At 72.3% G+C, this 57,671-nt stretch carries 44 protein-coding genes and 1 pseudogene (1 of these 45 running past the window's edge); 19 read left to right on the top strand and 26 right to left on the bottom strand.

Translation table 11 applies throughout. From position 1 onward, the window contains the following. The 4 genes from rapZ to uvrA form a co-directional block, all read right to left on the bottom strand. Positions 1-221: the 5' portion of an RNase adapter RapZ gene (gene rapZ, locus AB0J08_RS16990; protein WP_360633781.1), read on the bottom strand. 685 nt of this gene lie to the left of the window's left edge; 221 of the gene's 906 nt are visible here — the first part of the coding sequence; it begins with the start codon at positions 219-221; its stop codon lies off the left edge, out of view. Between the two features lie 124 nt (positions 222-345). After that, the gene (uvrC, locus tag AB0J08_RS16985; RefSeq protein WP_360633778.1) at positions 346-2,433 is read right to left on the bottom strand and encodes an excinuclease ABC subunit UvrC; all 2,088 of its coding nucleotides are present in this window, start codon (positions 2,431-2,433) and stop codon (positions 346-348) included. A 111-nt stretch (positions 2,434-2,544) separates the two neighbouring features. Further along, positions 2,545-2,997, bottom strand: coding sequence for a Rieske (2Fe-2S) protein (locus AB0J08_RS16980; RefSeq protein WP_360633775.1), 453 nt, complete (start codon positions 2,995-2,997; stop codon positions 2,545-2,547). Positions 2,998-3,136: 139 nt separating this feature from the next. Next, positions 3,137-6,040 (bottom strand): excinuclease ABC subunit UvrA, encoded by a 2,904-nt coding sequence (gene uvrA, locus AB0J08_RS16975; protein ID WP_360633772.1) that lies wholly within the window; start codon positions 6,038-6,040, stop codon positions 3,137-3,139. Between the two features lie 270 nt (positions 6,041-6,310). Between uvrA and AB0J08_RS16970 the strand changes: the two genes are divergently transcribed. Then, a complete protein-coding gene (locus tag AB0J08_RS16970; RefSeq protein WP_360633769.1) occupies positions 6,311-7,072 on the top strand; it encodes a maleylpyruvate isomerase family mycothiol-dependent enzyme in 762 nt (253 codons plus the stop codon). Between the two features lie 120 nt (positions 7,073-7,192). Then, complete coding sequence (locus AB0J08_RS16965; protein ID WP_360633766.1) at positions 7,193-7,846, top strand: MBL fold metallo-hydrolase; 654 nt, start codon at positions 7,193-7,195, stop codon at positions 7,844-7,846. A gap of 106 nt (positions 7,847-7,952) precedes the next feature. Here AB0J08_RS16965 and AB0J08_RS16960 read toward each other — a convergent pair whose 3' ends face one another. The 4 genes from AB0J08_RS16960 to zapE form a co-directional block, all read right to left on the bottom strand. Further along, positions 7,953-8,933, bottom strand: coding sequence for a TerC family protein (locus AB0J08_RS16960; protein WP_360633763.1), 981 nt, complete (start codon positions 8,931-8,933; stop codon positions 7,953-7,955). A 285-nt stretch (positions 8,934-9,218) separates the two neighbouring features. Continuing rightward, positions 9,219-9,800, bottom strand: coding sequence for a TerD family protein (locus AB0J08_RS16955; RefSeq protein WP_360633760.1), 582 nt, complete (start codon positions 9,798-9,800; stop codon positions 9,219-9,221). Between the two features lie 260 nt (positions 9,801-10,060). After that, on the bottom strand, positions 10,061-12,154 hold the full coding sequence (gene uvrB, locus AB0J08_RS16950; RefSeq protein ID WP_360633757.1) for an excinuclease ABC subunit UvrB: 2,094 nt from the start codon (positions 12,152-12,154) through the stop codon (positions 10,061-10,063). A 40-nt stretch (positions 12,155-12,194) separates the two neighbouring features. Further along, positions 12,195-13,268 (bottom strand): cell division protein ZapE, encoded by a 1,074-nt coding sequence (gene zapE / locus AB0J08_RS16945; RefSeq protein ID WP_360633940.1) that lies wholly within the window; start codon positions 13,266-13,268, stop codon positions 12,195-12,197. Positions 13,269-13,394: 126 nt separating this feature from the next. On the opposite strand from zapE, the gene AB0J08_RS16940 reads away from it, so the two are divergent. The 4 genes from AB0J08_RS16940 (at position 13,395) to msrB (ending at position 16,745) form a co-directional block, all read left to right on the top strand. Next, a complete protein-coding gene (locus tag AB0J08_RS16940; protein ID WP_360633754.1) occupies positions 13,395-14,195 on the top strand; it encodes a pyrimidine reductase family protein in 801 nt (266 codons plus the stop codon). A gap of 120 nt (positions 14,196-14,315) precedes the next feature. Next, on the top strand, positions 14,316-14,777 hold the full coding sequence (locus tag AB0J08_RS16935; RefSeq protein ID WP_360633751.1) for an indole-3-glycerol phosphate synthase: 462 nt from the start codon (positions 14,316-14,318) through the stop codon (positions 14,775-14,777). A 124-nt stretch (positions 14,778-14,901) separates the two neighbouring features. Then, positions 14,902-16,338: a UDP-N-acetylmuramate--L-alanine ligase gene (gene murC, locus AB0J08_RS16930; RefSeq protein WP_360633748.1), complete on the top strand. Its 1,437-nt coding sequence runs from the start codon at positions 14,902-14,904 to the stop codon at positions 16,336-16,338. Continuing rightward, entirely contained in the window at positions 16,335-16,745 is a 411-nt protein-coding gene (gene msrB, locus AB0J08_RS16925; RefSeq protein WP_360633745.1) for a peptide-methionine (R)-S-oxide reductase MsrB, read from the top strand. Before murC ends, msrB begins: the two co-directional genes overlap by 4 nt. A gap of 49 nt (positions 16,746-16,794) precedes the next feature. Here the strand turns inward: msrB and AB0J08_RS16920 are convergent, their stop codons facing one another. From AB0J08_RS16920 to AB0J08_RS16890, 7 genes are all read right to left on the bottom strand, one after another. Then, a complete protein-coding gene (locus AB0J08_RS16920) occupies positions 16,795-18,114 on the bottom strand; it encodes a cytochrome P450 (protein WP_360633742.1) in 1,320 nt (439 codons plus the stop codon). Beyond that, positions 18,111-18,671 (bottom strand): ATP/GTP-binding protein, encoded by a 561-nt coding sequence (locus AB0J08_RS16915; RefSeq protein WP_360633937.1) that lies wholly within the window; start codon positions 18,669-18,671, stop codon positions 18,111-18,113. Before AB0J08_RS16915 ends, AB0J08_RS16920 begins: the two co-directional genes overlap by 4 nt. Before the next feature lie 55 nt (positions 18,672-18,726). After that, on the bottom strand, positions 18,727-19,080 hold the full coding sequence (locus AB0J08_RS16910) for a DUF742 domain-containing protein (protein ID WP_360633739.1): 354 nt from the start codon (positions 19,078-19,080) through the stop codon (positions 18,727-18,729). Next, positions 19,077-19,505: a roadblock/LC7 domain-containing protein gene (locus tag AB0J08_RS16905; RefSeq protein ID WP_360633736.1), complete on the bottom strand. Its 429-nt coding sequence runs from the start codon at positions 19,503-19,505 to the stop codon at positions 19,077-19,079. Before AB0J08_RS16905 ends, AB0J08_RS16910 begins: the two co-directional genes overlap by 4 nt. Continuing rightward, the gene (locus tag AB0J08_RS16900) at positions 19,502-21,526 is read right to left on the bottom strand and encodes an ATP-binding protein (protein WP_360633733.1); all 2,025 of its coding nucleotides are present in this window, start codon (positions 21,524-21,526) and stop codon (positions 19,502-19,504) included. Before AB0J08_RS16900 ends, AB0J08_RS16905 begins: the two co-directional genes overlap by 4 nt. Positions 21,527-21,595: 69 nt before the next feature. Then, positions 21,596-22,621, bottom strand: a complete 1,026-nt coding sequence (locus AB0J08_RS16895; RefSeq protein ID WP_360633730.1) for an MBL fold metallo-hydrolase — start codon at positions 22,619-22,621, stop codon at positions 21,596-21,598. A 188-nt stretch (positions 22,622-22,809) separates the two neighbouring features. Then, a complete protein-coding gene (locus tag AB0J08_RS16890) occupies positions 22,810-23,556 on the bottom strand; it encodes a hypothetical protein (RefSeq protein ID WP_360633727.1) in 747 nt (248 codons plus the stop codon). A gap of 577 nt (positions 23,557-24,133) precedes the next feature. Between AB0J08_RS16890 and AB0J08_RS16885 the strand changes: the two genes are divergently transcribed. The 5 genes from AB0J08_RS16885 (at position 24,134) to AB0J08_RS16865 (ending at position 28,248) form a co-directional block, all read left to right on the top strand. After that, positions 24,134-25,084: a DUF692 domain-containing protein gene (locus AB0J08_RS16885; RefSeq protein WP_360633724.1), complete on the top strand. Its 951-nt coding sequence runs from the start codon at positions 24,134-24,136 to the stop codon at positions 25,082-25,084. Beyond that, positions 25,081-25,602 (top strand): hypothetical protein, encoded by a 522-nt coding sequence (locus AB0J08_RS16880; RefSeq protein WP_360633722.1) that lies wholly within the window; start codon positions 25,081-25,083, stop codon positions 25,600-25,602. Before AB0J08_RS16885 ends, AB0J08_RS16880 begins: the two co-directional genes overlap by 4 nt. A 36-nt stretch (positions 25,603-25,638) precedes the next feature. Further along, complete coding sequence (locus tag AB0J08_RS16875) at positions 25,639-26,697, top strand: TIGR04222 domain-containing membrane protein (RefSeq protein ID WP_360633719.1); 1,059 nt, start codon at positions 25,639-25,641, stop codon at positions 26,695-26,697. 86 nt (positions 26,698-26,783) lie between these two features. Then, positions 26,784-27,566 carry a TIGR04222 domain-containing membrane protein gene (locus AB0J08_RS16870; RefSeq protein WP_360633934.1) on the top strand — a complete coding sequence of 261 codons (783 nt, stop codon included), beginning with the start codon at positions 26,784-26,786 and terminating at the stop codon, positions 27,564-27,566. Positions 27,567-27,693: 127 nt separating this feature from the next. Then, positions 27,694-28,248, top strand: coding sequence for a hypothetical protein (locus tag AB0J08_RS16865; protein WP_360633716.1), 555 nt, complete (start codon positions 27,694-27,696; stop codon positions 28,246-28,248). A gap of 58 nt (positions 28,249-28,306) precedes the next feature. Here AB0J08_RS16865 and hemQ read toward each other — a convergent pair whose 3' ends face one another. The 3 genes and pseudogenes from hemQ to AB0J08_RS16850 form a co-directional block, all read right to left on the bottom strand. Beyond that, complete coding sequence (gene hemQ, locus AB0J08_RS16860; RefSeq protein WP_360633713.1) at positions 28,307-29,032, bottom strand: hydrogen peroxide-dependent heme synthase; 726 nt, start codon at positions 29,030-29,032, stop codon at positions 28,307-28,309. Continuing rightward, the gene (gene hemG / locus AB0J08_RS16855; protein ID WP_360633710.1) at positions 29,029-30,462 is read right to left on the bottom strand and encodes a protoporphyrinogen oxidase; all 1,434 of its coding nucleotides are present in this window, start codon (positions 30,460-30,462) and stop codon (positions 29,029-29,031) included. The genes hemQ and hemG overlap by 4 nt, the downstream gene beginning before the upstream one ends. 34 nt (positions 30,463-30,496) lie before the next feature. Next, positions 30,497-30,759 (bottom strand): annotated as a pseudogene (locus AB0J08_RS16850) (Uma2 family endonuclease); the annotation flags it as partial. Between the two features lie 332 nt (positions 30,760-31,091). Between AB0J08_RS16850 and AB0J08_RS16845 the strand changes: the two are divergent. Next, on the top strand, positions 31,092-32,159 hold the full coding sequence (locus AB0J08_RS16845) for a DUF4349 domain-containing protein (protein ID WP_360633707.1): 1,068 nt from the start codon (positions 31,092-31,094) through the stop codon (positions 32,157-32,159). Positions 32,160-32,221: 62 nt separating this feature from the next. Here the strand turns inward: AB0J08_RS16845 and hemE are convergent, their stop codons facing one another. Further along, positions 32,222-33,268 (bottom strand): uroporphyrinogen decarboxylase, encoded by a 1,047-nt coding sequence (gene hemE, locus AB0J08_RS16840; RefSeq protein WP_360633931.1) that lies wholly within the window; start codon positions 33,266-33,268, stop codon positions 32,222-32,224. 214 nt (positions 33,269-33,482) lie between these two features. On the opposite strand from hemE, the gene AB0J08_RS16835 reads away from it, so the two are divergent. The 5 genes from AB0J08_RS16835 (at position 33,483) to AB0J08_RS16815 (ending at position 40,296) form a co-directional block, all read left to right on the top strand. Beyond that, positions 33,483-34,145 (top strand): DUF3000 domain-containing protein, encoded by a 663-nt coding sequence (locus AB0J08_RS16835; protein ID WP_360633704.1) that lies wholly within the window; start codon positions 33,483-33,485, stop codon positions 34,143-34,145. Positions 34,146-34,466: 321 nt separating this feature from the next. Further along, complete coding sequence (locus AB0J08_RS16830) at positions 34,467-35,192, top strand: response regulator transcription factor (RefSeq protein ID WP_360633701.1); 726 nt, start codon at positions 34,467-34,469, stop codon at positions 35,190-35,192. A gap of 194 nt (positions 35,193-35,386) precedes the next feature. After that, a complete protein-coding gene (locus tag AB0J08_RS16825; RefSeq protein WP_360633698.1) occupies positions 35,387-36,634 on the top strand; it encodes a ribonuclease D in 1,248 nt (415 codons plus the stop codon). A 312-nt stretch (positions 36,635-36,946) separates the two neighbouring features. Next, the gene (locus AB0J08_RS16820; protein WP_360633695.1) at positions 36,947-38,164 is read left to right on the top strand and encodes an acetyl-CoA C-acyltransferase; all 1,218 of its coding nucleotides are present in this window, start codon (positions 36,947-36,949) and stop codon (positions 38,162-38,164) included. A gap of 2 nt (positions 38,165-38,166) precedes the next feature. Then, a complete protein-coding gene (locus AB0J08_RS16815; protein WP_360633692.1) occupies positions 38,167-40,296 on the top strand; it encodes a 3-hydroxyacyl-CoA dehydrogenase NAD-binding domain-containing protein in 2,130 nt (709 codons plus the stop codon). A 192-nt stretch (positions 40,297-40,488) separates the two neighbouring features. On the opposite strand, the gene AB0J08_RS16810 is transcribed toward AB0J08_RS16815, so the two are convergent. The 3 genes from AB0J08_RS16810 to AB0J08_RS16800 all read right to left on the bottom strand — a co-directional run bounded on the left by AB0J08_RS16810 (position 40,489) and on the right by AB0J08_RS16800 (position 45,551). After that, complete coding sequence (locus tag AB0J08_RS16810) at positions 40,489-42,003, bottom strand: glycosyltransferase family 39 protein (RefSeq protein WP_360633689.1); 1,515 nt, start codon at positions 42,001-42,003, stop codon at positions 40,489-40,491. Positions 42,004-42,159: 156 nt separating this feature from the next. After that, positions 42,160-44,067, bottom strand: coding sequence for a 1-deoxy-D-xylulose-5-phosphate synthase (dxs, locus tag AB0J08_RS16805; protein WP_360633686.1), 1,908 nt, complete (start codon positions 44,065-44,067; stop codon positions 42,160-42,162). A gap of 281 nt (positions 44,068-44,348) precedes the next feature. Next, positions 44,349-45,551: an ROK family transcriptional regulator gene (locus AB0J08_RS16800; protein ID WP_360633683.1), complete on the bottom strand. Its 1,203-nt coding sequence runs from the start codon at positions 45,549-45,551 to the stop codon at positions 44,349-44,351. A 384-nt stretch (positions 45,552-45,935) separates the two neighbouring features. On the opposite strand from AB0J08_RS16800, the gene AB0J08_RS16795 reads away from it, so the two are divergent. Together AB0J08_RS16795 and pepN are read left to right on the top strand one after the other, a co-directional pair. Then, positions 45,936-47,789, top strand: a complete 1,854-nt coding sequence (locus AB0J08_RS16795; protein WP_360633680.1) for a PQQ-binding-like beta-propeller repeat protein — start codon at positions 45,936-45,938, stop codon at positions 47,787-47,789. Between the two features lie 169 nt (positions 47,790-47,958). Beyond that, a complete protein-coding gene (pepN, locus tag AB0J08_RS16790; protein WP_360633677.1) occupies positions 47,959-50,550 on the top strand; it encodes an aminopeptidase N in 2,592 nt (863 codons plus the stop codon). Between the two features lie 129 nt (positions 50,551-50,679). Here pepN and AB0J08_RS16785 read toward each other — a convergent pair whose 3' ends face one another. From AB0J08_RS16785 to AB0J08_RS16770, 4 genes are all read right to left on the bottom strand, one after another. Beyond that, positions 50,680-50,919 carry a hypothetical protein gene (locus tag AB0J08_RS16785; protein ID WP_360633674.1) on the bottom strand — a complete coding sequence of 80 codons (240 nt, stop codon included), beginning with the start codon at positions 50,917-50,919 and terminating at the stop codon, positions 50,680-50,682. Position 50,920: 1 nt separating this feature from the next. Next, positions 50,921-52,981 carry a 4-alpha-glucanotransferase gene (gene malQ, locus AB0J08_RS16780; RefSeq protein ID WP_360633928.1) on the bottom strand — a complete coding sequence of 687 codons (2,061 nt, stop codon included), beginning with the start codon at positions 52,979-52,981 and terminating at the stop codon, positions 50,921-50,923. 705 nt (positions 52,982-53,686) lie between these two features. Beyond that, positions 53,687-57,133: an RHS repeat-associated core domain-containing protein gene (locus tag AB0J08_RS16775; protein WP_360633671.1), complete on the bottom strand. Its 3,447-nt coding sequence runs from the start codon at positions 57,131-57,133 to the stop codon at positions 53,687-53,689. 86 nt (positions 57,134-57,219) lie between these two features. Then, the coding region (locus tag AB0J08_RS16770) for an integrase core domain-containing protein (RefSeq protein ID WP_360633668.1) at positions 57,220-57,671 on the bottom strand (452 nt) is incomplete at its 5' end.

Raw genomic sequence — 57,671 nt, 5'->3', positions numbered from 1 at the left:
ACGGCGCCGATCCTGGCCACGTTGCCCTGGGAGCGGGCGCCGAGGTCCACCATGGTCGGAATGAGGGCCGGCGGCAGGTTGTCGACCACGAACCAGCCCAGGTCCTCCAGGCACTTGGCCGCGGTCGAGCGGCCGGCTCCGGACATGCCGGAGATGATCACCAGCTCCGGGACGTTCTCTCCCCCGGCCTGCGGCCGGGCGGTGCCGCCATCGTCGGACATCGTCACTTCGGTTCCCCGCTCTCGGTGGTTCTGCTGTGGAGAACGCGCGCGGCGCGGCCACGCTTCCCCGACTCACTCGGGCGAGTGAGCGCGGGACGCGCCGGCTGACGGGCGGCGTCGGCCGTCATGGCGTCTCCTGGAATGGTGCGGTCTGGGGCGCTGCGTCGGCGGCGGTGCCGGCTGCCGGGCCGGCCACGTCGGCGCTGTCATCGATGATCTCGCCGGTGGCGGTGTTCACGGCGAGTGCCGCGGGTGGACGGGACGACAACGCTGCCGCAACAGTCTCCGCCGTCCGGCGTCCGATGCCGGGTACGGCGCAGAGTTCGTCGACGGTGGCCGCGCGGAGCTTCTTCAGCGAGCCGAAGTGCTTCAGCAGGGCCTGGCGGCGAGTCTCGCCGAGGCCCGGGACGGAGTCCAGCTCCCCGGCGGTGAGTCGCTTGGAACGCTTGCTGCGCTGGTAGGTGATCGCGAACCGGTGCGCCTCGTCGCGGACCCGCTGGAGCAGGTAGAGGCCTTCGCTGCTGCGTGGCAGGACCACCGGGTCGTCCTCGCCGGGCAGCCAGACCTCCTCCAGCCGCTTGGCCAGGCCGCAGAGGGCGACGTCGTCGATGCCGAGCTCGTCCAGGGCGCGTTTGGCGGCGGCGACCTGCGGCTGGCCGCCGTCGACGACCAACAGCTGTGGCGGGTAGGCGAAGCGGCGCGGGCGGCCCGTCTCCGGGTCCACCGGGCCGGCGGCGCCGTGGGGCTCGGAGGCGGCGTGGTCCTCGGGTGCACCGGGGTCGTCGGCCTCGGGAACGGCCCACTCCCCGGTCTGCTCGCGCTCCCGGAGGTAGCGGCGGAACCGGCGGCCGATCACCTCGTGCATCGAGCGGACGTCGTCCTGGCCCTCGAAGCCCTTGATCTGGAACCGGCGGTACTCGCTCTTGCGGGCCAGGCCGTCCTCGAAGACCACCATCGAGGCGACCACGTCCTCGCCCTGCAGGTGGGAGATGTCGAAGCACTCGATCCGCAGCGGGACGGAGTCCAGCTCCAGCGCGTCGGCGATCTCCTGCAGGGCGCGGCTGCGGGTGGTGAGGTCGGAGGCGCGCTTGGTCTTGTGCAGCGCCAGCGCCTGCTGGGCGTTGCGCTGCACGGTGGCCATCAGGTCCTTCTTGTCACCGCGCTGCGGGATCCGCAGGTCGACCTGGCTGCCGCGCAGCCCGGCCAGCCACTCCCGGACCGGCTCGGCGGGCTCCGGCAGTGCGGGCACCAGCACCTCGCGCGGCACGGAGCCGTCGCCGCCGCCGTAGAGCTGCTGCAGGGCGTGCTCGACCAGGGCCGCGGTGTCGACGTCCTCGACCTTGTCGGTGACCCAGCCGCGCTGGCCGCGGACCCGGCCGCCGCGGACGTGGAAGATCTGGACGGAGGCCTCCAACTCGTCCTCGGCGAGGGCGAGCAGGTCGGCGTCGGTGGCGTCGGCGAGGACGATGGCGTTCTTCTCCATCGCGCGCGTCAGCGCCCCGATGTCGTCCCGCAGCCGGGCCGCCTTCTCGTACTCCAGCTCGGCGGCGGCCTCCCGCATCTGGTCTTCCAGCCGGCGCAGGTAGTTGCCGGTACGGCCGGCCATGAAGTCGCAGAAGTCCTCGGCCAGCGCGCGGTGTTCGTCGGCCGAGACCTTGCCGACGCAGGGCGCGGCGCACTTGCCGATGTAGCCGAGCAGGCAGGGCCGACCGACCTGGCGGGCGCGCTTGAAGACCCCGTTGGAGCAGGTGCGGACGGGGAAGACGCGTAGCAGCAGGTCGACCGTCTCGCGGATCGCCCAGGCGTGCCCGTACGGACCGAAGTAGCGCACGCCCTTCTTGTGCGCCCCGCGCATCACCTGGACCCGCGGGTACTCCTCGTCGAGGGTGACCGCCAGCTCCGGATAGCTCTTGTCGTCGCGGTACTTGACGTTGAAGCGGGGATCGAACTCCTTGATCCAGGAGTACTCCAGCTGGAGCGCCTCGACCTCGGTGGAGACGACCGTCCACTCCACCGAGGCGGCCGTGGTGACCATCGTCGCGGTACGCGGGTGCAACCCGGCGAGGTCCTGGAAGTAGGACGACAGCCGGGGTCGCAGACTCTTGGCCTTGCCGACGTAGATGACCCGCCCATGGGCGTCACGGAACTTGTAGACGCCCGGGGAGGTCGGAATCGCGCCCGGAGCGGGGCGGTAGGTGGACGGGTCAGCCATGGGTCCACCGTACCGACTCGGGCCGGGGCTGCCGAGGGGAGATCAACAAGGCGGGGACCGACCGAGCCGGGATCGACTGGACCGGGATCGACTGGGCGGAGATCAACTGCTTCAGCTCGGAGTCACCTTGAGGTTGCCGCCCTCGACCGCCACGGAGTAGGCGGGGAGCGGGGTGGGGGCCGGACCGTCCAGCACCGCGCCGTCGCCGATCGCGAACATGCTGCCGTGGCAGGGGCATTGGATCTTCTGGTTCTTGACCTGGTCGACGATGCAGCCGGCGTGGGTGCACTTGGCGCTGAACGCCTTGTACTCGCCGGCGGTCGGCTGGGTCACCACGATCTTCTGGTCGCGGTAGACGGTGCCGCCGCCGACCGGCACGGCGGCGGCCGGACCGACGTCCACCGGGGTCTTGGACCCGGTGGACGTGGACGAGGACGAGGAGGAGCAGCCGGAGACCGCCAGGGCGCCGCCACCGGCCGCGAGCACGGCCGCCGCTCCGCAGAGCAGGGTGCGGCGGGAGGTGGCGGGGCTCTCGCCCGGCTGGCTCTCGGGGGCCTCGGACATGTCGTTCGCTCCTGGTCTCGCTGCGGCTCGCCGCGGGCTTCGGTGTTGCGCGGGTCGGCGCAGAGTCTATGCGCCCTCACCCGGCCGCCCCCGAGGACGGGGGCGGCCGGGTCGGTGTCGCGTCGGCTTCCGCGCGGCGCTACTTCTTCTTGGCGACGGCCCGCTTGCGCGGGGCCTTCACCGGCGCCGGGGCGTCGTTGAACTCACCCGGCAGGATGTCCCGCAGGAACTTGCCGGTGTGGCTCTCGGAGACGGCCGCGATCTGCTCCGGGGTGCCCTCGGCCACCACCATGCCTCCGCCGGAGCCGCCTTCGGGGCCCATGTCGACGATCCAGTCGGCGGTCTTGATCACATCGAGGTTGTGCTCGATGACGATGACCGTGTTGCCCTTCTCCACCAGCCCGGAGAGCACCGTGATCAGCTTGCTGATGTCCTCGAAGTGCAGACCGGTGGTGGGCTCGTCCAGCACGTAGACCGTCCGCCCGGTGGAGCGCTTCTGCAGCTCGGAGGCGAGCTTGACGCGCTGTGCCTCACCGCCGGAGAGGGTCGGTGCGGACTGGCCGAGCCGGACGTAGCCGAGGCCGACGTCGTTGAGCGTCCGCAGGTGCCGGGCGATCGCCGGGACGGCCTCGAAGAAGTGCAGGGCCTCCTCGATCGGCATGTCCAGGACCTCGGCGATGGACTTGCCCTTGAAGTGGACCTCCAGCGTCTCCCGGTTGTACCGGGCGCCGTGGCAGACCTCGCACGGCACGTAGACGTCCGGCAGGAAGTTCATCTCGATCTTGATGGTGCCGTCGCCGGAGCAGTTCTCGCAGCGGCCGCCCTTGACGTTGAACGAGAACCGGCCGGGCAGGTAGCCGCGGACCTTGGCCTCCTGCGTCTCGGCGAAGAGCCGCCGGACGTGGTCGAACACGCCGGTGTAGGTGGCCGGGTTGGAGCGCGGGGTGCGGCCGATCGGCGACTGGTCGACGTGCACGACCTTGTCCACCTGGTCGGTGCCGGTGATCCGGGTGTGCCGGCCCGGCACGCTGCGGGCGCCGTTCAGCTCCCGGGCGAGGTGGGTGTAGAGGATGTCGTTGACCAGCGTCGACTTGCCGGAGCCGGAGACGCCGGTGATCGCGGTGAAGGTGCCGAGCGGGAAGCCGACCGTGACGTCCTTGAGGTTGTGCTCGCGGGCACCGTGGACGGTCAGCTGGCGCTTCTTGTCCCGCTCGCGGCGGGCGGCCGGGATCGGGATGGAGCGCTTGCCGGACAGGTACTGGCCGGTCAGCGACTCCTTGTTGGCGAGCAGCTGCTTGAGCGAACCGGAGTGCACCACCTTGCCGCCGTGCTCACCGGCGCCCGGACCGATGTCGACCACCCAGTCGGCCATCTTGATGGTGTCCTCGTCGTGCTCGACGACGATCAGGGTGTTGCCGATGTCCCGCAGCCGGACCAGGGTCTCGATCAGCCGGTGGTTGTCGCGCTGGTGCAGGCCGATGGACGGCTCGTCCAGCACGTAGAGCACGCCGACCAGGCCGGACCCGATCTGGGTGGCGAGCCGGATCCGCTGGGCCTCACCGCCGGAGAGGGTGCCGGCCGCGCGGTTGAGCGAGAGGTAGTCCAGGCCGACGTCGACCAGGAACCGCAGCCGCTCGTTGACCTCCTTCAGGACGCGCTCGGCGATCTGCTTGTCCCGGGCGTTGAGCTTCATCGCGCCGAGGAAGTCCGAGCAGTCGCTGATCGACATGGCCGAGACGTCCGCGATGGACCGGCCCTCGACGGTGACCGCCAGCACCACCGGCTTGAGCCGGGTGCCCCGGCAGGTCGGGCAGGGCACCTCGCGCATGTAGCCCTCGAAGCGCTCGCGACTGCTGTCGCTCTCCGCCTCGGTGTGCCGGCGCTGGATGAACGGCACCGCGCCCTCGAAGCCCGTGGTGTACGAGCGGTCCCGGCCGTAGCGGTTGCGGTACCGCACCTCGACCTGGTGCTTGTGGCCGTACAGCAGCGCCTTCTTGGCCCGGGCCGGCAGCCCGGCCCAGGGGAGGTCCGTCCGGAAGCCCAGCTCACCGGCGAGCGCGTCGATCAGGCGCTGGAAGTACTCCTTGGTGTGGCCGCCGGACCACGGGTGGATGGCCCCCTCGTCCAGCGACTTCTCCTCGTCGGGGACGACCAGCTCCGGGTCGACCTCCATCCGGTTGCCCAGACCGGAGCAGTCCGGGCAGGCGCCGAATGGCGAGTTGAAGGAGAACGAGCGCGGCTCCAGCTCCTCGAACGACACGTCGTCGTACGGGCAGTAGAGGTGCTCGGAGTACATCCGCTCGCGCTCCGGGTCGTCCTCCGGGAGGTCGACGAAGTCGAGCACGACCATGCCGCCGCCCAGCCGCAGGGCCGTCTCCACCGAGTCGGTCAGGCGGCGCTTGGCGCTGCTCTTCACGGTGAGGCGGTCGATGACCACCTCGACGGTGTGCTTCTCCTGCTTCTTGAGCTTGGGCGGCTCGGCGAGCTGGACCGTCTCGCCGTCCACCCGGGCCCGGGCGTAGCCCTTGGACTGGAGGTCGGCGAAGAGGTCGACGAACTCGCCCTTGCGCTCGCGCACCACCGGGCTGAGCACCTGGAACCGGGTGCCCTCGGTGAGCTCCAGCACCTTGTCCACGATGGCCTGCGGGGACTGCTTGGCGATCGGGCGGCCGCAGTGCGGGCAGTGCGGCTTGCCGATCCGCGCGAACAGCAGCCGCAGGTAGTCGTAGACCTCGGTGATGGTGCCCACCGTGGACCGCGGGTTGCGGTTGGTGGACTTCTGGTCGATCGAGACGGCCGGGGAGAGGCCCTCGATGAAGTCGACGTCGGGCTTGTCCATCTGCCCGAGGAACTGCCGGGCGTAGGAGGACAGCGACTCGACGTAGCGGCGCTGCCCCTCGGCGAAGATCGTGTCGAAGGCCAGCGAGGACTTACCGGACCCGGAGAGGCCCGTGAAGACGATGAGGGAGTCGCGGGGCAGGTCGAGCGAGACGTTCTTGAGATTGTGCTCGCGAGCACCACGGACGATGAGGCGGTCGGCCACTGCTTCTGGCGCCTTTCTCCGGGCGAGATGGCTTTGCGTGAGAGGTGTACTTCTTCCAGGATGCGCCAGCCAGCCTATAGCTCAGGCGTTCGATTATCGAGCTTGTCCAGTGGAGTCCACCCGAACGAGTGAGAAGCTCGCTCGAAGTTGACCGGGCCCGTTCGGGAAAAGCCCTGCTCAGCCGTGACATCGGAGATAGCGTCACCCTCGTCAACGAGCGAGTGCCCGTGCGGGCAACGCTGCCGAACACTCCGACGGAGGCCGCCACCGATGACCGCCCCCCAGACCGCCGCCGACCTCGCCGACGAGCGGCTCCGGCTGGTCGCCACCAGCACCGGGCACCTGCTGCACACCGTGGCCGGGCTGAAGCCCGAGGCCCTCGCCGAGCCCTCGGCCCTGCCGGGCTGGACCAGGGGCCACGTGCTCGCCCACCTGTCCCGCAACGCCGACTCGCTGGTCAACCTCCTCGACGGCGCCCGGACCGGCACCGACATCCCGCAGTACGCCAGCGACGAGGCCCGCGACCAGGGCATCGAGGACGGTGCCGGGCGTCCGCTCGACGTCCAGCTCGACGACCTGCGCGACTCGGACGAGCGGTTCGCCGCGGCCGCCGCGGCACTGGCGCCCGGGGCCTGGACGGCCGAGGTGCGCCACCGCACCGGCTGCGTCTTCCCGGCCGCCGACATCCCGTGGAAGCGGCTGATGGAGATCGAGTACCACCACGTCGACCTGGCCGCCGGCTACTCCCCCGCGCACTGGCCGGAGCTCTTCGCGGTGGCCGAGTTCCGGCGCCTGGCCGCCCGGCTGGCGGGCGCCGAGGGCCTGCCCGCCGTCGAGCTGATCGCCGACGACACCGAGGACCGGGCCCGGATCGGCGCGGGCGAGCCGGAGCTCACCGTCGAGGGCCCGGTCCGGGCACTCACCGCGTGGCTCTCCGGCCGCTCCGACGGCGACGGCTTCCAGGTCCACCGCGGCGGCGTCCAGCTCACCGACGGCCGCGCCGCACTGCCCGTGCTTCCGCCGCTGGGCTAGCAGCGGGCGCCGGGCGGGGCCCGGGCACGGGAAGATCCACAAGACGCGGCCCGGCCGCGCGACGATGCTGGCAGGAGGGGCGGTGCCGACGGCAGCCCCGACACGACGAGGAGCGGACGGATGACGTACCACGGAGCGGTCAAGGTCGGCGGGCCGCCGGACGTGCGCGAGCTGGCCCACCTGATCATCACCAAGGCGGCCGTCGGCCCGTACGACAACAACGCCTACCTGCTGCGCTGCCGGGCCACCGACGAGCAGTTGCTGATCGACGCCGCCGCCGACGCGCCGGTGCTGCTGGAGACGGTCGGCGACGACCTGACCACCGTGGTCACCACGCACCGCCACCACGACCACTGGGGCGCGCTCGCCGAGGTGGTCGCGGCGACCGGAGCCCGCACCGCCGCCGGGCGGTACGACGCCGAGGGCATCGACGTCCCCACCGAACTGCTGCTGGAGGACGGCGAGCCGCTGCGGTTCGGGCAGATCGAGCTCACCGTCCGGCACCTGGTCGGCCACACCCCCGGCGCCGTCGTGCTGGTCTACGACGACCCGCAGGGCCACCCGCACGTGTTCACCGGCGACTGCCTCTTCCCGGGCGGCGTGGGCAACACCTGGGGCGACAAGGAAGCCTTCGAGAGCCTCTACCGGGACGTCACCGAGAAGATCTTCGACGCGCTGCCCGACGAGACCTGGGTGTACCCCGGCCACGGCAAGGACACCACCCTCGGCGCCGAACGCCCGCACCTCCAGGAATGGCGCGAGCGCGGCTGGTAGCCCGGCACGACGAACGGCGGGCCCGCGACCACTGCTCGGTCGCGGGCCCGCCGTTCGTCGGGGCCCCTGGCCCGGGCGGCCCGGAGGCCGGGCCGCCCGGGGGGGCTCAGGCGTCGATCTTCTCCGGGGCCTCGTCGGCCAGCTCCTGCTTCTTCGCGGCGATCAGGCTGGTCACCGTGGTGACGGCCAGCACCACCACGATGAAGCCCAGCGAGAACGGGATGCCGATCTCGGGGACGTGCACGCCCTGCTCGTGCAGCGCGTGCAGCACCAGCTTCACGCCGATGAAGCCGAGGATCACCGACAGGCCGTACGAGAGGTGGACCAGCTTCTTCAGCAGCCCGCCGATCAGGAAGTACAGCTGGCGCAGACCCATCAGGGCGAAGGCGTTGGCGGTGAAGACGATGTACGGGTCCTGGGTGAGGCCGAAGATCGCGGGGATCGAGTCCAGGGCGAACAGGACGTCCGTGGTGCCGATCGCCAGCATCACGATCAGCATCGGCGTCATCAGCCGACGGCCGTTCTCCCGCACGAAGAGCTTGGTGCCGTGGTACTTGTCGGTGGACGGGAAGCGCTGCTCGATCGACTTGAGCAGGCGGTTCTCCTCGAACTCCTCGTCCTCCTCGTCGGCCCGGGCCTCCTTGATCAGCTTCCAGGCCGTCCAGACCAGGAAGGCGCCGAAGATGAAGAACACCCAGGAGAACTGCGCCACCAGGGCCGCTCCGCCGGCGATGAAGACCGCGCGCAGCACCAGCGCGATGATCACACCGAACATCAGCACGCGCTGCTGGTAGATCCTCGGCACCGCGAACTTGCCCATGATCAGGATGAACACGAACAGGTTGTCGACGCTGAGCGACTTCTCGGTGATGTACCCGGCGAAGAACTCACCGGCCGGCTGCGAGCCGGAGTGCCACCAGAGGAACCCGCCGAAGAGGGCGGCCAGCACGATCCAGACCGTGGTCCAGACACCGGCCTCCTTGACCGACACCTCGTGCGGCTTGCGGCCGCCGATGAAGAAGTCGGCCACGATCAGGGCCAACAGCACACCGATCGTGCCGACCCACATGCTTACGGAAACGTCCACTACTGCTCCTCCGGCAGGTAGGCGAGACAGTCATCGTCACTTGCCGGAGGTCTCTTCCGCCCGTCGGGCACACTGCGAGGTGCCCGCGGACCAGCGCCCCGGGACGCCGCTTCGGGGGCGCCCGTGATGACGGGACAACTGCGAGGGAATACTCCCCTCCGCTCCCACGAGGCTAACAGAAGAACCAAGAAAAGGTAAAGAAGGTAAAGAACGGCCCCGCGCGGCCGCCGGGCGGCGGCCACTGCTCCCGACCGGAACGGTGCCGCCCCAGGGCGCGGCCGCGGGCTAGAGGAAGGGCTCGATGGCCGGCAGGAGGTCCTGGAAGGTCCGCCCCCGGGCCGGCGCGCCGATCGCCAGCATCCCCCAGCCACCGGACGGCTCGCGGAACACCTTCGCCATGATCTGCCCGGTGTGCGGGCCCCCGCCGGCCAGCTCGTACCGCGCCAGCTCCAGCCCGGTCGAGTCGTCCACCAGCCGGCAGTAGGCGTTCTGCACCTCGGCGAAGGTCTGCCCGGTGTACGAGCTGACCGTGAACACCACCTGGGTGATGTGCACCGGCACATGGGCCAGGTCGACCATGATCGATTCGTCGTCCTCGCCCGCCCCCGTCCCGCCCACCAGGTTGTCCCCGGTGTGCCGGACCGAGCCGTCGTTGCTCTCCAGGTGCTGGAAGAAGACCACGTCGGACGGGGTCTGCTCGGCGTACAGCAGCGCCGAGGCGTCCAGGTCGATCTGCCGCGTCCGGCTGCCGAAGAGGCCCCGCTTCGGCGCCGCCTTCCAGCCGAGCCCCATCCGGACGACCGTCAGCGACTCGCCCGAACCCTTCTGCAGGCTGACCTGCTGCCCCTTGGCAAGGTTCACCGACACGGCATTGTCCTCTCTGCCCAGCCACGCGGTCGGTCTCCGCGCCGGCTTCACGGTGGAACACCCCCTTGCCGTCCCCCGGCTGAGGCCCCCTGGTGCGACCGCCCGTCCCGGGCGGCACCGCAGGCCAGCCTAGGGCCTGCGGCCGGGCGCACCGGTCACCGTCTACCCGTTTGTGGCAGGGCTGAGACACCGCCGGGCTTGACCGGTGCCAGAACCGGCCAAGCCCGACGCGGGCGCCACCGGGGCGGAGCGGCCCGCCGCTACGCCATCCCCGCCTCACGCATCTGCCGGAGCTCCTTCTTCAGCTCCTTGACCTCGTCCCGCAGCCGGGCCGCGACCTCGAACTGGAGGTCCGTCGCGGCCGCGTGCATCCGGTCCGTCATCGACTGGATGAGCTCGGCGAGCTCGGCCGCCGGCAGGCTCTTGGCCGGCTTGCGGTCCGCGCCCAGGGCCGGCACCGGGGCCTTGCCCTTGCCCGCCCCGCCCCGGTAGCCGGAGGAGAGCAGCTCGTCGGTGTCCACCTCCTCGCGGGCGAGGGTGTCCAGGATGTCGCCGATCTTCTTGCGGAGCGGCTGCGGGTCGATCCCGTGCTTCTTGTTGTAGGCCTGCTGCACGACCCGGCGGCGGTTGGTCTCCTCGATCGCCTTCTCCATCGAGGGGGTGATCCGGTCCGCGTACATGTGGACCTGGCCGGAGACGTTCCGGGCGGCCCGGCCGATGGTCTGGATCAGCGAGGTGCCGGAGCGCAGGAAGCCCTCCTTGTCCGCGTCCAGGATCGCCACCAGGGAGACCTCGGGCAGGTCCAGGCCCTCGCGGAGCAGGTTGATGCCGACCAGCACGTCGTACCGGCCGGCCCGCAGCTCGCGCAGCAGCTCGACCCGGCGCAGCGTGTCGACGTCGCTGTGCAGGTACCGGACCCGGATGTCCAGGCCGAGCATGTAGTCGGTGAGGTCCTCGGCCATCTTCTTGGTGAGGGTGGTGACCAGGACGCGCTCGTCCCGCTCCACCCGCGTGCGGACCTCGTGCACCAGGTCGTCGATCTGGCCCTCGGTCGGCTTGACGATCACCTCGGGGTCGATCAGCCCGGTGGGGCGGATGATCTGCTCGACCTGGCCGTCGCCGCGGGACAGCTCGTACGGGCCGGGGGTGGCCGAGAGGTAGACGGTCTGGTCGGTGCGCTCCAGGAACTCCTCCCACTTCAGCGGGCGGTTGTCCATCGCGGAGGGCAGCCGGAACCCGTGCTCGACCAGGGTGCGCTTGCGGGAGGCGTCGCCCTCGTACATCGCGCCGATCTGCGGGACGGTGACGTGCGACTCGTCGATGACCAGGAGGAAGTCCTCCGGGAAGTAGTCGAGCAGGGTGTTCGGCGGGGAGCCGGGCTCGCGGCCGTCGAAGTGCATCGAGTAGTTCTCGACGCCCGAGCAGGTGCCGATCTGGCGGAGCATCTCGATGTCGTAGGTGGTGCGCATCCGCAGCCGCTGGGCCTCCAGCAGCTTGCCCTGCTTCTCCATCCGGGCGAGCGTCTCCTCCAGCTCCTTCTCGATGCCGTTGACCGCCCGCTCCATCCGCTCCGGACCGGCCACGTAGTGCGAGGCGGGGAAGACGTGGACGGAGTCGTCCTGGCTGATGATCTCGCCGGTCAGCGGGTGCAGCGTGTACAGCGCCTCGATCTCGTCGCCGAACATCTCGATCCGCAGGGCGAGTTCCTCGTAAACCGGGAAGATCTCGATGGTGTCGCCGCGGACCCGGAAGGTGCCGCGGGTGAAGGCGAGGTCGTTGCGGGTGTACTGGATGTCGACGAAGCGGCGCAGCAGCACGTCGCGGTCGATCTCCTCGCCCACCCTGAGCCGGACCATCCGGTCGACGTACTCCTGCGGGGTGCCGAGGCCGTAGATGCAGGAGACCGACGCGACCACGATCACGTCCCGGCGGGTGAGCAGCGAGTTGGTGGCGGAGTGGCGCAGCCGCTCGACCTCCTCGTTGATCGAGGAGTCCTTCTCGATGTAGGTGTCCGTCTGCGGGACGTACGCCTCGGGCTGGTAGTAGTCGTAGTACGAGACGAAGTACTCGACCGCGTTGTTCGGCAGCAGTTCGCGGAACTCGTTGGCCAGCTGGGCGGCCAGGGTCTTGTTCGGCGCCATCACCAGGGTGGGGCGCTGCAGCTTCTCGATCATCCAGGCCGTGGTGGCCGACTTGCCGGTGCCGGTGGCGCCGAGCAGGACGACGTCCTTCTCCCCGCCGCGGATCCGGCGCTCCAGCTCGGCGATGGCCGCGGGCTGGTCGCCGTTGGGCTGGAAGGGGCTGACGACCTCGAAGGGCGCCACTGACCGCTCAATACTCGTGATGGGTCGCACGTGTCCACCGTACGACCCGTCACTGACAACGGGAGCCGTCTCAGCCCTCGCGGCCACCGTCCCGGGCGGCCGTGCGGGCGCTGTCCCGAGCCAGGGCGACCAGGCGGGAGACCGCCCGCAGGTACTTCTTGCGGTAGCCGCCGCGCAGCATCTCCTCGGGGAAGACCTGGTCGAAGGGGATCCCGGAGGCGGTGATCGGCAGCTCGCGGTCGTACATCCGGTCGGCGAGGACGACCAGGCGCAGCGCGGTGGACTGGTCGTCGACCTGCCGCACACCGCGCAGGCAGACCGCCTGCACGTCGTCCAGCAGCGCGCCGTAGCGGCTCGGGTGGACGGCGGAGAGGTGGTCGAGCAGCGCGGGGAAGTCGTCCAGCGAGGCGCCCGGGGTGCGGGCCGCGACGGCGGCCACGGTCTCGTCGTCGTACGGCGGCGGGGCGTCCGGCAGGCCGCGGTGGCGGTAGTCCTGGCCGTCGATCCGCATCGGGCGGAAGTGCGCGGAGAGGCCCTGGATCTCGCGCAGGAAGTCGGCGGCGGCGAACCGGCCCTCGCCGAGCTTCTCCGGCAGGGTGTTGGAGGTCGCGCAGAGCTTGACGCCGTTGTCGACCAGGCGGCCGAGCAGGGTGGAGACCAGCACGGTGTCGCCCGGGTCGTCCAGCTCGAACTCGTCGATGCAGAGCAGGCGGTGACCGGAGAGGGTCCGGACGGCCTGCTGGAAGCCGAGCGCGCCGACCAGGTTGGTCAGCTCGACGAAGGTGCCGAACGCCTTGGGGCCGGGAGCGGCGTGCCAGAGCGAGGCCAGCAGGTGGGTCTTGCCGACGCCGTAGCCGCCGTCCAGGTAGACCCCGGCCGGGCCGGTGGGCGCGGGGGCGCTGCGGCGGAACCAGCTCCGTTTGGGGGCGGCGCCGTCACCGCCGTTCAGCGTGCCGGCGAACTGCTCCAGGACCTGGACCGCCTCGTACTGGCTGGGCTGGGTCGGGTCCGGGAGGTACGTTCCGAAGCTGACGACGGAGAAGCGCGGTGGCGGGACCATCTCGGCGACCAGGCGCTCGGCGGGGACGACGGGGCGCCGTTCGGTGAGCGCGATCGGAGCGGTGGCCACGTCTGCGGTCGCTATCGGCTCGGTCGGCGCGTCGGGGAGTGGGGCTGCGGGCACGGTACTAGAGGGTACGCCTGCCGTCGCGCGGGTCGGGCGCAGGGCTGCCGGTGGATTGTCGCCGCGCCGGCGACGAGACTGGACGACATGCAACAGTTGATCAGTCCGCTGCCCCGGCCGTTCGCCGATCCGGCGTCGCTGGAGTCGCTCGCCGCCGTCTACGCGTACCCCGACCAGGTGAATCACGGCCGCCCCTGGCTGCGGGCCAACATGGTGGCCGGGCTGGACGGCGGGGCGAAGCTGGCGGGCCTGTCCGAGGGGCTCTCCGGGGATGCCGACAAGCGGATCTTCGGGGTGCTGCGGGCGCTGTCGGACGTGGTGCTGGTGGGTGCCGAGACGGTCCGTGCCGAGGGGTACCGGCCGGGCCGGGCCCGGGCCGACTTCGCCGCGGCGCGCCGGGCCGCCGGGCAGGCCCCGGCACCGGTGATCGCGATCGTCAGCCGCTCGCTCGGGCTGGACCTGGCGGCACCGCTGTTCACCGAGCCCCTGGTGCGGACGGTGGTGATCACCACCGAGGACGCGCCGGCCGCCAGCCGCCGGGCGGTGGCCGAGGTGGCCGACGTGGTGGTGGCCGGGAAGGGCTCGGTGGACCTGCCGGCGGCGGTCGCGGCACTGGCCGAACGGGGCTGGACGAGGCTGCTGAGCGAGGGCGGCCCGCGGCTGCTGGGGCAGCTGGCCGCCGCGGACCTGCTGGACGAGCTGTGCCTGTCGGTGGCGCCGCTGATCACGGCCGGCGACGCGCCGCGCATCATCCACGATGCGGAAATGCCTGACGTGCAGCGGATGCGACTGGTCTCATTGATCGAGCAGAAAGGATTCCTCTTCACCCGCTACCTGCGTCTTCACCCGCAAGCCGCGCCACCGGCCCCCGTGACCGCCGGGCAGTGACCCCGCTTCCCTTCGGGACCGCCGCCCGCGGGCCCGCGGGGCAGCGTGCGGAAAGCTTCCCGCCGGGCAGTATGGGATGCGATGCCGGGGCCCGGGGGCCGGTCACTGGAAGGGACTCACGTGTTCAAGACGGTACTGATGATCGAAAAGGCGCTCTCCGACGCCGATGTGGAGCTGGTCACCACGCTCCACAGCGACGAGAAGGTGTCCTTCGTCGTCCTGATGCAACCGCGCGGTAAGCAGGACGAGCTGCTCCGGGCGCTGGACGACGTCGCCCTCGGCCACCTCGACAAGGTGGTGCGCGAGCACGACGAGTCCGAGAGCGGGCCGACGGTGGCCAGCGAATCGCTCGAACACAGCCTGCGCCACCTGCGCCGGGCCGGTGCCGAGGCGATCGGCGAGCTGGTCGAGGAGAAGCCCCTGGAGCGGCTGCGCGCCGTGGTCGAGGAGCACCGGGCCGACGAGGTCGTGGTGCTCACCTCGCCGCACTTCGTGGAGGAGTTCTTCCACCGGGACTGGGCCTCCCAGGCCCGGCACAAGGTGGGGGTACCGGTCCTGCGACTGTTCGCCAGCGACTCCTGAACGGACCCGCCGGTGGTGCAGAATCGTCCTTGCGGCCCGTCCGCGAGGACGATTCGCCCGTTGTACCCGCTTCCGCTGTACCCGCTGTCCCCCTTGTCTGCCCCCGCCCGTACGGAGCCTTGCCTTGAACGACGCCGCTCACGACCTGCACGCCCCGCACTTCATCGGTATCGGCGGCGCCGGGATGTCCGGCCTGGCGAAGATCCTCGCGGTGCGCGGCGCCAGCGTCTCCGGCAGCGACTCCAAGGAGTCCGAGACCGTCCTGGCGCTGCGCGCGCTCGGTGCCAGCGTGCACATCGGCCACGCCGCCGAGCACGTGCCGGACGGCGTCAGCAGCGTGGTCGTCTCCAGCGCCATCCGCGCGGACAACCCGGAGCTGGCCGCCGCCCGCGAGCGGGGCGTCCCGGTGGTCCACCGCTCCGACGCGCTGGCCGCGCTGATGGGCGGCCGCCGGGCGCTGGCCGTGGCCGGCACCCACGGCAAGACCACCACCACCAGCATGCTCGCCGTCGCCCTCGGCGAGCTGGGCCTCGACCCCTCGTACGCGATCGGCGGCGACCTCGACGCGCCCGGCTCCAACGCCCACCACGGCACCGGCGAGATCTTCGTCGCCGAGGCCGACGAGAGCGACCGCAGCTTCCACAAGTACGCGCCCGAGGTGGCGATCGTGCTCAACGTCGAGCTCGACCACCATGCGAACTACGCCTCGATCGACGAGATCTACGAGTCCTTCGAGACCTTCGTCGGCCGGATCACCCCCGGCGGCACCCTGGTGGTCTCCGCCGACCACGACGGCGCCCGCGAGCTGACCTCCCGGGTCGCCGGCCGCGAGGGCCTGAACGTCGTCACCGTCGGCGCCGCCGAGGACGCCGACGTCCGCGTCCTGTCGGTGGTCGCGCACGGCATGACCAGCGAGGTCACCGTGCTGCTGGACGGCGCCGAGCTGGCCTTCACCGTCTCGGTGCCCGGCCGGCACTACGCCCACAACGCGGTCGCGGCGCTGGCCGCCGGCGTCGCACTGGGCGTGCCCGCCGCCGACCTCGCCAAGGCGCTCGGCGCCTACACCGGCGTACGGCGCCGGCTCCAGCTGAAGGGCGAGGCGGCCGGCGTCCAGGTGATCGACTCCTACGCCCACCACCCGACCGAGATGACCGCCGACCTGGAGGCGATCCGGGAGGGCCTGGACGGGGCCGGGCGGGTGCTCGTGGTCTTCCAGCCCCACCTGTTCAGCCGCACCCAGCAGCTCGCCGAGGAGATGGGCCGGGCGCTCGCCCTCGCCGACGCCTCGGTGGTGCTCGACATCTACCCGGCCCGCGAGGACCCGATCCCCGGCGTCACCAGCGAGCTGATCATCGACGCGGCCGAGCGGGCCGGCGCCGACGTCACCGCCGAGCACGCCTTCGACGCCGCACCCGCCCTGCTGGCCGGCCTGGCCCGCCCCGGCGACCTGCTGCTCACCATGGGCGCCGGCGACGTCACCAACCTCGGGCCGGAAATCCTCCGGCACCTCGCGAGCGTTGGCACCGACGTCCGAGACCTGCCGACCGGGAGTCTGCGATGAGCTACGAGATCGAGAAGAGCGACGCCGAGTGGCGTGCCGAGCTGAGCCCCGACGAGTACCACGTACTCCGCGAGGCCGGCACCGAGCGCCCGTTCACGGGTGAGTACACCGACACCAAGACGGTCGGCGTCTACGGATGCCGCGCCTGCGGAGCGGAGCTGTTCAGCTCGGAGACCAAGTTCGACAGCCACTGCGGCTGGCCGTCCTACTACGCCCCGCTCGCCCAGGACCGGGTGCAGTACATCGAGGACACCACGCTCGGCATGCGCCGGGTGGAGGTCCGCTGCGCCCGCTGCGGCGGGCACCTGGGCCACGTCTTCGAGGGAGAGGGCTACGGCACGCCGACCGACCAGCGGTACTGCATCAACAGCATCTCGCTGACGCTCCGCCCGGCCGACGAGAGCTGACGGCGCCGTTCGCGGGCCCGGGAGCCGGTTCGGCTCCCGGGCCCGCGGGCTACCCGCCGACCGGGTGGAAGTGCACCGGGAGGTGGACCAGGGCGCGGTGGAAGGGGCCCGGGCGCCAGAGGAGGTCCTCGGCGGGGGTGCTCAGTTCGAGGTCGCTCAGCCGGCTGGTGAGCTGCTCGATCGCGGTGATCGCGATCAGCAGCGCGGGGTCGCGGGCCGGGCAGGCGTGCGGGCCGGCCGCCCAGGCGAGGTGGGCGGACTCGCCGCTGCGCAGTTCGGCGCCGTCGGTGGCCGGCGCGGCCTGCGAGTTGGCGGCCGCGTAGGACACCAGGACCAGCGAGCCGGCGGGAATCTCCCGGCCGTGGAAGGTGACGTCGTAGCGCGGGTAGTGGGCGGAGAGGTTGGCCATCGGCGGCTCGTGCCAGAGCACCTCGTCGATCGCCTGGTAGGCCGTCATGGCGCCGCCGAACAGTGAGCCCGCGTACCGGGCATCGGTGAGCAGCCGCAGCAGCGCGTTGCCGATCAGATTGGTGGTCGGCTGGTGCCCGGCGATCATGGTGAGGGTGATCTGGCGGACCACCTCGTCGTTGTCCAGCCCGACCGGGTGAGTGAGGAACCACGAGGTCAGGTCGTGCCGGGGGCGCTCGCGCCGCTCGGCGACCATGCCGGTGACCACCGAGACGAGGTCCCCGTAGGCCGCGACGGCCTTCTCGGTCGACTCCATCATGCCGGCGATGCCGGCCACCAGCCGGGCGCTGTGCTCCTCGGGCACGCCGAACCAGGTGTTGAACACGTACACCGGCAGCTGCCGCGCGTACTGGGCGATCAGATCGGCCGAACCGGTGGCCACGAAGGCGTCGATCAGCTGCTGGGCGACCTCGGCGACCCGGCGCTGGAGCAGGTGCGGTTCGAGCAGGGCGAGGCCGTCGGTGATCACCTGGCGGTAGCGGGCGTGGACCTCGCCGTCGCTGAAGAAGGCGGTGGGGCGGTAACCGAGCACCGGCAGGAGCGGGGAGGTCGGCGAGACGGTCCGCTGCCAGGCCCGGGAGTCCTTGGAGAAGGTGTCGGTGTCGCGCAGCAGGTCCAGCGCGGCCTGGTAGTCGGTGACCAGCAGGGCCTCCACGCCGGGTGAGATCTCCACCGGGGCGACGGCGCCGTAGCGGCGCAGCCGGTCGTAGACGTGCTGCGGGTCGGCGGCGAAGGCCGGGCCGTAGATCGGGATCGGCCGGGCGCCGGTGCTCGCGCTGCCGGTGCTCGCGGCGCCGGTGCTCGCATTGTCGGTGCTCGCATTGTCGGTGCTCGCATTGTCGGTGCTCGCGGCGCCGGCCCCTTCGGCGGTGCTGGTCACGGCTGCGTCGGTGCTGGTCACGGGTGCTCCGGGGCGGCGTCGGGTACGGCGGGCAGACCGTGCAGGACGTGCTCGGCCAGCGCGATCAGTGCGTCGAGGCTGGAGCCGCGCTCACGGGCGTCGCAGAGCACCAGCGGGGTGGCGGAGTGCAGGTCCAGATGGGCCCGGAGCACCTCGATCGGGTGCGCGGGCGCGCCGGGGAAGCAGTTGACGGCGACCGCGTAGGGCAGGCCCTGCTCCTCGACCATGTCCATGATCTCGAAGGAGTCGGCGAGCCGGCGGGTGTCGGCCAGCACCAGGGCGCCGACGGCGCCGCGGGCGATGTCCTGCCAGAGCGGGAAGAACCGGCGCTGCCCCGGAGTGCCGAACATGTAGAGCACCACCTGCCCGGGCAGGGTGAGGCGGCCGAAGTCGACCGCGACCGTGGTGGTGGTCTTGCCCGGCAGGCCCTGCGCGTCGTCGACGGGCGCGCCGGTCTCGGTCATCGCCTCCTCGGTGTGCAGCGTGGGGATCTCCGACAGGGTGCGGATCAGCGTGGTCTTGCCGACGCCGAACGGACCGGCGACCACCAGCTTCATCAGCGTCTGGTCCCGGTCGGGCAGGTAGCCCACCCGGTCGGTCCGGCCGGTCGGGCTACCGGAGCGTGCGGAGTCCAACGAGGAGCCTCTCGACGACGGAGCGGTCGGTCTGCTGTGCAGGGGGGATCGGGGCACGGGCCCGTAAGCAGCCCGTCTCGACCAGGTCGGCCGCGAGGAAGACGGTGGCGCTGACCGGCAGGCGCAGGTGGGCTGCGGCCTCCACCACGGTCAGTGCGCCGGGACGCAGCAGCTCCCACAGCCGCCGGTGCTCGTCCTCCACGTCCTGCGGCGGTTCCGCACCGGCCGCGTACAGGACGGTGAGCCGGTCGAAGCCCGCCGTACCGGGTCTGGTCCGGCCGCCGGTGGCCAGGTAGGCGGGGACCATCCGCCTGCGGGGTACGGCGGTCATGACCGGGCGGTGGTGTCCTGCTGCCTGGCCGGGCTCGCCAGTGCGCGGCCCAACGCGGCGACCTGCACCTGCATCTGGTAGGCCACGTTGCCGAGCTGGGCCTCCGGCGTGGTGAACACCGCCAGCGAGGTGTTCTCACCGGCCGGGACGACGATGGCGAAGCCCAGCTCCGACTCGACCACGGTCTGGGCCAGCCGGGGCTGCTCGGCATCGGTGAAGGCCGTGGTGAACGCACGGGCGGCCGCGTGCACGGTGGCGGTCATCGCGGCGACCCGCTCCGCCGAGGCTCGGCCGAGGCCGTCCGAGGCGCCCTCGACGAGGCCGTCACCGGTCGCGATCACCGCGTGCAGGACGCCCGGCAGCTCCAGCAGCGGGGTCAGCACCCACGAGATCTCGTCGGTGGTGGTAGGGCTGGGCGTACTCACTGCTCGGCTCCTTCTAAGGTCTGGGCGGGGCGGTGGCCGGTCTGGCCCGTGCGGTCGGCGGAGCCGGTGGGGTCGGCGGCCTCCGCTCGGGTGGCCTCCGCTCCAGTGGCCTCGGCACCGGTGGTGCTGGCGCTGCCGCCGGTGCCGGCGCTCGTGGGGACACCGGCGCTCGTGCTGCCGACGACCGCGCCTGCCGACCCGTCGGCCCGGTCTGCCTCGTCTGCCTGGTCTGCCTCGTCGGCCGGGGCGTCCTGGGTGTCCCGGGTGTCCGTCGCAGCCTCCTTCGTGACCGCGACCGCGACCGCGGCCCGGCCGGAGCCGGTGCCCTGCTGCAGCGCCTCCCAGCGGGCGGCGGCCTGCTCGGGCGTCCGGGCGAGCCGACCGGCGGGCGAGGACCGCGCCACGCCGCCCGGGGCCTGCGCCGGCGTGCCGTCGGACGGCCCGGCGGCCGGCGCGGCCGCCTCGCCGGACTCCTGGGTCACCGGCGCCGGTTGGGCGAGCGGCTGGCGCCGGCGCCGGCTGGGCAGGCCGCTGTCGTCGGGCGAGACGGCCCGTACCGGCGGCACGACGTGCATGGCCGGCACGGTGTGCCGGTTCAGCAGGTCGTGCCCGTCCGGCGCATCGTGCCGCTCCGGCACGATCTGCCTGTTCGGATCATCAGATCCTTCGCGCGGCGCCGGCACCGCCTGGACGGTGGGCGCGGGAGCCGGTCCGGCCCCGGCCCGCAGCGGCAACGGGGTCAGCACGGACAGCGGCTGCTCCTCGTCCACGACGGTCAGCAGGGCGGCCGGGATCCGCACGATGGTCCGCATGCCGCCGTACGGCGAGGGCTCGATGTGGCAGGAGAACCCGTACTGCCGGGCGAGCTTGCCGACCACCGCGAAGCCGGTCTTCGGCGGGTTGCCCAGCTCGGTGAGCAGCACCTGTGCCGGACCGGCCAGCAACCGGCGGGCCCGGCGCAGCTGGTCCTCCTCCATGCCGATACCGCTGTCGTCGATGATCACCAGCGCACCGCGGCCGCCCTGCTGGACGGTGACCGGGACGTCGGTCTCCGGGTGCGAGTACGAGGTGGCGTTGGCGAGCAGCTCGGCCACGGCGATGGCGAGCGGCTCGGCGGCCCGGGCGACCACCGCCAGCCGGTTCTCGCGCAGGTGGTTGGCCACCTTGATCCGGGCGTAGCCGGGGACCCGGGAGAGCGCGCCGACCACCACCTCGGCCAGCGGCGAATCGGTGCGGGCCAGACCGGGCCACGCCTCGCAGAGCACCGCGATGGTCTGGATGCGGCGCAGCGCGACCTCGTTGCGGAAGTCGACCTCCAGCAGCCGCGGGTCGTCGTTGTCGTGCTGGACCTGCTGGACCAGGCTCTGGATCTGGTACAGCAGGGTCTGGATCTTGGAGGTGGCGCCGCGCATCGCGGACCGGGCGGCGGCGTCGACCCGCTCGCGCTCGTCGGTGACGGCGGCGGCCGAGGCGTCCAGGACGGCCTGCAGGGCCCGCACCGCCTCCGGACCCGCGGCCCGTGCGTCCAGCGGCCCGGTGACGGGCGCGTTGGGGTGGCTGAGCCGCAGCGCGGCGGCCGCCACCCGCTCCCCGGCCAGGTGGTCGACCTCGGCCAGCAGGGCGGCGGCCCGTTCCTCGGCGGCGGCGAGTCGTCGGTCCGCCTCGGCCGTGCGATCCTCGGCCGCACGGGCGTGCAGTTCCGCCTCGGCCGCGCGGTGGTCCGCGGCGGCGATGCGCTGCTCCGCCTCGCGGACCCGGCCCTCGGCGGCGAGGGCCCGGGTCTCGACCCGCTGAGCCTCCTCGTCCGCCCGGCGGGCGGCGGTCCGGGCCTCACGCAGGTGCTGCTCGCTCCGGGCCAGCCGGCCCTCGGCGGCGCGGGCACGCTCCTCGCCGTGGGCGGTGGCCGCCTCGGCGGCGGCGGCCCGAGCGAGTGCCCGGGCCCGTCCGCGGGTCAGGACAGCGACCGCCGCGAGTGCGGCGACCGCGGTCACCGCGAGGGCGAGCAGCGCGATCTGGGTCATCGAAGTCCTCGGAAGTCCTCGATCGAAGGGATGGGGAGTCACCGGAGGCGGCGGGCCGCTGCCGGACGGTCAGGCCGGCGACGAGGGGAACCGCCCTGGGCGGGGCCGCGGCGTGCGGACGGCGTCCTGGGCCAGCTCCCGCGCCACCAGGGCGACCTGGCCCATCGCCTCCAGGACGTTCGGCACCGCGCTGCCGTCCAGGTGCCGGTACTCGGCCGCGACGGTGAGCACCAGCCGCTCGGGCAGGCCGAGTTCGGGGTGGCGCTGTTCGGCGATGATCCGTCGGGCGGCGTCCAGGGCCGGTATCCCGGCGCGCTGCAACGCGTGCGCCCGGTCGCGGACGTACCCGAGGTAGCCGATGTGGGCCTCGACACCGGACCGGTCGAGCACCGGGCCGTGGCCGGGGACGAAGATCTCGGCTCCGGTGGCCAGTGCCTGCTCGCAGGCGCCGATGATGTTCTCCAGCGGGCCGGCCCAGTGCGAGGGGTGGTCACCGGGCTGCTCGGGCGTCGAGCCGAAGATCACGTCGCCGGTGAACACCACCCGCTGGCGCGGCAGGTGGACCATCAGGTCGCCGCCGGTGTGCGCGGACGGCAGGCCGGTGATCTGCACGGGGTACTCCCCCACCCGCAGCTCCAGCTCGCCGGTGAAGACGGTGTGCGGGTGGACCGGATCGGTCTGCGACCAGTCGAACGGCCCGAAGTGCTCCCGGAGGTAGCCGCCGAGCGGCGAGGCCGGGTCGCTGCCCGCGACCAGCGCGTGCTGCTGCTTCGGAGTCGGCTCGTAGTGGAGGTGCTCCAGCGCCTCCCGGGTGGCGATCACCTCCGCGTCCGGAAGCACCCCGGCACCCCAGAGGTGGTCACCGTTGGCGTGGGTGACGATCACCCGGTCGATGTCCACCCCGTCGGCCAGTCGCTTCCTGCTCTCCGCGAGGAACTCCGTGGCGAGGGAGGGGTCGTAGGGCGTGTCGATCCAGAGTGCGGTCCGCGGCGAAGCCAGCAGCCCGCAGTTGGCCAGGCCCCAGCCCCGCTTCGGGGGAAGCCACACGTACAGGTCTTCGGCAATCGCGCTCACGTTCGCGCGGCTGATCGTCATGGGCGCGATTATGCCGATGATGTGATGACGGTGAGGCAAAAGCCTTGCGATTCAAGCCACTTCCTGCCCCAGACCATCCCGACCTGTCCCCATTCGCACCAGTGCGGTCTGGACCACATCGTCTCAAGGGTCAGGACGGGGAGCCCCGGCAGGGCGGCGCGCGGCGCCGGACCCCGGGGCGCGCCCGCTCACACCACCGGCAGCAACCGGCAGACCTCGACGGTCACATCGACCGTGTCGAGGCCGATCACCCGGCCCTCGACGGCGGCGAAACCTTTCTCCCCGGCGCGGAACATCGCCGCCAGCGGCGACTTGCGGGTGGCCGCCGCCAGTGCCTCGACGGCCATCGCCGAGCCGAAGGCGAAGACCCCGCAGAGCACGATGCAGGGCGCGTGCCGCGTGGTGCGGGTCACGAAGACGAAGCCGTGGTCCCGGATCAGCTCGTCGGCCGCGTTGTACTGCGCCTCGAAGGTCATACCGCCCCAGCGGGCCCGGGCCGCCGCCGGGTACTCGATGCAGAAGTCCGGAAATCCCGCACCGAGCACGGTCGCCGAGTACGGGTTGACGCTCGGTCCGCCGATCGAGAAGGTCGGCATCCTCGGGTCCTGCGCCCCGGCCGCGACCAGCTCGATCGTCGCCTTGCGGTTGACCTTCCGCAGCAGATCGGTGAGTTGGGCTATCGCCCGGGCCTCGGCCATCGGCATGAAGAGGACGTTCCTCGGCCCCCGGCTGGCCAGCGGACGGCCGTCCTTGGCGAAGGCGAACTCCGCCGCCTCGATACTGGGGGTGACGATCTGGACCCGGCTGTACGGGGCGAGCAGCACTCGGAGGAACCCGTACCGCAGGAACAGCCGGGTCCGGGCGAGGGAGCGGGCCGCAAGGAAGCCGATCACGGCCGGAACGAACCCGACCAGGACCTGAAGCAGGATCTCCATACCATCCCCCGCACGGAAGACTCGGGCACGAACTGTCTGCCGTGAGGTGATGCCCCGTAGAGCACCGGAAACTCTCGACGTTGCCACCCACCCGGCGCCTCGTGCGGAAAGCGCACCCGATTCACCCCTTCGAGTGAACCAAGTCGGCCGCCCCTTCCCCGTCCGTCAGCTGTCCAACCGCTTGGTGAACGCCCCCGCGCCGCCGGAACTCCGGCAGCACGCTGCCGTTGACGTACCCGACGCCCCGGGCGGCGTCGGCCTCGGCGTCGGCGGGGCGGGGCGGGGCGGGGCGGAGGTCACGGATGGTCAGTGTCGTCGCGGCCGGGTCACCGTGGCCGCCCGGGCGGCCGGTCCGCCTCCGGGTTCTCCGCCCCACCGGCAGGCCCGGGCCCCGGACGGGACCACAACCACTCATCACCGGGTCGACAAGCTCAAATAATGCTCTGAGAAGACCGAGTGGGGCTTGGCAGCCGCCCCGGCCGGGGACATCCTCAGCAGCACAGCCCGGCCCGACCCTGGCGACGGCGCCCGCGTCGGCCGACGGCTCCCCACCCAGCCCTCCGAAGGGGGCGAACCGATGACTTCTCCTGCCATCCGGCGCAGGACGCCCGCCGCTCCGGCCCGGGCCACCGAACACACCACGGGCACGACGGACGCCACGGGTACGGCGGACGCGGCGCGCACGGCGGACGCGGCCGGCGCCACGCGCACCGCTCCCGGCACGCTGGGCGTCGGCCTCGGCTGGCGCAGCGAGATCGACACCGTCGTCGAACGGCAACCCGGCCTGGACTGGGTCGAGGTGGTCGCGGAGAACATCTGCGCCGACCACCTTCCCGAGTCGCTGCGGATCCTGCGGGCCCGCGGCGTCACCGTCGTCCCGCACGGCGTCTCGCTCGGCCTCGGTGGCGCCGACCGGCCCGACCCGGCCCGGCTCGACCGGCTCGCCGAGGCGGCCGGGGCGCTCGGCTCCCCGCTGGTGACCGAGCACCTGGCGTTCGTCCGGGCCGGCGGTCTGGAGGCCGGATACCTGCTGCCGGTGCCCCGCTCGCGCGACGCCCTCAAGGTGATCGCCGAGAACGTCCGGATCGCGCAGGACCGGCTCCCGGTGCCGCTGGCCCTGGAGAACATCGCCGCCCAGCTGGCCTGGCCGGACGACGAGCTGACCGAGGGGCAGTTCCTCGCCGAGCTGGTCGAGCGCACCGGCGTCCGGCTGCTGATCGACGTCGCCAACCTGCACACCAACCGGGTCAACCTCGGCCTGGACCCGGCCGCCGAGCTGGACCGCCTGCCGCTGGAGGCACTGGCCTACGTCCATGTGGCCGGGGGCACCATGATCGACGGCATCTGGCACGACACCCACGCCCACCCCGTCACCGAGCCGGTACTGGAGGTGCTGGCCGAGCTCTGCGCCCGGGTCGCACCGCCCGGCGTCCTGCTGGAGCGGGACGCCGGCTTCCCGCCGCCCGCCGAGCTGGCCGCCGAACTCGACGCCGTGCGCCGCGTGTTGGAGGGGGGCAGGGCCGGATGACCGCCCCGACGGGCGAGGCCGGCGACCTCACCGCCGCCCGCGCCGCGCTGGCCCGGCGCCAGGAGGAGCTGCTGGCCGCCCTGGTGGCCGGCGGGCCCGTCCCGCCCGGCTTCGATCCGGCCCAGGTCCGCGCGCAGTCGGCCGGTCTGGCGGCCAAGCGCCGGGACACCACCGCCAAGGTGGCCCCGGAGCTGCCCCGGCTGCTCGGCCGGCGGTACGGGCCGCTGTTCCTCGCCTACGCGGGCACCCACCCGCAGACCGGCGGCTACCGCGCCGACGCCCGCGCCTTCGCCGCGTGGGCACTCAGCACCGACCCGGGCCGACGCCCCGACAGCGCCCGCCCCGACAGCGCTCGGCCCGACAACGCTCGCCCCGACAGTGGGCAGCCAGGCGCCGGGCAGCTCGGCGCCGAGCAGCGGCGGGCCCTGGAGCAGTGGCTCCACGGCCCCGCCCCGGAGCGCCCGCCCGGCCCGCTCACCCGCCTGCGCCGGGCCCTGCGCCCCGGCCCGCGGCACTGAACCAGAACCACCCACACCATTCCGGGGGAACCGCCCATGTGGCACAACGTCTACTTCGTCGTCCCGACGATGCTGCTGTTCATCGCCGCGTCGTACGCCTCGCACACCAAGCAGCTGGTCAAGCGGGTACCGAAGGTCAAGGGCCTGCCGGGCCGCGGCCTGCCGCTGCTGGACACCGCGTTCCTCGCCGGCGGCCCCGGCCGGGTCTTCGACACGGCCCTCGTCCGGATGCACCAGGCCGGCCGGGTCGTCGTCAACCGGGCCGGCTTCGTCACGCTGACCACCGAGCAGCCCTACGACGCCGTCGACCTGGCGATCATCGACGCCGTCGGGCCGACCAGGCAGCGGGACCTCACCGCCCTGCGCCGCGCGGTGATGCGCGCGCCCGCCGTCCAGGAGCTCGGCGACCGGCTCGCCGACCGCGGGCTGCTGCGCAGCCCCGTCCGGATGCGCCGGGCCAAGGCCGCGCGGCGGCTGCTCTGGCTGGCCCTGCTGCTCATGGTGGCGACCACCGTCGTCGCCCACCTGGTCGACAACGGCGACGCGGAGCGTCCGTCGCTCTGGCTGCCGCCCGTGGCGCTGGTCTTCGGTCTGGTGTCGCTGCTGGTGACCTGGCCGCTCAAGGGCCGGATCACCCCGGCGGGCCGCCGTCAGCTCGCCCTGATGTCCATCGGCAAGCCGTGGAAGCCCAGCGCCGGTCTGGCGCCGCGGGCGGCGGGCGGCGCCCTGATCGGCGCGATCGCACTCAGCGGGCTGGCCGCCTCCGGGCTGGACGACGCGGAGCTGCAAGAGGCGCTGCTCGCCGCCGCCGCGGCCGATCTGGTGGCGGCCAAGTCCGCGGCGGCGGCCGGCTCCTCGTCCTCCTCGACCTACACCGCCACCTCGTGCTCCTCCGCCGGCTCCTCCTGCGGCGGCGTCACCTGGTGCGGCAGCGGCTCGGGCTCGGGCTCCTCGGGGTCGAGCTGCGGCTCCAGCAGCTGCGGGTCCTCGTCGTCGAGCTGCGGCTCCTCGTCCTCGTCGAGCTGTGGGTCCAGCTCCAGCAGTTGCGGCTCCTCGTCGTCCAGCTGCGGTGGCGGCAGCAGCTGCGGATCCTGAGTCCCGCCGTCCCCCCGAGTCACAGTTCGGTCTCGCGGACGGGGAATTCGTTCCGCCCGGAGCCGTGGCAGGTCTACAACAGGCCCATGTGGTTGCTCTTCCTGATCCCGGCCTGCGTCGCCGCGGTGCTGTCCTGCATCCGGCTGGTCCGGATGACCGCGACGGCCGACGCCCTCGCCGGGCAGGAGGGGCTCCGGCCGCCCGAGGCGGTCGGGATCGGGCTGTACGAGACCGCCTACCTGGCGGGCGGCCCGGACCGGGTGGTCGAACTGGCCCTGGTCCTGATGGCCTCCCGGGGCCGGCTGCACCTCGCCCACACCGGCTGGACCACCGTCGTCGACCCCAGGGGCCGCAGCCGCCTGGAGCGGGCGGTGGTCGCCACCGTCGGGCCCGGGGGCCAGTGCCGGACGGACGACCTGCGCCGGGCGATGTCCGTCCACCCCACCGTGCTGGAGATCGGCGGCCGCCTCGCGCTGGCCGGCCTGGCCACCCCCGTGCTGGTGCAGCGGGAGACCGTCCTGGTGATCCGGCAGGTCCGGCAGGCACTGCTGTTCTCGCTGGTGCTGCTGGCCGCCGCGCTGGCCGTGGGCGGGCTCTCCGGCGGTGACGCGCTGGCGCCGCTCGCCTGGTTCTCGCTGCCGCTGGTGCTGACCTCGGGCACGCTGCTGATGGCCCGGGTCGACGTCTACCCCCACACCCGCTGGGCCTCCCCGGTCGGCCAGGAGGTGCTGCGCGAGGTCCGTCCGCCGCGCCAGCACGGCCTGACCGACGACGACGAGCGCGAGTTGCTCACCGCCGTCGCCATGATCGGCCCCGCCGCGCTCCCGGACGCCCGCCTCCGCGCGGCCCTGCGCCCGCACCGGAGCTGACCGGCCGGCCGGCCGCCGAGGCTCCGGCGCCCGCAGGCAGGAGGCCGGTGGGGAAGCCGGAACGCGGCGAGCCGGGGCGGCCCCGAATTCGGCTGCGCCGACCACCCGTCTCGGGGAGACTCCGACGATGGAAACCTCCCTGCTTCCCACCCTCGACCGCGCCGTGCGCACCGGCGAACTCGTCCGGCTGCACCGCTCGATCCCAGGTGCCGACAAGCTGGAAGGCTTCGTCGTCGCTGCGAGCCCCGGTTGGACGCTGCTCGCCAACTGCGGCGACCACCGGCTCGACGGCTGGACGGCCGTCCGCACCGCCGACCTCCGCACCGTCCGCCGGATCGGCGACGAGGACGGCCTGACGGTCCGGGTGCTGCGCCGGCGCGGCCGGTGGCCGGTCCGGCCGCCGGAGGGCGGCCTGCCGCTGGACGGCCTGCCCGACCTGGTCGAGGCGGCCGGCCGAGCGTTCGGGCTGGTCGCCCTGCACAGCGAGGAGAGCGCACCGGACGTCTGCTGGGTCGGCGCGGTGACCGGCCTGCGACCCAAGTCGCTGCGGCTGCACCAGGTCGACCCCGAGGCGCACTGGCACGACGAACCGACGAAGTTCCGGTTCGACCGGATCACCCGGGTCGACCTCGGCACCCACTACACCGCGGTGCTGCGCGAGTTCGCCGGCGAGCGCCCCTGAGCGACGTCGAGGGGCCGGCTCCCCCGGGCGGGGAGGAGCTGGCCCCTCGATGGGCGCGTCAGACCAGGCCGTTGAGCAGCTCACTGACCGGCTTGCGGCGCCCGGTGAAGAACGGGACCTCCTCGCGGACGTGCAGCCGGGCCCGGGACGGGCGCAGGTCGCGCATCAGGTCGACGATCCGGTGCAGCTCGTCCGCCTCGAAGGCGAGCAGCCACTCGTAGTCGCCGAGCGCGAACGAGGCCACCGTGTTGGCCCGCACGTCCGGGTAACCGCGGGCCATCTGGCCGTGCTCGGCGAGCATCGCGCGCCGCTCGGCGTCCGGCAGCAGATACCACTCGTAGGAGCGGACGAAGGGGTAGACGCAGACGTAGTCGCGCGCGCGCTCGTCGGCCAGGAAGGCCGGGATGTGCGACTTGTTGAACTCCGCCGGGCGGTGCAGCGCCATGTTGGACCAGACCGGCTCCAGCACGCGGCCGAGGCCGGTGCGGCGGAAGCGGTTGTACGCCTCCTGGAGGTCGTCCGAGTCCGCCGCGTGCCACCAGACCAGGATGTCGGCGTCCGCCCGCAGTCCGGAGACGTCGTAGGTGCCGCGCACCGTGACGTCCTTCGCGGCGAGCTGCGCGAACAGCTCGTCCACCTCGGCGGCCAGGGCGGTGCGGTCCTCGGGCAGCTCGCCCTTGAGCTTGAACACCGACCACATGGTGTAGCGGATGACCTGGTTCAGGTCGCGCGCCTTCTTCTTCTCGGGCTGCTGCTCCGGCTGCTGCTCAACGGTCTCAGTCATGCGCCCATTGTCCTCTCCGTGACGTTCTCCCCGGTCGTCGGGGTCAACACTCCGTCGAGCGCGGCGGCGGCCGCCCGCGCGCTCGCGATACAGGCCGGGATGCCCACTCCGTCGTAGGCGGCCCCGCAGACGGCCAGCGCTCCCGCCCGGCCGACGGCCGCCCGGATCCGGGCCACCCGGTCGAGGTGACCGACGGGGTACTGCGGCAGGCCGGACCGCCAGCGGGTGACGGCGGTGTCGTACGGGCGGGCGGTCAGGCCGATCGCCTCGCCGAGGTCGGCCAGCGACTGCTTCACCAGTTCCTCGTCCGACAGCTCCAGCGGCTGCTCCTCGCGCAGCCGGCCGAGCGAGGTGCGCAGCACGAAGGTGTCGGGCGCCGAGCGCTCCAGCCAGCCCCACTTGTTGGAGGAGAAGGTGGACGCCTTGATCCGGCGGCCGTCCACCGGCGGCACCAGGAAGCCGCTGCCTTCCGGCGGCTCCGGCAGGTCGGCCCGCCGGAAGGCGAGGGTGACCAGCGCCATCCCCGCGTACTCGACGGCGTCCAGCTCGACGGCCGCCGCCGGCGCGTCCGGGCGCAGCAGACGGGCCGCGGCGGGCGCGGGCACCGCGAGCACCACGGCGTCCGCGTGCAGCGCCTCGCCCTCGGCGGTCACCACCCGCCAGCCCCCGGGGGTCCGGTGCAGCCCGTCCACCGCGGTGCGGGTGCGCAGGTCGACGCCGGCCCGGGCACAGGCCGCGGCGACGGCCTCGGGCAGGGTGCCGATGCCACCGCGCAGACCCTGGAAGACGGGCGTGCCGACGGTCCGCGGCCGGGTGGCCAGCTCGTGCACGCCCTCGACCAGCGAGCCCCCGCCGCGCGCGATCTCCAGCAGCTGCGGCACGGCCGCGCGCAGCGAGATCTCGTCGGCGTGCCCGGCGTAGACGCCGCCGAGCAGCGGTTCGACCAGCCGGTCCACCACCTCCCGGCCCAGCCGGTCCGCGACGTACCGCCCGATCGCGACATCGTCCGTGACCTCGGTGGCCCCCTCGTGCCGGGCCCGCTCCAGGCCCTCGGCGCTGAGCACCTCGGAGGCGGCGAGCGCCGCCAGGTCACCGGGGACACCCATCACCTGGCCGCCGGGCAGCGGGCGCAACGCGCCCCTGGTCCAGATCGCGGCCCTGGCGGTGGTCGGCGGCTCCAGCGCGCCGCCCAGCCCGACCGCCCGCGCCAGCTCGACGGCCTCCGGCCGCCGCGCCAGCATCGACTCGGCCCCGAGGTCCACCCGGACCCCGCCGACCTCTCCCCCGTGCAGCTTCCCGCCGAGCCGGTCGGACGCCTCCAGCAGCGTCACCCGGGCCCGCGCGGCCCCGCCGGCCGCCCCGCTGAGAAAGGCGGCCGCGGCCAACCCCGCGATACCGCCACCGATCACGACGGCCTGTGCTTGCGACATGCTCCGCAGTCTCGCAGGTCCTTACACCAATGCCTCAATCCGCCCGCTTCCGGACAGGGACGAGGGCGTCGAGGTCGATGTCGACGGGAACGGGACCGGCCGTTGCAGCCGGCTCCGGAAGATCCCGGCGGGGGCGTAGGAGGAGGTGCTGGCTTCGAGTTCGAAGACGTGCGCCACCGGCCGGCCGTCCTCCTCCTCGATCACCCAGTAGTGCGGGATCCCGGCCTCGGCGTACTTGCGGACCTTGACGGTCCGGTCCCGGTGCGCGGACTCCGGCGAGACGACCTCCACCACGAGCCAGTCCGGCAGCTCACTCATGGAGCCCAAGGTAGCGTCCGCGGCGGTCCGGCGGGCAGCTGCTCGCCCGGAGCGCCGACCGGAGGAGGGACGACGGTCCTCGGGAGTCCGACGGGACCGACCGGGCGGCAGGGCGCCGAACCCGGTGACCGCGCCTGCGGCCGGCGTGCCGTGTCGGTGCGGAGGCGAGCTGACGCCTTGTCCGCTCCGCAGCCGAGCCGTGATCGAGCTGCGACCTCCGGAGCGGGTCCGGTCCGGGCCCGGGCCCGTCGAACGGTTCGAGTGCCGGAAGGAAGCGGCGCCGCAACCGTGAACATGGGGAGGGCTCGATCGTGGAACGAGGACGGCGAAGAGCGGGGGCGCTGGCGGCGGCGGCCGTGGTGGCGGTCCTGGCCGGCGGGTGCGGTGCGTCCGACGGCGGGGGTGCCGCCGGCGGCGACGCGGCGGTGGCGCGAGGTGACGCGGTCGCGCCGGCGGCTCCGGAGGCGGCGGCCTCGGCCGCTCCGAAGGCCGGTCCGAAGGCCGCGCCGGAGTCGGGCGGCGGGCAGCCGTACCTGGTGCCGGCGGTGGACGCCCGGCAGATCGCGTACAGCGCGCAGTTGTCGGTGCGGGTGGCGAAGGCGGACACCGCGCTGGCCAGGGCGCGCGAGCTGGCGCTCGACGCGGGGGGCTACGTGGCGAGCGAGACGGTGAGCGGCAGCGGCGGGCAACCCGCCGGCGGGGGCAGCGGCCGCCGCCCCGAGGACCGCCCCGCGCCCGGCCCGCAGAGCGGGCAGCTCACGGTGAAGGTGCCGTCGGCGGCGTTCCAGCAGACCATGGACCAGTTGGCGGGGCTCGGCGAGGTGCTGTCCCGCAGGAGCCAGGCGGACGACCTCACCCAGCAGGTCGCGGACGTCTCCAGCCGGGTGCAGACCCAGCAGGCGAGCGTGGACCGGGTCCGGGCGCTGATGGCGCAGGCGAAGACGCTGGCCGAGATCACGAGTCTGGAGGGCGAGTTGAGCCGCCGCGAGGCGGATCTGGAGTCGCTGCAGAAGCAGCTGAAGGAGCTGTCGGCGAAGACCTCGCTCTCCACCATCACGCTGGACGTGCGGCAGAGGACGGACACCTCGGCGCCGGACGAACCCGACGCGCGGAGGGACGGCGGCTTCTGGGCCTCGGTCGGCTCGGCGCTGGGCGGCGGCTGGGGCGTCCTGGTCGCGATCGTGCGCGGCGTCGCGGTAGCGGTCGCGGCGGCGACGCCGTTCCTGCTGGTGCTCGTACCGGCGGCGCTGGCTCTCCGGCTGGTCCGTCGGCGCCGGCGGACCGCGCTGCCGCCGAAGCCCGCGCACCCGCCGCACCGGCGGCAGGGAGCGGAGGACGGGGACGGGGACGAGGGGCCGCCGGAGCGGCAGGAGCCCTGAGGACGACGATGGCGGGCCCCGCCGAAACGGGGCCCGCCAGGTCGACGCCGTCGCCGCGGCGGTCAGCGCGCGCTGGCCTCGTGCACGAACGCGACCAGCCGGCTGAGCGCGTCCGGGTCCATGCTGGGCAGCACGCCGTGGCCGAGGTTGAAGATGTGGCCGCTGGTACCGAGCGCCTGGGCGGCGTGCAGCACCTCGCGGGCCTTGGCCTCGACGGCCTTGGTGGGCGCGAAGAGGACGGCCGGGTCGAGGTTGCCCTGGAGGCCCTTGCCGGGGCCGACCCGCTCGGCGGCGACGTTCAGCGGCACCCGCCAGTCCACGCCGACGATGTCCGCGCCGGCCTGGCCCATCAGACCGAGCAGCTCGCCGGTGCCGACGCCGAAGTGGATCCGCGGCACGCCGTAGCCGGCCACGGCGTCGAAGACCTTGGTGCTGGCCGGCATCACCGAGCGGCGGTAGTCGTCGGGGGCGAGCGCGCCCACCCAGGAGTCGAAGAGCTGGACGGCGGAGGCGCCGGCCTCGATCTGCACCTTCAGGAACGCGGAGGTGATGTCGGCCAGCCGGTCGAGCAGGGCGGCCCACAGCTCGGGCTGCCCGTACATCATGGCCTTGGTGTTCTCGTGGTTCTTGGAGGGCCCGCCCTCGATCAGGTAGCTGGCGAGGGTGTAGGGGGCGCCGGCGAAGCCGATCAGCGGGGTGGGGCCGAGCTCGTCGACGAGCAGGCCGACCGCCTCGGTGATGTAGGAGACGTCGTCCGGCTCCAGCGGACGCAGCCGCTTGAGGTCCTCGGCGGTGCGGATCGGGTCGGCGATCACCGGGCCGATGCCGGGCTTGATGTCGACGTCGATGCCGACGGCCTTGAGCGGCACCACGATGTCGCTGAAGAAGATCGCCGCGTCCACCTGGTGCCGGCGCACCGGCTGCAGGGTGATCTCCTTGACCAGTTCGGGCCGCATGCAGGACTCCAGCATGGGGATGCCCTCGCGGACCTTCAGGTACTCGGGCAGCGAGCGGCCGGCCTGGCGCATGAACCACACGGGGGTGTGCGGCACCGGCTCGTGCCGGCAGGCGCGCAGGAACGCGGAGTCGTGCGCGGCGCCGCGTCGCACGGAGGGCTGCTGACCGGTGGGGGTGCCTGCCTGAGTGGCTGCCGTGGTGTCTGCCGTTGTCTCGCTCACGGTTCAAATCTTCGCACGCGCTCCGGACCCGACTCCCCGCCCGGCCTCGTGGGTTCCTCCAAGATCTGACCGGTTTGCCGTCCCGGCACGCCGCGCGGGCAGAAGTTGCGGCGATTACCCCGGTCTTCGACCTAGTCTTCGGGGCATGGCAGCGGTCGGCGGGCACCCCGCACAGGGTGGCGGAACAGGTGGCGGAACGGGTCGGGAGGCGGCGCCGAGCGAGTTCCGGGCCGCGGTCGAGGCTCTGACGGGGGCGCGGCTGCGCCCCGAGCTCGAACTCTCCCCCGCCCCGGCGCCGCGCCGGCTCGCCCCCCACGCGTTCGCCCTGACCGCCTCGGTGGAGGTGGACGGCGAGGAGCTGGCCGACGGCCGGCTGGTGCTGCTGTACGACCCGGCCGGGCAGGAGGCCTGGAACGGGGACTTCCGCGTGGTGACCATGACCCGGGCCGAGCTGGAGCCCGAGATGGCCGGCGACCCGATGCTCTCCGAGGTCGGCTGGGCCTGGCTGCTGGACGCGTTGCAGGCGCACGGCGCCGGGTACGCGGAGCCGTCCGGCACGGTGACCAGGTGCGCCTCGCAGTACTTCGGCGCCCTGGCGGACCGCGAGTCGTCCACCGAGATCGAGATCCGGGCCTCCTGGACGCCGGCCGACGGCCGCTTCGAGCGGCATCTGGCCGCCTGGGGGGATCTGCTCTGCATCAGCGCGGGCCTGCCACCGGCCGCGCCCGCGACGCAGTCGACCGCCGACGTGCCCTCACTCGGTGGGGTGGTCCCGATGCCCGCCCGCCGGCGCCCGCGCTCGCACTGACGAGTGGTCCGCGGCCCGCGGCGGCGGTACCGGGCACAGCACCACCCCCAGGGCTGACGAAGCGTGACTTCGGACCTGCTCTGCGTCAATGTGCGGCCTAACGTGACCACTCCGTGCCGGTTCTGATCGATTTTGTACGAATTCCAGGCATGTCGCAATCAGTCACCTGCGCGATTTGTCCGTATTGTTACTCACTAGATCGTGATCTTTCGCTAAAGCCGGGCACGGTAGCTGCCGAAGCAGACTGTGACCCTTTCCAAACGCGGAACACTCCGACCGCCCCCATCGGGGTTTCGTCCGCCACTCCCCGCAGGAGGCCTGGTGTCGGTCCTTCTTGAGCACCCCGCAAACGTGGTCGCCTACCGGCCGACCAAGCCCACCGCCATGGTGGTCATCGCCGATCCACGTGTCCGAAACACCGTCACCCGCCACCTCTGGGCGCTCGGTGTCCGGGACGTGATCGAGGTCTCCTCGATCGCCGAGGCCCGCCCCCGGGTCTCCACCCCGCGCGACATCTGCGTCGCCGACGTCCACCTCCCGGACGGATCCGGGCTGACCATCCTGGCCGAGACCCGTGCCGCGGGCTGGCCCAACGGCCTGGCGCTCTCCGCCGCCGACGACATCGGCGCGGTCCGCAGCGCGCTGGCCGGCGGCGTCAAGGGCTACGTGGTCACCGGCACGCGCACCAATGTGGCCATGCCGGGACGCCCCGGCCTGCCGATCGGCGCGGGCGGCCTGGCCGGCCGGATGCGCCGTCCCGGCATGCCGGGCGTCCCCGGGGCGGCCGGTGCTCCGGGCGCTCCCGGGGCACCCGGTGCGCCGGGCGCCCCGGGCACCCAGCAGGCCGCCTACCGCGAGCTCTCCGGCCGTGAAGTCGAGGTGCTGCGGCTGGTCGCCGAGGGCCAGTCCAACAAGGCCATCGGTGTGGCGATGGGCCTGTCCGCGCTCACCGTGAAGAGCCACCTCGCCCGGATCGCCCGCAAGCTGGGCACCGGCGACCGGGCCGGGATGGTCGCGGTCGCGCTGCGCACCGGCATCATCCACTGAGCGATCGGCAGGACCGCTGCGGCGGTCCTGGAGGAACGTTTCCTCCAGGACCGCCGCATTGGCGTCCCCGGGTCCCCGGTCGCCTCCGAACCGAAGGGACGGGGCCGACGGAGGCCACCCGGTGGCACGTCACGAACCCGGTCTGACCAGTCCGACAACACTCCCGGCCCCGAGGACCGTCGTACCCTTGGTGAGTGACCGACGCCGTAGCAGCCACCCAAGAAGAAGCAGCCCCGGTCCCGCTCCTCGAACCGAAGGAGGGGATCCCGCCAGTCGTGGCGGACGAGCAGGCGCTGGCCGCCACCGTCGCCGCCTTCGCAGCGGGCACCGGACCGGTCGCCGTCGATGCCGAGCGGGCCTCCGGCTACCGCTACGGCCAGCGGGCGTACCTCATCCAGCTGCGCCGCGCGGGCGCCGGCACCGCGCTGATCGACCCGATCGCCTGCCCCGACCTCAGCGGACTCGGCGCGGCCCTCGCGGACACCGAATGGGTGGTGCACGCGGCCACCCAGGACCTGCCCTGCCTGTCCGAGGTCGGAATGAGACCGCAACGGCTCTTCGACACCGAGCTGGCCGGCCGGATCGCCGGCTTCGCCCGGGTCGGACTGGGACCGATGACCGAGAGCGTGCTGGGGCTGAGCCTGGCCAAGGAGCACTCGGCCGTCGACTGGTCCACCCGCCCGCTGCCCGAGCCCTGGCTGCGCTACGCCGCTCTGGACGTCGAGGTGCTGGTCGAGCTGCGGGACGCACTCGAACAGGAGCTGGACGCCCAGGGCAAGCTCGACTGGGCACTGGAGGAGTTCGCCGCGATCGCCGCGGCGCCCCGCCCCGCCCCGCGCACCGACCCGTGGCGCCGCACCTCGCAGCTGCACAAGGTCCGCCGGCGCCGCCAGCTGGCCGTGGTGCGCGAACTCTGGCTGACCCGGGACCGGCTCGCCCAGGAGCGCGACGTGTCGCCGGGCCGGGTGCTCTCGGATGCCGCGATCGTCAACGCCGCGCTGGCCATGCCGCTGAACATCGCCGCCCTGCAGGGAGTCCAGGGCTTCGGGCCGCGGGTGCACCGGCGCCAGCTGGAGCAGTGGCTGGCGGCCGTCCAGCGGGCCCGGGAGATCCCGGAGAACCAGCTGCCGCCGGCCGCCGCACCGCACGACGGCCCGCCGCCGCCGCGCGCCTGGGCCGAGAAGGACCCGGTCGCGGCCGCCCGGCTGTCCGGGGCGCGGGCCGCGGTCAGCGAGCTGTCCGAGGCGCGCAACCTGCCGGCCGAGAACCTGATCACGCCGGACCTCGTCCGCCGGGTCTCCTGGGAGCCGCCGGCCGACCCGAGCGCCGCCGGGGTGGCCGCCGCGCTGCGCCGGCTGGGCGCCCGGCAGTGGCAGGTCGATCTGGTGGCGCCGGTGATGGCGGCGGCCTTCGTCAAGGCGGCGGAGGCCGAACCGGAGTAGCGCGGGGCCGGCCGGACCGGACACCTCGGCAGCGGGACACCGCCGCCGGGGCGGAACAGAGGGGGTGCCGTCGCTCGACGGCACCCCCTCCGTCGTCCCCGGGCAGCCGTCGCGCACCCGTCGCGCACCCCGCGCGGCTCCGGGCGCGGGGACGTGTCGGGGGACACACCGGGAGAACCGGCCGCCGGGCCTGGGCAGGTTGGTTACCGGCGGGTAGCATGACAGCGAAGCAGCGCCGCTCACGTGCCCTCGTGCGACGGACGGCGGCAGCCTGCCCACCTCAACCTGTTGGTCCCTGGGAGGAGAGCCCCCGTGCCTCGTACCGCGAGGGACGTCGTCTTCGTCGATGGCGTCCGCACCCCGTTCGGCAAGGCCGGCCCGAAGGGCATCTACCACGAGACGCGCGCCGACGACCTCGTCGTCAAGTGCATCCGGGAGCTCGTGCGCCGTAACCCGAACCTGCCCGTCGAGCGGATCGACGAGGTCGCCATCGCGGCCACCACGCAGATCGGCGACCAGGGTCTGACGATCGGCCGCACCGCGGCCCTGCTGTCCGGCCTGCCGAAGTCCGTCCCCGGTTACGCCATCGACCGCATGTGTGCGGGCGCGCTGACCGCCGTGACCACCACCGCCGGCGGCATCGCCTTCGGCGCGTACGACGTGGTCGTGGCCGGCGGTGTCGAGCACATGGGCCGCCACCCGATGGGCGAGGGCGTCGACCCGAACCCGCGCTTCGTGTCCGAGAAGCTCGTCGACGAGTCCGCCCTGTTCATGGGGATGACCGCGGAGAACCTGCACGACCGGTTCCCGCACATCACCAAGGAGCGCTGCGACGCCTACGCCGTGCGCTCCCAGGAGAAGGCCGCCAAGGCGTACGCCAACGGCGACATCCAGCCGGACCTGGTGCCGATCTCGATCCGCAACACCAACCCCGAGGTCGGCGAGACCGGCTGGGGCCTGGCGACCACGGACGAGCCGATGCGCCCGGGCACCACGATGGAGTCGCTGGCCGGTCTGAAGACCCCGTTCCGCCCGCACGGCAACATCACCGCGGGCAACTCGGCCGGTCTGAACGACGGTGCCACCGCCTCGCTGCTGGCCGCCGAGGACGTCGCCGAGGAGCTCGGCCTGCCGGTCAAGATGCGCCTGGTCTCGTTCGCCTTCGCGGGCGTCGAGCCCGAGGTGATGGGCATCGGCCCGGTGCCGGCCACCGAGAAGGCGCTGGCCAAGGCCGGTCTGACCATCGACGACATCCAGGCCTTCGAGGTCAACGAGGCCTTCGCCGTCCAGGTGCTGGCCTTCCTGGACCACTACGGCATCGCGGACGACGACGAGCGGGTCAACCCATTCGGCGGCGCGATCGCCTACGGTCACCCGCTGGCCTCCTCGGGCGTGCGCCTGATGAACCAGCTGGCCCGCCGCTTCGAGCAGCGCCCCGACGTCCGCTACGGCCTCACCACGATGTGCATCGGCTTCGGCATGGGCGGCACCATCATCTGGGAGAACCCCCACTTCGAGGGTGGTAAGTGATCATGAGCACCACGACTGAGCTGCTGCGGCAGGGCGCCGAGCTGTTCCCGGGCGAGGTCGTCACGACCGCGCACGTCCGCCACCTGGACCTGCCGCTGCAGGCCGGCCGGCTGGCCCTGATCACCCTGGACAACGGCTTCGACCACACCAAGCCGACCACCTTCGGCCCGGGCTCGCTGCTGAAGCTGTCCACCGCGCTGGACCAGGTCGAGGCCGAGGCCGCCGAGGGCACGATCGTCGGTGTCGCGATCACCGGCAAGCCGTTCATCTTCGCGGTCGGCGCCGACCTCAAGGGCGTCGAGATCCTCAAGGAGCACGCGGACGCGCTGGCCATCGGCAAGGGCGGCCACGAGGTCTTCAAGCGGATCGCCGCGCTGCCCGTCCCGTCCTTCGCCTTCTACAACGGCGCGGCGATGGGCGGCGGCGTCGAGGTCGGCCTGCACGCCACCTACCGCACCGTCAGCGCGGGCGTTCCGGCGTTCTCGCTGCCGGAGGTCTTCCTGGGTCTCGTCCCCGGCTGGGGCGGCTGCAGCATCCTGCCGAACCTGATCGGCCCCTCGAAGGCGATCAAGGTCATCATCGAGAACTCGATGAGCCAGAACAAGCAGCTCAAGGGCAAGGACGTGTTCGAGCTGGGGATCGCCGACGCGATCTTCGAGCCGGCCGACTTCCTGGAGCAGTCGCTGCTCTGGGCCGCCAAGGTCCTCACCGGCGACGTCGTCGTCGAGCGCGAGGCGATCGACCGCGGCAAGGCCTGGGACGACGCCGTCGCCTGGGGCCGCCTGGTCGCCGACGCCAAGGTGCACGGCGCGGCTCCCGCCGCCTACAAGGCGCTGGACATCATCCAGCAGGTCAAGGACGCCGACCTGCAGGCCGGCTTCGACGCCGAGGACGCGGCCCTGGCCGACCTCATCATGAGCGGCGAGCTGCGCAGCGGCATCTACGCCTTCAACCTGGTGCAGCGCCGCGCCAAGCGCCCGTTCGGTGCGCCGGACAAGTCGCTGGCCCGCCCGGTCACCAAGGTCGGCGTCGTCGGCGCCGGTCTGATGGCCTCGCAGCTGGCGCTGCTGTTCGCCCGCCGTCTGGAGGTGCCGGTGGTCCTCACCGACATCGACCAGGAGCGCATCGACAAGGGCGTCGGCTACGTCCACGCCGAGATCGACAAGCTGCTCGGCAAGGGCCGGATCGGCCAGGACAAGGCCAACCGGCTCAAGGGCCTGGTCACCGGCTCGCTCGACAAGGCCGCCGGCTTCGGCGACGCGGACTTCGTGATCGAGGCCGTGTTCGAGGAGATGGGCGTCAAGCAGACCGTCTTCGCGGACCTGGAGAACGTGGTCTCGCCGACCTGCGTGCTGGCGACCAACACCTCCTCCCTCTCGGTCACCGAGATGGCCTCGAAGCTGAAGCACCCCGAGCGGGTCGTCGGCTTCCACTTCTTCAACCCGGTCGCGATCCTGCCGTTGCTGGAGATCGTCCGCGGCGAGCAGACCGACGACGCCGCGCTGGCCACCGCCTTCGGCGTCTCGAAGAAGCTCAAGAAGACCTCGGTGCTGGTCAAGGACGCCCCGGCGTTCGTGGTGAACCGGATCCTGACCCGCTTCATGGGCGAGATCCAGGACATCATCGACGAGGGCACCCCGATCGCCACGGTCGAGAAGGGCGTCGAGCCGCTCGGTCTGCCGATGTCTCCGATCGTGCTGCTGGAGCTGGTCGGCCCGGCCATCGCGCTGCACGTCTCGGAGACCCTGAAGGGTGCCTTCCCGGAGCGGTTCACCGTCTCCGAGAACCTCGGCAAGGTGGTCAAGGCCGGCAAGCGCGGCTTCTACACCTGGGTCGACGGCAAGCAGGTGCTCGACCCCGAGGTGCTGGAGCTGCTCTCCTTCGGCGACACCGTGCTGACCGAGGAGCAGGTGCTGAACCGTGCTCTGGAGGCCGTCGCGCAGGAGATCGGCCTGATGCTGGAGGAGGGTGTCGTCGCCGAGGCGCAGGACATCGACCTCTGCATGATCACCGGTGCCGGCTGGCCCTTCCACCTGGGCGGGATCACCCCGTACCTGGACCGTGAGGGCGTCTCGGAGCGGGTGAACGGCAAGCGGTTCCTCGCCCCGGGCGTGGCCTCCGTGCCCGCCTAGGCGTAGCGGTACGACGCGGGAGCCCCGGTGACCTGGACGGTCACCGGGGCTCCTGCGTGTCCGCGGGTCGGGGGCTCGGCCACCTCGTGCGGGTCGGGGGCGCCGCGGCCGGCGCGGCGGCGAGGGCGGCGGCCGGGGCGGCGGCGGGGGCGGCGGCCGGGGCGGCGGCGGGGGGCACCGCGCCGGGCGCGGTCAGCGCTTGAGGCGGTAGACCACGGTGTCGGCGAAGACGCCGACCATCTCGTAGTGGGTGTCCAGCAGGTTCTCGATCTTCGGGATCATGCCGGGCTGGTAGGGCGCCAGGCCGGAGTCGTCCACGACGATCTCGGGCAGGCCCTTGGCGATCTCCTGGTCGAAGGTCTGCCAGGCGTTGCTGACGCTGAACTGCTCGCCGACGTTGGCGTTGCCGTCCTTGCCGCCGCTGAAGTTGGTCAGGAAGCCCGCGGTCAGGTAGCGGGTGGCCGGCTTGCGGTCGGCCAGCCAGTACAGCTCCGGGTGCATGCCCCAGACCAGCACGGTGTCCTGCGGCTTGCTCTGCGCGGCGACGGCCGTGGCCACCTCGGTGGTCCGGTCGAGCCGCTCCCCCGGCCAGGCCAGCGCGAGCCCCCAGAACACCGTGGCGGCGGCCGTGGTGTACACCAGGACGGGCTTCCAGCGGATCGCCGAGGTGGCCACCGCGCCGGTGCCCAGCAGCACCAGCGGGGGCATCAGCTGCAGGTAGTAGTGGCCGAAGAAGTGGAAACCGACGCTGACCGCGACCACCGAGGAGACCAGCCAGACCCAGAGGTCGGTGGTGGAGCCGTGCTCCTCACCGGCGACGGGCAGCGGGCGGTGGCGGTGCTTCAGCCAGAGCCGGCGGCCGACCGGCAGCAGGAAGCCCAGGCCGGCGACGATCAGGATCGCCGAGTTGCCGAGGGCGCGGCCGGCCATCTGCAGCCAGGCCCCGCCGACCGAGGCGTAGTCGCCGCTGCCGGTGACCACCCAGAACAGGAAGCCCTTGGGCTTGGTGAGGATCACCGCGACCAGCGCTATCGGCAGCGTGAAACCGAACCCGATCTTGAACAGGGCCGGCGGCCACCGGACCCCGCGCCGGCGGGCGTCCTGGAACAGCATCCAGAGCACCGGCAGCAGCACCGCGCCGCCGGTCTGCTTGGTCAGCGAGCAGAGCGCCACCGCGATGCCGGCGGCCAGCCAGCGGCGCCGCTCGGCGTACCGGAAGGCGGCCACCATGGCGGGCAGCATGAAGACCTCGAAGGTGGCCGCCTGGGTGTCCTCCGGGGAGAGCCCGATGGAGACCAGCAGGTAGAGCAGGCCCGCGCCGGCGCCCGCCCGGTTGCCCCAGCGGCCGCGGGCGATCGAGGCCAGCAGGATCGCGGTGACCAGGTGGGCGACCACCGCCAGGGTGCGCAGCGGCCAGAGCGAGGCGGAGCCGAAGACGGCGAAGCAGGCCTGGTAGAGCCACGGCAGCAGCGGCGGCTTGCGGTCGACCACGGTGTCGTAGAGCACGCCGCCGTCGGCCAGCATCCGGGCCTGGGTGGCCAGGAACCCCTCGTCGGGGCTCCAGACCGGCCGGACGAAGGAGGGGATGTGGGTGGCGAGCGCGACCAGGGCCAGCACCGGCACCAGCCTCGTCCAGTAACCCTGGCGGACGCGGTCGGGCAGGCGCTCGGCAAGCCCGGCGAGGCGGGGGCGGGTGGGGGTCGGCACGGATGACAACCTACCGGGCGGGATCGGCGCTGGCAGCGCCGGTCCCGCCTTTTCGGTGCGATTATCAGCCTGCCATGGGGCGAACTGTTGCCCAGTTGTGGCAAACGGCCGCAGGGCGGCCGCCCACGGGAACGGTACGGAGCCGGCCGGGACGGCTCAGGCCTGGACGGTCGCCACGTCCAGCCGGGACACCAGCGCCGTCACCTTCCGGGCGATGTCCGGGGCGGTGAGGCCGATCTCGGCGAGGATCTCGGGCCGCGAGGCGTGGTCCAGGAACTCCTGCGGGATGCCGAAGTCGCGCACCGGGACGTCCACCTCGGCGTCGCGCAGCGCCTGCGCCACGGCGGCGCCCACACCGCCGACCCGGCCGTTGTCCTCGATCGTGACGACCGCGCGGTGCTCGGCCGCCAGCCCCGGCAGGGCCCGGTCCACCGGCTTGACCCAGCGGGGGTCGACCACGGTGGCGGTGATGCCCTGGGCGGCCAGCAGGTCGGCGACCTCCAGGCTGGTGGGGGCCATCGCGCCGACCGAGACGATCAGCACGTCGGCGCGGCGCTCGCCGGCCTCCGGGGCCTGCGGGGCGCGCAGCACGTCCATGCCGCCGATCCGGCCGACCGCGGGGACGGCCGGGCCGACCGTGCCCTTGGAGTAGCGGACCACGGTGGGGGCGTCGTCGACCTCGACCGCCTCGCGCAGCTGGGCGCGCAGCTGGTCGGCGTCGCGCGGCGCGGCGAGCCGCAGACCGGGGACGACCTGCAGGATCGACATGTCCCACATGCCGTTGTGCGAGGCGCCGTCGGTACCGGTGACACCGGCCCGGTCCAGCACGAAGGTGACGCCCAGCTTGTGCAGCGCCACGTCCATCAGGACCTGGTCGAAGGCCCGGTTGAGGAAGGTCGCGTAGACCGCGAACACCGGGTGCAGACCGTTGGTGGCCATGCCGGCCGCGCTGGTCACCGCGTGCTGCTCGGCGATGCCGACGTCGAAGATCCGGTTCGGGAAGGCCTTGGCGAAGGGGGCCAGGCCCACCGGGTGGAGCATCGCGGCGGTGATGCCGACGATGTCCTCGCGCTCGTGGCCGAGCGCGACCATCTCCTCACCGAAGACGGACGTCCAGTCCTTGCCGGCGCTCTTGATCGGCAGGCCGGTCTCCGGGTGGATCACGCCGACCGCGTGGAAGCGGTCCTCGTCGTTGTTCTCGGCCGCGTGGTAGCCGCGGCCCTTCTCGGTGAGGCAGTGCACGATCACCGGACCGCCGAAGCCGCGCGCCTTGGTGAGCGCGGACTCCAGGGCGGTGAGGTCGTGGCCGTCGATCGGGCCGATGTACTTGAGGCCGAGGTCCTCGAACATGCCCTGCGGGGCGATGAAGTCCTTCAGGCCCTTTTTGGCGCCGTGCAGCGTCTCGAAGAGCTGCTGGCCGACCACCGGGGTGCGCTGCAGGGCGTCCTTGCCCCAGGAGAGGAAGCGCTCGTAGCCCTGGGTGGTGCGCAGCGTGGCCAGGTGGTTCGCCATGCCGCCGATGGTCGGGGAGTAGGAGCGCTCGTTGTCGTTGACGACGATGACCAGCGGGCGGTCGGTGGCGTCGGCGATGTTGTTGAGCGCCTCCCAGGCCATGCCGCCGGTGAGCGCACCGTCGCCGATCACGGCGACGACCGGGTCGTGCTTCCCGAGCAGCTGGTTGGCCTTGGCCAGGCCGTCGGCGTACGAGAGCACGGTGGAGGCGTGCGAGTTCTCGATCACGTCGTGCTCGGACTCGGCGCGGGAGGGGTAGCCGGAGAGGCCGTCCTTCATCCGCAGCCGGGAGAAGTCCTGGCGGCCGGTGAGCAGCTTGTGGACGTAGCTCTGGTGGCCGGTGTCGAAGAGGATGCGGTCGCGCGGCGAGTCGAAGACCCGGTGCAGCGCGACGGTCAGCTCCACGACGCCGAGGTTGGGCCCGAGGTGGCCGCCCGTCTTGGAGACCTCCGTCACCAGGAAGGTCCGGATCTCCTGGGCCAGTGCGGCCAGCTGGCCGGGCGTGAGCCGGTCGAGATCGCGCGGTCCCCGAATGCGGGTCAGCAGGGCCACCCGTTCCTCCTCGTTCAAAGTCGCGGACCGCGGGCGGTCCGACGGGCCTCGCTGCCCGGTGTGCCGACGCACTCCGATCGGTCTCGGTCGGTGCCGACCGGTCGAGTCTAATGTCCGCCTACCGGACACCGAGCGGGGTGCCCGGTGCCATCGGCCCGTCACCGCCGTTCATGGCCGGCGGCGGGCACAGAGGGTCCGACGGCGGGCACGGACGGTCGAAGTACGGCACACCCGGTCGATACCGGGCCCGGACGGTCGGGGCGCGGCCGGGCCGCCGGCACTCACGGTCGGGCGACGGACGCCTGTACGGATCGCCCGACCGGGCCGGAGTCGTCCATCTCGCTCATCACCAGGGCGAGCGCGCCCAGCACCTCCGCGCGGCCGCCGAGGGTGCCGGGGACGACGGACAGCTGGCGGGCCGCGCTGGGGATCGCGTAGCGGGCCACCGAGTCGCGGATCGGGCCGAGCACCAGCTCACCGGCGTCGGCGAGGTCGCCGCCGAGGATCACCCGGCGCGGGTTGAGCAGGTTGCAGAGGGTGGCGACGCCGGTGCCGATCTGCCGGCCGGCGTCGGCGATCACCCGGCGGCAGCCGAGGTCGCCCTGGTGGGCCAGCTCGACCACTCCCGGCAGGGAGAGGTCCGGGCCGAGCGTGGTGCTCAGCAGGCCGAGCAGGTAGCGGGAGCCGACGAAGGTCTCCAGGCAGCCGCGGTTGCCGCAGCGGCAGACCGGGCCGGCCTCGTCCAGGGTGATGTGCCCGATCTCACCGGCGGTCCCGCCCGGGCCCCGGTAGATCTGCCCGTTGACCACCAGGCCCGCGCCGACGCCGCTGGCCACCTTGATGTAGGCGAGGTCGCTCAGGCCGCGTCCGGCGCCCCAGACGAGTTCGCCGAGCGCGCCCAGGTTGGCGTCGTTGTCGACGTGCACCGGCATGCCGAGCCGCTCGGCCAGCTCCCGGCCGGGGGCGATGCCCGTCCAGCCGGGCAGGATCGCGGTCGAGCCCAGTGCGCCGGTCTCCACGTCGATCGGGCCGGGGACGCCGAGGCCGACGCCGATCACCTTGTCCGGACGGAAGCCGGCCTGCTGGAGCAGCCGGTCGACCAGTGCCTCGGCACGGTCGAAGCCCTGGGCGGCGGAGACGTCGACGTCGATCGGCTCGCTCTCCTCGGCGAGCACCCGGTGCGCGAGGTTCCCGACGGCGACCCGGAGGTGGGTGTGGCCGAAATCGATCCCCACCACGATGCCGGCGTCACCACTGAGCGAGACGCTGCGGGCCCGGCGGCCGCCGGAGGAGGTGTCGGCGACCACGACGGTGCCGCTCTCCTTGAGCTCCCGGACGATGTTGGACACGGTCGCCGCCGAGAGGCCGGTGCCGCGGGCGATCTCGGCCTGGGTCAGCGAACCGGCCATCCGTACCGCCCGCAGCACCCGCTCCAGGTTGGCCCGGTGCAGTGAGGACTGCGAGCCCGGTGTGTCCGTCGCCATGATCCACCCTTCCAAGGGCGAGGGAACCCCTCCGCCGGGCGATCCCTTCAACTCCTGAAGCCTAGGGCCTGTCGTCAAACTTCAGGGTCTGCCCGAAGGGCGGGCCCGGCAGGCCGGAGTCCGGCGACGGGCCCAGGGGCCCCGTGGTCGGCGGGCGGTGCGGGTGCCGGTGCGGGCGGGGTGGGGAGGCGGGGCCGCGCGGTGTGCGGCCGGGAGCCGGGCGGCGCGGACGGGCCCCAGCTCAGAGGCGCGACGCGCTGGCTTCAGGGCTCCTGCGACCGGCCGAAAACAGCCCACCCGTACGATGGTGCCCATTCTCACCCGTCCCACCGGCCATGGACGTGACCCGGCCGGGGGGCGCTTCCAGACATGACGGGGCATCAGATGGCAGGGGATCACCCTACGCCGGGGGCGGGCGACGCGCCCGGCACCGGTCCGCAGGACAATCGGGGCGTCTCGCTCGGGCGCACGCCCGGCGGCGTCGACCCGGCCGCCGTGGCGAACCAGATGACACAGTTGGACGGGGCTCCCGTCCCCGGCCAGGCGGGACCGGCCGCGCCGGGCGCCGCACCCGGGCAGCCGCAGGCCCCGGGCAGCGAGTACGCCTACGCGCCGACCGCCGCCGCCTTCCCCGCCCAGGGCGCCCCGCCGCCCCCGCCCGGCGCGGCGCCGGTCGGACCGTACGACCCCACCCAGCCCCCGTTCGCGGGCCCCAACGCCGGTCAGCAGTTCGGCTACACCGCCCCGCCGCAGACCGACGGCGGAGCCGGCTACGGCTACCCGCAGCAGCAGGCCCCCGGCTACGCCTTCCCCGGCGCGCCGGTGCCCGCCGCGCCCAAGCAGCGCAACCCGGTGATGGTCTGGGGCGGCATCATCGGCGGTGTGCTGGCCGTCGCCATCATCGCCGGCCTCGTCGTGCTGTTCACCCAGAACAACAAGGACACCGACAACTCGAGCGCCGACGGCGGCACCACCAGCACCGGCGGCACCACCGGCGGCACCACCGGCGGCTCGACCACCGACCCCAGCGCCTCGGCGGCCTCGGGCGGCACCACCGGCGGCAACAACGGCGGCAAGGCGGGCGCCTACAACCTCGCCTGGACCGCCGCCAAGCCGGCCAACGCGGCCAGCGGCTCGCAGCTGCTCGGCATCTGGGGCGCCGAGAAGGCCGTCGTCCGCGCCGACAGCTACGGCATCCGGGCCCTCAACTCGGCCGACGGCAAGGAACTGTGGACGATCACGCCGCCGTCCGGCGCCAAGGAGTTCTGCGCCGTCTCCTACGGGGCGAACTCCAAGCACGTCGCCGCCGTCGCGCTCAACACCGGTGACAGCGACTGCTCCACCGTCGGCGCGGTCGACCTCAACACCGGCAAGCTGCTCTGGACCGCCAAGGTGAGCACCGAGCGGATGTCCTCGCCCACCCTCACCGTGACCGAGAAGGTCGTCGGCATCGGCGGCAACATGGTCGGCGCCGTGAACATCGCCGACGGCTCGCCGGTCTGGCAGTTCCAGCCCCGCGACAAGGACTGCAACGTCTACGGCAAGGCCGCCGGCGCCCAGATCGCCGTGAGCGACCGCTGCTACGGCTCCAACGCCAACCCCAAGTCGCAGCTGGTGCTGGTCGACACGGACTCCGGCAAGGCCACCAGCGCCGCGCCGATCCCGCTGACCGGCAGCATCGAGCGCGTCGACAAGGTGGTGTCGGACCAGCCGCTGGTACTGCTGGTGACCAGCGGTCCGAACGGCGACTACATCCTGCCGTTCGACAAGAGCAACAAGCCGATGACCCCGATGTCGGTCAAGGAGCCCGGGGCGGACAGCCTGCGCCTGTCCGGCCAGGCCGACGCGTTCACCCAGAACGTCGTCAGCGGCACCACGCTGTACGTCCAGACCACCCCGTCCAAGCCGGCCATCAACGCCTACGACCTGACGACCGGCAAGCGGCTCTGGTCGTCCACCGGCGGCACCAACGACGGCATCCGGCTGGTCTCCGGCACCGACAAGGACGGCAAGGTCCGGGCCGTGCTGGACATGGGGTACGGCAAGGACGCCAAGGTGGTCACGCTGTCCCCGACCGACGGCGCCGGCACCGAACTCGGCAGCATCACCAGCCAGAAGGGCGCCGACTTCATCGGCTCCAGCACCACCGAGTACGTGCTGCAGTCGGACGGCTCGCTGTACGGCTTCTCCCGCGGCGCGAGCTCGGACGCCCCCGTCGTCAAGTACGGGAAGAAGTGACGCCCCGGACGCCGCGTCCTGACGCAGCGTCCTGACGTCCGACCCCCGTCGAGGGCGGGGCGGAACAAGCCGGTTGGCCTGTTCCGCCCCGCCCTCGAACATTTCCCCGGGCTCCGCGCGCCGGGCATGGGAGGATGCGAAGCATCAGCCTGACGAAGGAGTCCTGCGAGTGCCCGGCACCAACCTGACCCGCGAGGAGGCCCGCACCCGGGCCGACCTCCTGCACGTGGACGCGTACCACATCGAGCTCGACCTGAGCTCGGCCCGGGAGGGAGGCACCTTCCGGTCCACCACCGTGGTCCGGTTCAGCGCCAACACCCCCGGCGCGGCCACCTTCATCGACCTCGTGGCGCCGAGCGTCGAGGAGATCACCCTCAACGGCGAGCGGCTCGACAACGCCAACTTCGCCGACAGCCGGATCGCGCTGCCGAACCTGGCCGCCGAGAACGAGCTGCGGATCGTCGCCGACTGCGCCTACACCAACACCGGCGAGGGCCTGCACCGGTTCGTCGACCCGGTCGACGGCGAGACCTACCTGTACACCCAGTTCGAGGTGCCGGACGCGCGCCGCGTCTTCGCCACCTTCGAGCAGCCCGACCTCAAGGCCACCTTCGCCTTCACGGTGACCGCCCCCAAGGGCTGGGTCGTGGTCTCCAACTCGCCCACCCCGACCCCGGTCGGCGACGGCGACAGCCAGGTCTGGACGTTCGAGCCCACCGGCCGGATCTCCTCCTACATCACGGCGCTCGTCGCCGGCCCGTACGTCGGCGTCTTCGACAGCTACGAGAACGGCGACCAGAAGGTGCCGCTGGGCGTCTACTGCCGCCCGTCGCTGCGTGAGTTCCTGGACGCCGAGGCGATCTTCGAGGTCACCAAGCAGGGCTTCGACTACTTCCAGGAGAAGTTCGACTTCCCCTACCCGTTCGCCAAGTACGACCAGCTGTTCGTCCCGGAGTTCAACGCCGGCGCGATGGAGAACGCGGGCGCCGTCACCCTGCGCGACCAGTACGTGTTCCGCTCCAAGGTGACCGACGCCTCGTACGAGGCGCGGGCCGCGACCATCCTGCACGAGCTGGCCCACATGTGGTTCGGCGACCTCGTCACCATGGAGTGGTGGAACGACCTCTGGCTGAACGAGTCGTTCGCCACCTTCGCCGAGGCCGTCTGCCAGGCCGAGGCGCCCGGGTCGAAGTGGCCGCACTCCTGGACCACCTTCGCCAACCAGATGAAGACCTGGGCGTACCGGCAGGACCAGCTGCCGTCCACCCACCCGATCATGGCCGACATCAACGACCTGGAGGACGTCCAGGTCAACTTCGACGGCATCACCTACGCCAAGGGCGCCTCGGTGCTCAAGCAGCTGGTGGCGTACGTCGGCCAGGACGCCTTCTTCCAGGGCGTGCAGGCCTACTTCAAGCGGCACGCCTGGGGCAACACCCGCCTGGCCGACCTGCTCGGCGCACTGGAGAAGGCCAGCGGGCGCGACCTCAAGGCCTGGTCCAAGGCCTGGCTGGAGACGGCCGGCATCAACGTGCTGCGCCCGGCGCTCACCCTCAACGGCGACGGCGAGATCGAGTCCTTCGCCGTGCTGCAGGAGGCCCCCGCGCTGCCGGCCGGCGCCAAGGGCGAGGCCGTCCTGCGCCCGCACCGGATCGCCATCGGCCTCTACGAGCTCACCGACGGCACCCTGGTGCGCACCGACCGGATCGAGCTGGACGTCGACGGCCCGCGCACCGAGGTCCCCGAGCTGGTCGGCCGGCGCCGCCCGGCCGTCATCCTGCTCAACGACGACGACCTCTCCTACGCCAAGGTCCGCCTGGACGAGGACTCGCTGGCCGTCGTCACCGAGCACCTGGGCGCCTTCACCGACTCGCTGCCGCGCGCGCTGTGCTGGGCCTCCGCCTGGGACATGACCCGCGACGGCGAGCTCGCCGCCCGCGACTACCTGGCACTGGCCGTCTCCGGCCTCGGCCGGGAGTCCGACATCGGCGTGGTCCAGTCGGTGCACCGCCAGGTCAAGCTCGCCCTCGACTCCTACACCGACCCGGCCTGGAGCGAGCAGGGTCTCGCCCGCTGGGCCGAGGCCGCCGAGGAGCAGCTGCGCGCCGCCCAGCCCGGCAGCGACCACCAGCTGGCCTGGGCCCGCGCGCTGGCCGCCGTCGCCCGCAGCGAGGGGCAGCTGGACCTGCTCGCCGGCCTGCTGGACGGCTCCACCGAGATCAAGGGCCTGGCCGTCGACACCGAGCTGCGCTGGACGCTGCTCGGCCGCCTGGCCGCCACCGGCCGCGCCGACGAGGCCGCCATCGCGGCCGAGCTGGTCCGCGACAACACCGCGGCCGGCCAGGAGCACGCGGCCAGCTGCCGCGCCGCCCTGCCGACCGCCGAGGCCAAGGCCAAGGCCTGGGCCTCGGTCATGGAGTCGGACAAGCTCACCAACTACGTCCAGGACGCGGTGATCGCCGGCTTCCAGCAGGCCGACCAGCGCGAGCTGCTGGCGCCGTACGGCGCCAAGTACTTCGCGGCGCTCAAGGACATCTGGGAGACCCGCAGCCACGAGATCGCGATGCTGATCATCGTCGGGCTGTACCCGTCGCTGCAGGTCGAGCAGGCCACGCTGGACGCCACCGACGCCTGGCTGAGCACGGCCGAGCCGGCGCCGGCACTGCGCCGGCGGGTCGTCGAGCAGCGGGCCGGGGTCGAGCGCGCGATCAAGGCGCAGGCCGCCGACCGGGCGGCGGGCGCCCGGGCGCTGGGGCACTGAGCCGGGCGGGGGCCCCGGGGGCGACCCCGGGGCCCCGCCGGTCGTTCCTTCGGGAACGCCTGAGGGGGCGCCGGACATCGTCCGGCGCCCCCTCAGGCGTTGTACGGGGCTTGGGTGGAGGGCCCTCGGTTACTTCTTCTTGTCCTTGCTGCCGTACGGCAGCCCGGCCAGGCCCGCGATGACCACGAAGGCCACGATCGGGAGCAGCACGTACAGGCCGAGGGTCTGGGCCACGGTCAGGCCGCTGCCCGGGTCGTCGCCGTCGTCCCGGGAGTAGGCCATGGCGGGCGACGACAGCAGCATCATCAGCGTGACCGTTGCGGTGACCGCGCCGGCTCGCAAAGCGTTCCTCTTGTCCACGCTGCTCAACTTACCCGCCACTTACCTCACCGCGCTCGGCGGGGTCGGCCTTTCGAGCCGGCCGGCCGGCGGCCCGCAGGAGGTCGGCCAGGCCCTGCCCGGCCGGGGTGGCGGCCAGCTCGTCCAGCGTCACCGGGCGGCCGGAGCCGTCAGCGACCGGCAGCCGCCAGTTGGGGTACTGGTCCCAGGTGCCGGGCAGGTTCTGCGGGCGCGGGTCCCCCACGAGATCGGGCAGCCAGACGCCGACCAGCTCGGCCGGGGTGGCCAGCAGGAAGCGGTACAGCACCCGCGCCGAGAGCGGTTCGTCCTCCGCCAGCAGGCCCAGCCGCGTCAGCTCGGCCCGCCAGTCGGCGAGCTCGCCCTCCGCCTGCGCCTGCTCCTCGTCCAGCGAACGGGCCAGCAGGCCCAGCCGGTGGCGCAGCTCGACGTGCTCGCCGGAGAGCCGGGCGGCGGTGCTCGGCAGGTCGTGGGTGGTCAGGGTGGCCAGGCTGCCGGGCCGCCAACGCTCCGGGGCCAGGATCTCGCCCTTGGCCTGCCAGTCCCGCTCGAACCAGAGCACCGAGGTGCCCAGGACGCCGCGCGCCGCCAGCTCCTCGCGGACCCCCGGCTCCACCGTGCCCAGGTCCTCGCCGATCACCGCCGTGCCGGCCCGGTGCGCCTCCAGGGCCAGCACGCCCAGCATCGCCTCCGCGTCGTAGCGGACGTAGGCGCCCTCGGTCGGCGGGTGGCCGACCGGCACCCACCAGAGCCGGAACAAGCCCATCACGTGGTCGATCCGGATGGCCCCCGCGTGCCGGGCCGCCGAGCGCAGCAGCTCCGCGTACGGGGCGTAGCCGGAGGCGGCCAGCGCGTCCGGGCGCCAGGGCGGCAGGCCCCAGTCCTGGCCGTGGGCGTTGAAGGCGTCCGGCGGGGCGCCGACCGAGATGCCGCCGCCCAGGGCGTCCTGGAGCGCCCAGGCGTCGGCACCGTCCGGGTGGACGCCGACGGCGAGGTCGTGGATAAGGCCGACCGCCATGCCGGCGGTGCGCGCGGCCTGCTGGGCCCCGGCGAGCTGCCGGTCGACCTGCCAGGCGAGCCAGCGGTGGAACTCGACGCGGTCGCCGAGTTGCTGGGCGGCGAGCGTGACGTGCGGGTCGTCCGGGTGACGCAGGCCCTTGGGCCACGCGTGCCAGTCGGCGCCGTGCACCTCGGCGAGGGCGTTCCAGAGCGCGTACCGCTCCAGCCACTCGCCCTCCCTGCGCCGGTAGGCCTCGTACGCGGCCCGGCCGCCCGCCCCGCGCGGCACCTCGTGCAGCAGCTCCAGGGCCCGGCGCTTGAGCGCCCAGACGGCGTCCCGGTCGATCAGGCCGTCGTGGCCCAGCACCTCGGCGCGCAGCCGGGCGGCGCGGCGCCCCAGCTCCTCGGCCTCGGCGCGCTGCTCGCCCGTCAGGTACCCGTACTCGGGGACCGCCTCGACGCGCAGGTGCACCGGGTCGGCGAAGCGGCGCGAGGAGGGCCGGTAGGGGGACGGGTCGGACGGGACGGCCGGCAGGCCCGCGTGCAGCGGGTTGATCTGCACGAAGCCCGCGCCGAGGCCGCCGGCCCACTGGGTCAGCTCTGCGAGGTCGCCGAGGTCGCCCATGCCCCAGGACCGGTCGGACAGGACGGAGTAGAGCTGTGCGAGGAAGCCCCAGCTGCGGCCGGGGAGCTGCGGCAGCCGCTCCGGAGCGACGATCAGATGGGCGTACTGCTCGGTGGCATCGGTCTGCGCCCTGAGCCGGTGCCGCCCGAGCGGCAGGTCGGCGGGCAGCCAGTGCGAGTGCCCGCGCGGCAGCTCCCAGACCCCGCCCTCCTCCAGCTCGACGCTGAGGCGCGCGTCCGCCGGCACGTCCAGCGCGGTGCGCCGCCCGGCCCGCACCACCACGCAGGGCGGCAGCAACCGCGCCCGCTGCTCGGCGCGGTGACGCTCCAGCGCCTCCCGCACCGCCTCCGGCGTACCGGCCTCCACGCCCAGCGCGGCCAGCACCGCGACCAGCGTCCGCGCGCCCGGGTGGTACGCCTGGTCCACTCCGTACGCCTGCGCCAGTGCCACCAGCTCCGCCGGGGGAGGCGGCGCGTCCTGCGCGGGCACCTCCAGGCCGTCGGCTCCGTCACGGTCGAGATAAGCGGCCACTCGCGGCTCCTGCGATGTCTCGGCAACGCCCAGTCAGGACAGCCACAGTCCTACCCGTGTGACGGCCCGGTGACTCGGTGCGACACGGCCTGTCGCATCACATCATGCCGAGACATCAGGTCAGCCTGCGCGAAGCACCATTACAGGCTCGACGCAATAGCGTGCACGTCGGCCGATACGAGAGGAGCACAATCCCGGCTGGTCAGGACCGACCAATAAGCGGCTCCTCAGAGCACTCTGCGCCAGCAGCCTCGAGGACCTTTCTGAGAAACTTTACCTCGACTGCAGTCCTCACAATCCCCACGGAAGTCAAATCCGCCAAAAGCGCACTGGCCTCACCAATAGTAATACCCAACGCCCGCCTGATTTCCTTAAGCAGAAGAGCACCCCGAGAATCCGCGGAGGATACAGTCAGCCGAAATGCTCCATGCCTGCAGATTACAGCATCCCTCAACCACGGCGGACCACCCCCAGCCCCGCCGTCATCACTAACGAGACCACAGGAATCACATTCCCACTCAGATACCCAACCTAGCAATCCACCCCTAAATACTTGAGCATTCCAGCCACGGGCATCAGCACCACAGTTGGTGCACTGCAGGCTGAACCGTACCCCCTGCTCGATCATTCCCATTCTCTCATTCTCATATACCTATCGACCGTGTCATAGAAACGCTGAGACGTACCAGATCCGTTTCGCGGATGGTGACCCGCCATCCCCCGATCGTACCACCGGTGGTGAAGCTCCTCGTGAACAATCGTATTTCTCAGGTCATTTCGACTCGAGAAGCGCTTCCGCCCAATCTGCGTCCCCACGCCCTTCATAGCCATTCCAGTATTAACAGTGGGACTATATTGAGGAATGTGAGCAAAGTTCAGGTCCTTGAAATCTTCGGCAACAATGGCCGCAAGCGCCCGAGTGCGCGAATTAGATGACGAGCCGGTCGCCGCATCGATGCTTTCCTGTCCGGCCCACGCATTCCCTTCGTGGCCGCCAGCATATTCCACCCCCTCGCCATTCTCTTTCCCCTTTAGAGAAACCTCACTACCCGATTCGCCCTTACCTGCTTTCGATTCTGTTCCAGCAGCATCGGGCGCCGATTCTTTGACTGCCTTCTCTTCCGCCGCCTTGGCCGCCGCTCTTTCGGCTGCTCGGGCCTCGGCGGCGGCGGTCTTGGCTGCGACGACGGCTTGGCCGGCTTCCGCTGCGGCGCGTTCGCCGGAGCGGATCATGTCGTAGGCCTTGTCGATCTCCTTGTAGATCTTGAAAGCCTTGATGCCGACCTTGATGGCCTTGAAGAGCTTGCCCCAGGGCACCGCGTTGAGCGCGGTGTTGACGCAGGCCATCACGTCGCCCTTGGTGAAGCAGTCCCGGGCGTCGTTGAAGCCGATCAGTTCACCGATCAGATCGACGACCTTGTGCACGATCTCGTCGCGCTTGCGCTTGCCCTCCTTGACGACCTGGTCGGCTGCATCCTGCTTCGCCAGAGCCTTCTGCACCCCTGCGTCAGGCGGCTCGATCGGGCCGGAAGCGGGCGGGCTGTAGATGAAGACCGCGTCGACGGCCTGGCCGTTACCCCGGGGTTCGTGGTTGTTGCTGCACTCTTCGGGCCTGTCGCAGCCCACCTTCAGGCCGTTGGCGTCCGACTTGTTGATCGGGCTGTTGTTGGCGTACGCGTACGCGTTCCACTGCTGCGGGTCACCGGCGTCCGTGATCGGGTCGGGGCTGATGAAGCGGCCCGCCTTCGAGTCGTACTCGCGGGCGCCCAGGAGGGTGAAGCCGGTGGCCTTCTCCTTGGTGCCACCCACGAAGCCCTTGTCACCGGCCCAGACACCCCCACCCGGCTGGGCGCCGCGCTCGTTGCCGAACGGGTCGGTGGGGCGGCGGACCTGGGCCAGGTCGTAGGCGTCGAACTGGACACCGTTGGTGCCGTGCGGGTCCGAGCTCTGGTAAGCGAGCGTGGAGGTGCCGTCGGTGGTGGTGCGGGTGATGGAGAGACCGTTGGGGGCCCCGTACGAGCGGACGTTGGTGACCACACCGGTCGTGGTGTCGAGCGTGAGCTGGTCGGCGCCGAGGTTGAGGGTGGTCTTCCCCGGGTCGCGGCGGATCAGCTGGCCGCCGGAGACGTCGTACAGGTAGCTGGTGCCTGCACTCTGGCCGGTGCCGGTGATCTGGTCGAGCTTGCCCTGGGCGTTCCAGGTCAGGGTCTTGGTGCCCGGGGTGTCGGTGATGGACGTCGTGTTGCCGGCGGCGTCGTAGGTGTAGGAAGTCACTGCCGTCCCGGTCGGACCGGCTTCCGTGGACTTCATCAGGGCGTGCGGTCCACCGGTGCCGCCGCCCGTCCTCGGGTCGGAGGACGGGGTGTTCGGACCGGTGCCGAACGTCTGGATGGTGGTGATGTCCTTGCTGGTGTCGCCGTTGACGTCCTTCTGGACCAGCTTGGTGCGGTTGCCGATCAGGTCGTACTCGTACTGCTGCCAGTACGGGGCCGGGCCGCCCACACTGGGCTGGCCCTCATTCAGTTCCGGGCCGCCGGCGTTGGTGCAGGCGCCGACTGCTGGAACGTTCGGCTGCGGCAGCGTCGTCTGGGTGCCGGTGTCCGTCCAGGCCTGGGCTAGCCGGCCCAGGTAGTCGTGGTTGAAGCACTGCAGGTCGGCGACCTCGCCGTCCTGGGCGTTGCGGGCCGAGGTGACCTGACCCAGCACGTTGTAGGTGTAGTCCACGACGTCGACACTCGCGGTCGGCGCGTTCTCCTTGTCCAGGATCGAGCGGGTGACCCGGCCGGTGGCGTCGTCGATCAGCGCCGTGGCAACGACATGTGCTCCCGCATCTCCGATGGTGGTACGGAAGGGGCGGCCATAGGGGTCGTACCGGACACCGCCGACGAAGGGGGTCGGTTCGTCGAAACCGAAGACGCTCGTCAGGCCGACGAACTGCCCCACTCCATCCGTGGTGAAGGTCAGCCGTTCTCTTCCCATACCTGCCACCGCAGGCATGAGAGTGCTCGCCAGCCGACCGGCCTCGTCATACGTGTTGTCGGTGACGTAAGTGCCGGCCAGGTTCCCTTCGACCGCCGGAATCACGGTCTTGGCACCGCGCTCGCGATAGCCCACGTCGTAGCCGGTGATCTCCGACTTGTACGCCGCGCCGCTCGCACCGCCGACGTACCGGGTGGTGGAGGTCGGCTTGCCCAGGGCGAGGGTGTCGTAGGTCCATCCCGCGACCTGCTTGGCGGGGTCGACCGCCGTGCCTTCGTAGGCCGCGACGGTGCGACCGAGCAGGTCGGCGACGCTGGTGGCGCTCTTGCCCCGGGAGTCCGTGACGGTGACGAGGTTGTGGCTGTCGTCGTAGGTCGTGGTGCCCGTACCCGAGTCCGGGTCGGTGCCCTTCACCGGACGGCCGAGCAGGTCGTACTCGTACGTCCAGAGGTTCCCAGCCGCGTCCTTGCGCCAGGCCTCCTTGCCTTCGGGCGTGTAGCCGTACGTCGTCTCGTCGTACGCCCCGGTCGGGGTGTCGGCCTTGTACTGGCGCAGGGCGACGGTGTTCCCGCGGCCGTCCATGACGGTCGCGGTGGCGTACCCGCCGGCGGGCGGGGTAGTGCGGATCTCGTCGGCGCCCGCGTACTCGGTGCGGCTGCGCCACTGCTCGATTCCGTAGGACTGGAAGATCGAGTCCGTGACTCGGCCCATGCCGTCGTACTTCTGCACGGTCTGGGACGGGATCTTGCTGTCCGGGTTGACCCCGCCGTTGGGAAGGAAGAGCTGGCCGCTGGGCGCCGCCTCGTCGTTGTAGTACGCAGCACTGGTCTTGGTCTGCCAGCTGTGGGAGTCGAACAGGGCGTCGGTGATCATTCGCCCGGTGGCGCCCGACGGGGTGCTGGCCTGGGTCTGACGGACCCGGCCGAGACCGTCGTAGATGGTGTAGCTCGACGTGTAGGTCTTCAGGTCACCCATCAGTGCCTGGGTGAGCACCTGCGAGGGCGCATTGGCGCCGTTGACCGCGTAGGAGAACTTCCGGTTCGGGCGGTTCGGGTTCTTGCTCCGGTCGTTGCCCGGGCTCCAGCCGGCCACCGAGCGGCCGAGGCCGTCGAAGTCCTGCTCCGAGACGCGCCCGTTCTCGTCCCGGATCTTGAACCGCCCCGGGTTCGATAGAGACCTCAGCTTGTGGTTGTGACCTGTGGTTTTGCAGTTGTGAGGTGGTAGGTGTTCTCGTACTCGACGGGCGGGACGTGGCCTATCTCACCGTGGAGTCGGCGGTGGTTATACCAATCGACCCACTCGGCGGTGGCGAGCTCGACCTGCGACAGCGTGCGCCAGGGCCGCCGGGGCTTGATCAGCTCGGTCTTGAACAGCCCGATCGTGGACTCCATGAGGGCGTTGTCGTAGGCGTCGCCGACCGACCCGATGGAGGCTGCGATGCCGGCGGCGTCGAGGTGCTCGGCCAGGCGGAAAGACGTGTACTGACTGCCCGCGTCGCTGTGATGTATCAACTCGCCCCGTCTGGGCGGGTATCCGTCGCGGTCGCGCTGCCACAAGGCCATCTCCAGGGCGTCCAGGACGAGCCTGGTCTGCTTCGTGGTCGCGGCGGACCAGCCGACGATGCGACGGG

The sequence above is a fragment of the Kitasatospora sp. NPDC050463 genome (genome assembly GCF_040655255.1).
In the GTDB taxonomy this organism is placed as follows: domain Bacteria; phylum Actinomycetota; class Actinomycetes; order Streptomycetales; family Streptomycetaceae; genus Kitasatospora.
The sequence above is the reverse complement of the archived record's forward strand: the minus strand, read 5'-3'. Positions and strand labels throughout refer to the sequence as shown.

Bases quoted from the DNA above. Each gene is read 5' to 3' on its own strand.
- uvrC (WP_360633778.1), bottom strand. From the start codon at position 2,433: ATGGCTGACCCGTCCACCTACCGCCCCGCTCCGGGCGCGATTCCGACC.
- AB0J08_RS16980 (WP_360633775.1), bottom strand. From the start codon at position 2,997: ATGTCCGAGGCCCCCGAGAGCCAGCCGGGCGAGAGCCCCGCCACCTCC.
- AB0J08_RS16970 (WP_360633769.1), top strand. From the start codon at position 6,311: ATGACCGCCCCCCAGACCGCCGCCGACCTCGCCGACGAGCGGCTCCGG.
- AB0J08_RS16965 (WP_360633766.1), top strand. From the start codon at position 7,193: ATGACGTACCACGGAGCGGTCAAGGTCGGCGGGCCGCCGGACGTGCGC.
- AB0J08_RS16940 (WP_360633754.1), top strand. From the start codon at position 13,395: ATGCAACAGTTGATCAGTCCGCTGCCCCGGCCGTTCGCCGATCCGGCG.
- msrB (WP_360633745.1), top strand. From the start codon at position 16,335: ATGAGCTACGAGATCGAGAAGAGCGACGCCGAGTGGCGTGCCGAGCTG.
- AB0J08_RS16915 (WP_360633937.1), bottom strand. From the start codon at position 18,671: ATGAAGCTGGTGGTCGCCGGTCCGTTCGGCGTCGGCAAGACCACGCTG.
- AB0J08_RS16910 (WP_360633739.1), bottom strand. From the start codon at position 19,080: ATGACCGCCGTACCCCGCAGGCGGATGGTCCCCGCCTACCTGGCCACC.
- AB0J08_RS16900 (WP_360633733.1), bottom strand. From the start codon at position 21,526: ATGACCCAGATCGCGCTGCTCGCCCTCGCGGTGACCGCGGTCGCCGCA.
- AB0J08_RS16895 (WP_360633730.1), bottom strand. From the start codon at position 22,621: ATGACGATCAGCCGCGCGAACGTGAGCGCGATTGCCGAAGACCTGTAC.
- AB0J08_RS16890 (WP_360633727.1), bottom strand. From the start codon at position 23,556: ATGGAGATCCTGCTTCAGGTCCTGGTCGGGTTCGTTCCGGCCGTGATC.
- AB0J08_RS16885 (WP_360633724.1), top strand. From the start codon at position 24,134: ATGACTTCTCCTGCCATCCGGCGCAGGACGCCCGCCGCTCCGGCCCGG.
- AB0J08_RS16880 (WP_360633722.1), top strand. From the start codon at position 25,081: ATGACCGCCCCGACGGGCGAGGCCGGCGACCTCACCGCCGCCCGCGCC.
- AB0J08_RS16875 (WP_360633719.1), top strand. From the start codon at position 25,639: ATGTGGCACAACGTCTACTTCGTCGTCCCGACGATGCTGCTGTTCATC.
- AB0J08_RS16870 (WP_360633934.1), top strand. From the start codon at position 26,784: ATGTGGTTGCTCTTCCTGATCCCGGCCTGCGTCGCCGCGGTGCTGTCC.
- AB0J08_RS16865 (WP_360633716.1), top strand. From the start codon at position 27,694: ATGGAAACCTCCCTGCTTCCCACCCTCGACCGCGCCGTGCGCACCGGC.
- hemQ (WP_360633713.1), bottom strand. From the start codon at position 29,032: ATGACTGAGACCGTTGAGCAGCAGCCGGAGCAGCAGCCCGAGAAGAAG.
- hemG (WP_360633710.1), bottom strand. From the start codon at position 30,462: ATGTCGCAAGCACAGGCCGTCGTGATCGGTGGCGGTATCGCGGGGTTG.
- AB0J08_RS16835 (WP_360633704.1), top strand. From the start codon at position 33,483: ATGGCAGCGGTCGGCGGGCACCCCGCACAGGGTGGCGGAACAGGTGGC.
- AB0J08_RS16815 (WP_360633692.1), top strand. From the start codon at position 38,167: ATGAGCACCACGACTGAGCTGCTGCGGCAGGGCGCCGAGCTGTTCCCG.
- AB0J08_RS16800 (WP_360633683.1), bottom strand. From the start codon at position 45,551: ATGGCGACGGACACACCGGGCTCGCAGTCCTCACTGCACCGGGCCAAC.
- AB0J08_RS16795 (WP_360633680.1), top strand. From the start codon at position 45,936: ATGGCAGGGGATCACCCTACGCCGGGGGCGGGCGACGCGCCCGGCACC.